The organism is Aquicoccus porphyridii, assembly GCF_008369105.1.
GTDB lineage: Bacteria > Pseudomonadota > Alphaproteobacteria > Rhodobacterales > Rhodobacteraceae > Aquicoccus > Aquicoccus porphyridii.
On the sequence record NZ_VINQ01000006.1, the window covers coordinates 114169 to 171354 of the forward strand.

Here is a 57186-nt window from a genome sequence, read left to right on the forward strand (position 1 = left end):
GATCATGGCCGGGATCTACCTGCACACGCAGATCATCCGCGCCTTGGGCACGCCTGAAACCATGCCTGATGTTTCAACACGGGTACAGGCCACGCGCTGAGCCCCTGTCTCAAACTGCGGTTTTCACCCAGTTCACGATCTGCGCCGAGGGCATCGCACCCGACTGACGCGCCTTTTCCCGCCCTCCGACGAAACCGGCCATGGTCGGAATCCCGCGTATGCCGTATTTCGCTCCCGCCTTGGGATGCGCCTCGGTGTTCAGCTTGACCAGGCGCGCCTGACTGCCAAGCTCTTGCGCTGCCTTGGAAAATTCCGGCGCCATCATGCGGCAGGGCCCGCACCACGGCGCCCAGAAATCCACCACCAGGGGCAATTCGTCATGCCGCGCCGCCTTTTCAAGCGTCGCCAAGTCGATCTCGGCCACCTTGCCCGACATCAACCGCGCCCCGCATGTGCCGCATTTCGCCCCCGCGCCCAGCTTGTCCACCGGCACCCGGTTCACCTGCCCACAGTCAAGGCAGGTCAGTTTCTTGGATTGGGCCATGTCAGCCTCCTGATCTCACATTCAAAAGGACATATATGACATGCTCCGGCGAAGAAAAGCCCCTCAGCCGGTTAAAAAATCCGGTCGGTCAGGTTTTGCCGCCCCGCGATGATCGGCTTCAGAACCTCGGCCAATTCGGGTTCGCCCGCCATCATCGCTTCCAACTCATCAAGCCGGTTCGTCGCCACCAGTTGCAACGCATCCTCGCGCAGCCGCCCATCGGCCCGTCGTGGCAGGGCAGTCACGGGCTGAACCAGCTCCGCTTGATCTTCGCCCACGCGCGCCCGCAACCCCGCGTGATCCAAGTCGGTCTCGGCAAAGGCATAAAGCCCAACGCCCCGCGCCGGCAATGCATAGGTAAAGAGCGCCACCTCGCGCACCCCGCCGCCATGCATCAGCGCCGCGCGCACCGCCGCGCCGTCACGCTCGATCCGGTCCTCCGTGCCCTCCCCGTCCGACCAGTTCATCAGCCGCCTAGTCACGAAATTATAGGCCCGCTTGCCCGTCGCCATCCAGACCCGCGTGGGCCAGGCCTTGCGCTCCAGCATCCGCCGCTCCGACGCGGTCAGAAGATGCGGCGCATACCGGCGCTTCTGTTTCAACAGGTGGCGCAGATCCTCCCGCGCCATCACCCTGAAAATCTTGCCTTTCCTGCGATGGACCGAGGCCAGTTGAAAGTCGATCACCGCCGCCCGGCCCTCCGGTGTCATCAGCCAGTTCTGCGGCTTGGCGATATCATTATGCGTGACCCCGCGCCGCCGCATCTCGCGCAAGAGCCGCCTGGCGTCGCGATACCATTCCGCGTGATCCGGCTTGGCCAGTTGCAGCGGCGTCCCATGCGACCAGCTACGCAACAACCCCTCGCCATCCACACGCAGCAACGCGGGCACGCCCTCGACGCCGGCAACCGCGCGCAACCCGGCAATCTCGCGCCGGGCCAGAAACCACGCCACTGGGCGCGCCCACCACGGCACCCCGTCAAGCTTGCGCAGAACCACCTTGAACTCCGGTCGCTCGGCGAGGTGCCCCGAGACGGTCTCCGAGAACACATCGCGCTTGTGAACCGTCTCGGGAACGAATGTGATCGTGGTCTCGGTCATGGCCTGCCCAAAAGAAAAATCCGGGGCCGTGATAGCCCCGGATCGCCTTGCCGTCCATCAATTGGATCAGTCGTTCTCGTTCGACCAGCCCGAAACCGCCTTCACCTCAAGGAAATCCTCGATGCCAAAGACGCCGCCTTCGCGGCCATTGCCCGATTGCTTCATCCCGCCAAAGGGCGCCCCTGCACCACGCGGCTGGCCATTCATCTCGACCATGCCCGAACGTAGCGACCGCGCCATGCGGTTCAATCGCGCACCGTCCTGCGTCTGGACATAGTTGGTCAGGCCATACGGCGTGTCATTGGCGATCTCGATCGCCTCTTCCTCGGACTCGAACGGGATGATCGTCAGGACCGGGCCAAAGATCTCTTCCCGCGCGATCCGCATCTGGTTGTTCACGTCGGCAAACACCGTGGGCCGCACGTAATACCCTTTGTTGAGGCCCTCGGGCCGCCCGGTGCCCCCGGCAACGAGGCGCGCGCCCTCGTCGATCCCGACCTGGATCAGATCCTGGATCTTGTTCCACTGGACCTCGTTCACCACCGGGCCGATATGGCGGCCTTCCTCGTGGGGATTACCCACCTTGATCGAATTGGCCACGCTGGCCGCCTCTTCCACCACCTGATCGTATTTTTCACGCTGAACCAGCATCCGGCTGGGCGCGTTACAGCTCTGGCCCGAGTTGTTCATCATGTGAATGACGCCACGCTTGACCGCCTTTTCATCGGCATCGGCAAAGATGACATTCGCGCCTTTGCCGCCGAGCTCCAGATGCACCTTCTTGAGCGTATCAGCCGCCGATTTCGAGATCAGCGTGCCCGCCCGGGTCGAGCCGGTAAACGACACCATGTCGACATCCGCATGCGACGAAAGCTGGCTGCCCACGCCCACGCCATCACCGTTCACGAGGTTGAACACCCCTTTGGGGAAACCCGCCTCGTCGATCATCTCGGCAAAAAGCATCGCATCGAGCGGCGTTTCCTCGCTGGGTTTGAGGATCATCGTGCAGCCTGCCACCGCTGCCGCCCCGAACTTGAGCGTGATCTGGTTCATCGGCCAGTTCCACGGCGTAATCAGCGCGGCCACGCCCACCGGCTCATAGATGATCCGGTCATTGGGGGCATGATCGCCCAGCGGGCGGACCATCTCGAAATCCTTGGCCGCGCGCACGAAATTCTTCATGTGCCCGTAACCCGCACCCCATTGCTGGGTCTTCGACATGTCGATGGGCGCACCCATCTCCATGCTGATCGTTTGCGCCATGTCCTCGGCGCGGGCCTTGTAAATCTCGATCAGCTTTTCCAGAAGCGCGATGCGCTCTTCCTTCGGCGTCGCCATCCAGCCGGGAAAGGCCGCCTTGGCCGCCGCGACCGCTGCATCCGTATCGGCCTGACCGCCCAGCGAAATCACCGCGGCCGGTTCTTCCGTCGACGGATCGATGACATGGTGATCGCGGCCCTCTTTCGGGTCCACCCATTCACCGTTGATATAGAACTGACGTTTCTCGATCATCTGGTCTCTCCCATTCATCCCCAGGGCAATATCGCCCGAAAATCCGAATTGGCGACACTCTGTCACCCGGGCCGCCGGGCTGCAAGACAAGGGGGTGTAAAACGCTGCGGAAGATAATATCTCAAACTAGGCACGACAATCGCAACCGGAAAAAGGAGCCTCTCGAAATGGGCCTTCGCATCAACGACACCGTCCCCAACTTCACCGCCGAAACCGATCAGGGCACGATCACCTTTCATGACTGGATCGGCAACAGCTGGGCCATCCTGTTTTCGCACCCCAAGGATTTCACCCCCGTCTGCACCACCGAATTCGGCGCGGTCGCGCAATTGGCCAAGGAATGGGAGAAACGCGGCACCAAGGTCATCGGCCTGTCGGTCGATGGCGCCGAAGAGCATGTGAAATGGAAATCCGACATCTCCGGCTATGCCGGGGCCGAGGCGGGTTTTCCGATCATCGCCGACACCTCGCTCGAAGTGTCCAAGGCCTTCGACATGCTGCCCGCCGATGCCTATCTGCCCGATGGGCGCACTGCCGCCGACAGCGCCTCGGTGCGATCGGTCTTCATCATCGCGCCCAACAAGAAGGTGCAGTTGATCATGACCTATCCCATGTCGGTCGGCCGCAACTTCGCCGAGGTGCTGCGCGCTCTCGACGCGCTTCAGACCACCTATGAAACACCCATCGCCACCGGCGCGAACTGGGTCAAGGGTCAGGACGTTATCGTCGCCCTTACCCTCTCGGACGAGGACGCCAAGCAGAAATTCGGCAATGTCGATTTCAAGCTGCCCTACCTGCGCACCATCGCCGACCCGAGCTGATCGGAACTCGCGCCTGACAACACAAGGCCCTGCCCGGACCATCCCGGCAGGGCCTTTTTCTATTGTTCCAACGGTTTGCCCGTCCTAGACGACGAGAACCGGCACCGGCGACAGCCCCGTCACCTTGTGCGACACCGAGCCGAGCAGATACCCCTCGACCGACCCCATGCCGCGCGCGCCCAGCACGATCAGATCGCATTCATGCTCATCCGCGAACCGCACGATCGTTCGGGCAGGCTGACCGGACTTGACGAAAGCCCGCACCTGCGTGGCGCCGCCTTCCTTGGCCGTTGTCTTGGCATATTCGGCCACTTCGCTGGCGTGGTCGCGCATCGCGTCGTCCATCCGCCCCGGGTCCGAAGCCCGAACCATCGAGAACGACGCCTCAAGCATCCCGTGATGGCGATAGACCGTCAGAACGTTGATCTCCGCATCGCACAATTCGGCCAGTTCAACCGCCTTGTGCAGGGCCCGCTCACCGCCCTTGGACCCGTCGAAAGGCACCAGTATCCGTTTGAACATCCCCGTCCTCCTTTCAGTTACTTCGCGAAGGCCATGTCGCGCAGGAACAACGCGATCTGCGGGAAAAAGATCAACAGGGCCGAGACGCAGAACAGGATGAGGATGAAGGGCGGCGTGCCGCGAATGACCTCCCAATAGGGGCGCTTGAAGACGGCGATGGCGGTGAAAATATCACATCCAAAGGGTGGCGTGGCCGATCCGATGGCGACCTGCAACGTGATGATCGTACCCACCAGAACCGGGTCAAGCCCGACGGCATTGACCACCGGCGCGAAGATCGGCACCAGAACAAGGATCACCACGATCGGGTCCACGAACATGCAGCCGATGAAAAACGCGATCGAGATCACCACCAGAACGCCGATCTGGCCCATCTCGTCGATGCCGATGCCCGCCAGGATCGCCTGCGGGATCTGCGCGAACGAGATCACCCATGAAAACGCCGCCCCGGCCCCCACGAGGATGAACACCACCGCCGTGATCAACCCGGTGGATTTGGCGGTGTCGTAAAGCCCCTTGAAATCCAGCTCCTTGAACACCAGCATTTCCAGTATGATCGCATAAAACACACAGGCCGCCGCGGCTTCGGTGGGCGAAAAGATGCCGCCGTAGATGCCGCCGATGATGATCGCCGGGAAACCCATCGGCCACAACGCCCGTTTCAGCGACTGCGCGCGCTCGCTCCACGTGGCACGCTCCTCGGTCGGTACGTTGTTTCTCACCGCATAGATCCAGGAGTAGATCGAGAACAGCACGAGGATGAGCAGCCCCGGCCCGATCCCGGCGATGAACAGCTCGGCAATCGAGGTGTTCGAGACCACGCCATAGATGATCATCCCGATCGAGGGCGGGATCAGGAAGGCGATATCCGACGAATTCACGATCAGGGCCAGAATGAAACTGTCGTTGTAACCGGCCTTCTGCATGCGCGGGCGCAGCGGGCCGCCAATCGCCACGACGGTGGCCTGGGTCGAACCCGAGACCGCGCCGAACATCGTGCAGGCCGCGGCCGTGGACACAGCCAGCCCACCGCGCAGATGCCCGACAAAGGCCATCACCAGGTCGATAAGCCGCCCGGCGGATTGCCCGCGCGTCATGATATCGGCGGCAAAGATGAACATCGGCACCGCGATCAGCGATGCGGGCCGGATGCCCGCCATCATTTGTTGCACCATGGTTTCCATTTGCCCCATGCCGCCGAACAGCGAGTAGAACCCCACAAAGGCCCCGACGATCAGCGGGATCATCATGGGAAAGCCAAGTAGAAGGAGAACGATCATGATGGAAAAGATTGTCACTGCCATGGGTCAGATCTCCAACTCTTCGTCGTCATAGCCTTCGAGAACATTGGTCGAGAGGTAGATGTCCTTCTCGATCATGTTCTTGATCGCGGTCAGGGCATATTGCAGCCCGGTCATGAAAAAGCCGAACGGCACCCAGACCAGGATCATCCAGACCGGGATCTGCAACGACGGAAGCACCCGTCCACGGCCCGCCTGGGTCAGGATATATTGCGTCGAATACCATGCCAGCCCGAACATGAAGACCGCCGTCACCAAGGCAATGATGATCATCAGGACCTTGCGCGGCTTGACCGGCAAGGCATCAAAAATCGCCGACATGCGGATATGCCGACCCTGCCGCGCGGCATAGGAAATACCTGCGAAGGTGATCAGGATGATCAGGATGCGGTTCAACTCTTCGGAAAAGAAGATAGAGTTTTGAAAGATGTAGCGCCCGATCACGTTGGACACCGTGTTGGCCGCCATCAAGAGAACGCCAACGGCCAGGAACAGGCTTTCGATCCGGCCGATCGCTGTGTCGATGGTGCCAAGGAAACCGGGTAACGTGGACTGATACACCTCAAGCGGGGCATCGTCGGTTCCGGTCGTATCGGTCTGGGATTGCAGCTGGCTGCGTTTCTCGTCTTCTGACACCGAACTGTCCCTGTCTGAATTTTTTGCTGGAAATGGGGATGCGCCCTTTATCGGGCGCATCCCGTTTTCTGCTGACCTTTACTCGGTCACGGCGGCCAGGTCGGCCTTGAACTGGTCAAGAAGTGCCTTGCCGCTGTCGCCGGTCATCTCGATGAACTTCGCTTCGACTTCTTTGCCCGCTTCAACGAACGGCGCACGCTCGTCTTCGTCAAGAACATTCACGGTCATCGACGGCTTGGCTTCGAGGATTTTCTCGAGGCTCTCTTCGTGCAGGCCCTTCTGATAGTTGATGATATGGTCAAAGGCCGCGTCCATCGCGTTCTGGATCACTTGCTGATCCTCTTCCGGCAGACCGTCATAGAAGTCCTTGTTGGCCATCACCGCGGTGGTGAAATTGTTGTGGCCAACGCAGGTGATGACGTCGGTCACCTCGTACATCTTGGCGGATTCGATCCAGAACATCGGGTTTTCCTGGCCCTGAATGATGCCGGTCTGCAGGCCGCCATAAACTTCGCCCCACGGCAGCGGCGTCGGCGTCGCACCGAAGGCGCGATAGTTTTCCACCAGGAGCGGGTTAGTCATGACCCGGAACTTGACCTCGTTGAGATCCGCCGGTTCGCTCACCGGTTCCTGCGTGGTCATGCAAACCTCGCCCTCGGGGAACATCTTGAGAAGCTCAAGCCCCTGCTCGGCGTAGATCTCGGGGAACATCTCATTGATCGCCTTCGAGGTGCGGAAGAACTCGCCCAGCTCCTCGGTGCCCTGCGGCAGAAGGTAAGGCACGAAGAACACCTGCGCCTCGGGGATCAGCGAGCCGGTGAAACCGGGCGACTGGTCGACGAATTGCAGGATGCCGGCCTGCGTCTGTTCCATGGTGTCGGCGGATTCACCCAGTGTCCCGTAAGGGAACAGCTGGATCTCGTGGTCCGAATTCGCTTCGACCTCTTCCTTGAACTTTGTGGCGAACACACCCTGCACGTCAGTGATCGCTTCTTCGAAGGCATAGCGCCAAGTATCGGCCTGCGCCGCGGTCATGCTCGCGGCGAATGCCACGGCGGCGACCGTTCCTGTCAGGATGCGTTTTGAAATAGTCATGTCGTCTCCCTTTCTGTTTCAATCGCGCAAATACGCCAGCGCTGGTCGCACCGGAATACGAGGACAATCTTCGATTTTTTACCCCGTCTCGGGCTTTTGCCCCGGGGGTGCACCAGGCCGAACTCGCCCTCGTCATGCACATTTCGCGACAGGTTGGGTGCCTTCAAATTGTGCACCGGCGGACCCGCCATCTTTACCCCTCTACGATGACATGCTGATCGCAGATGTCAAACCTATGGAACAGAATTGGCTTATATCACTGATTTTAATCATAAAAACACCAACAGGCGACCACCCCAAGGCGCGCGCGCGTGGATTGTCTCACGGGATTTGCGCAAAAACCTTCCACCGGGGCCGGCCATGACCGGACACCGCGGCACTTGACCGACCCGCGCCTCAACCCGCCTGGCAGGCGCAGTGGATCACGCGCGCAATCCGGTCCAGTTGTCCGGCAAGAGGGTTCGACCGGCGCCAGATCATGCCGATGGTGCGGCAAGGTTGCGCATCGTCGAACCGCGTGACCGATACGCTGGCCGAGCGGGTCTCGACCTCGACCGCCATCTCCGGGATGAAGGTCACGCCGATCCCGGCCCCGACCATCTGCACCAGCGTGGACAATGAACTCCCGTCCAGCCCCTCGCGCGGCCTGCCCGTCGGTATGCTGCAGAACGAAAGCGCCTGATCGCGAAAGCAATGGCCCTCCTCCAGAAGCAAAAGCCGCATCCCGCGCAGCTTTTCGCGGCTGGGCGCGGGCTGTCCCGCTTGCCTCGCATGTCGCACCAGCACGAAATTCTCCGTCAGGATCGGCACCTCGGCAAACGCGGGATCGGAAACCGGCAGCGCCACGATCGCCGTATCCAGAAGCCCGTCGGAAAGCTCCTGAGCAAGCTTCGGGGTCAGGGTCTCGCGTACCTGTATGTCAAGCTCGGGAAAGGCCCGGGTCAGATCGCCGATGATTCGCGGCAGGAGATAGGGCGCAATCGTCGGGATGATCCCGATCCTGAGCCGCCCCACCAACCGATCGCGCGAGGCCCGCGCCAGATCGCCAAGCTCGTCGACATCCCGTAATATCTCGCGCACCCGCTCCGCAAACACCTCGCCGAACCCGGTCAGGCGCACCTGGCGCGCACCCCGCTCGAACAACATCGTGCCCAGCGTCTCTTCCAATTCCTTGATCTGCATGGAAAGCGCCGGTTGCGAGATGGCACAGGCTTCGGCGGCATGACCGAAATGCCCATGCCGGGCAAGCGCCGCGAAATAGCGCAGCTGCTTCAAGGTCAGATTGGACATAAGGAAAACTTATCGCGAAAATCAGGAAATGCAACTTAAACCAATGGGCGGAGTTTGTTAGATTCATTCTAGAAAGAGAATCACCCGCGCCACGGCACCATGCCCCGATCCGGGCAAAGCGATGTGGCGGGGCCGATCTCGCCCGGGGCAAATCACGCTCCGGGGTCACGACCTTGAAAACCACGATGGGAGAGCATGATGGACGGAAACGACATGGACAAATCGGGCAAATGCCCTGTGATGCACGGCGCGATCACCGACACCGGTCAATCGGTCGTGGACTGGTGGCCCAAGACGCTCAATCTCGACATCCTGCATCAGCATGACACCAAGACCAACCCGCTCACGGATTTCGATTACCGCGAGGCGCTCGAAGGGCTCGACGTCGAGGCGCTCAAGGCCGATCTCAAGGCCCTGATGACCGAGAGCCAGGACTGGTGGCCCGCCGATTACGGGCATTACGGCGGCCTGATGATCCGCCTGGCATGGCATTCCGCCGGGACCTACCGTCTGGCCGATGGCCGCGGCGGCGGCGGCACCGGCAACATCCGTTTCGCGCCGCTGAACTCCTGGCCCGACAACGGCAACCTCGACAAGGCCCGCCGCCTGCTCTGGCCGATCAAGAAGAAATACGGCAACAGGATAAGCTGGGCCGATCTCATCATCCTCGCCGGAAACATGGCTTACGAGTCGATGGGCCTCAAGACCTTCGGCTTCTCCTTCGGCCGCGAAGACATCTGGCATCCCGAGAAAGACACCTATTGGGGGTCGGAAAAGGAATGGCTCGCCCCTTCGGATGAACGCTATGGCGACGTGGCCAAGCCCGACACGATGGAAAACCCGCTCGCCGCGGTGCAGATGGGCCTGATCTACGTCAACCCCGAAGGCGTGAACAGTCAGCCCGACCCGATCAAGACCGCTGCACAGGTGCGTGAAACCTTTGCCCGCATGGCCATGGATGACGAGGAAACCGCGGCGCTGACCTGCGGCGGCCACACCGTCGGCAAGGCCCACGGCAACGGCGACGCCGAGGCGCTCGACGCCGAGCCCGAAGCCGCAGGGATCGAGACCCAAGGCCTCGGCTGGATCAACCCGAACATGGGCGGCAAGGCGACGAACGCCATCACCTCCGGCATCGAAGGCGCATGGACCACCCACCCGACCAAGTGGGACATGGGCTATTTCGATCTGCTCTTCGGTTATGAATGGGAGCTGACCAAGTCGCCCGCCGGGGCCAACCAATGGCGCCCCGTGGACATCCGCGAAGAGGACATGCCGGTCGATCCGACCGATTCCTCCAAGCGGGTCATGCCGATGATGACCGATGCCGACATGGCGATGAAGATGGACCCGTCCTATCGCGCGATCTGCGAGAAGTTCATGGCCGACCCGGCCTATTTCGAGGATTGCTTCGCCCGCGCATGGTTCAAGCTCACGCATCGCGACCTCGGCCCGCGCACCCGCTACGTCGGCCCGGACGCGCCCGAGGAAGACCTGATCTGGCAGGACCCGATCCCCGCGGGCAACACCGGTTATGACGTCGCCGCGGTCAAGGCGAAAATCGCCGATGCCGGTCTCTCGGTCGCCGACATGGTTGCCACCGCATGGGACAGCGCCCGCACCTACCGGCAATCCGACCGCCGCGGTGGCGCCAATGGCGGGCGTATCCGGCTCGCCCCGCAAAAGGATTGGGAAGGCAACGAGCCCGAGCGCCTCGCGCGCGTCTTGGCCGCGCTCGAACCGATCGCGGCGGACACCGGTGCAAGCGTGGCCGACGTGATCGTTCTGGCCGGCAATGTCGGCATCGAACAGGCCGCCAAGGCGGCGGGCTTCGACATCGAGGTGCCCTTCACCCCGGGCCGTGGCGATGCCAGCGACGAGATGACCGATGTCGACAGCTTCCAGTGGCTGGAGCCCGTCTCCGACGGTTTCCGCAACTGGCTGAAGAAGGACTATGTCGTCTCGGCCGAGGAAATGATGCTCGACCGTGCGCAGCTCCTGGGTCTCACCGCACCTGAAATGACCGTCCTCGTCGGCGGGATGCGGGCGATGGGCACCAACCATGGCGGCACGAAACACGGCGTCTTCACCGACACGCCCGGCGCGTTGACGACCGATTTCTTCGTCAACCTGACCGACATGGGATACAAGTGGGAGCCCAAGGACTCGAACCTCTACGAGATCGTGGATCGCAGCTCCGGCAAGACCCGCTGGACGGCGACCCGCGCCGATCTGGTGTTCGGCTCGAACTCGATCCTGCGCTCCTATGCCGAGGTCTATGCCCAGGACGACTCGAAAGAGAAATTCGTCAACGACTTCGTCGCCGCATGGACCAAGGTGATGATGGCCGACCGGTTCGACCTGGCCTGATCACGGTCACGGCGAAGCGCCAAACCGATGCGACCGGGCGCGGATGATTTTCGCGCCCGGTCGTTCATTGCGCTCCCGAACCGCTCACCAACGGCCCGCAGCCCCGCCTCTTTCTTGGCAAAATACTCATCTTCACCCCCCCACCGCGCGCCGCGTTTACCATTTCAGCCGGGAATTTCGCTGCGATGCGGCGGTGCACGCATAACAGCCGGGCAACAGCCGGAGATCACCCCCCGTTTTTTCGACGAAAAATCGTGTTAACCTATCGAGGTGGCACCACCGCAACGGGGGTTGCCAAATCCGTCGAGTCGCAACACTCTGGCGCTCGGAAGGGTCATTGCGATCCCACCCCGTGACGCCAGGCCCGACGTGACCAAGCAGAGAGCTGAAGAGAATGAGATTTGAAACCCCGACATCCGTTGACCAAGCCGTGGCCCTCCTCGCCGCCGACCCGGAGGCCCGGGTGCTGGCGGGCGGCACCGATCTTCTGGTGCGCCTGCGCGCTGGTCAGGTCGCGCCCAGCGTCATCATCGACATCAAGCGCATAAGCGAAATGACCGTTATTTCCCAAGAGGATGGCGGTTGGCGCATCGGCGCGGCCGTGCCCTCGGCCGAGATGAACGAACACGCCGCACTCAAGGCCGACTGGCCCGGTGTGGTCGAGGCTGCGGACCTCATCGGCTCGACCCAGATCCAGGGCCGCGCGACACTGGCGGGCAACCTCTGCAACGCCTCTCCCGCCGCCGACAGCGTGCCCGCCATGGTGGTTGCTGGCGCGCTCGCCCGGATCGCCGGCCCGAACGGCACCCGCGACGTGGCGGTTCAGGACATCCCCTCCGGCGTCGGCAAGACCTCTCTCGGCAAGGGCGAGCTGGTGACCTCCATCTACCTGCCCCCCAAACCCGCCCACTCCGGCGACGCCTACCTGCGCTTTATCCCGCGCAGCGAGATGGACATCGCCGTGGTCGGCTGCGGCGTCGCCGTAGCCCTCGACGATCAGGGCAAAATTTCCGCCGCCCGCGTGGCGCTCGGTGCCGTGGCGCCGACCGTGATCCTGTCGCAATCCTGCGCCGATACGCTGATCGGCACCACCGGAGATGACGCGGCGCTTGACGCGCTGGCCGCCGCCGCGACCGCCGAAGCCAAACCCATCGACGACAAGCGCGGCACCATCGCCTTTCGCAAGGACGTGGCCGGCGTTCTCGCGAAACGCGCCGCGAAAATCGCAATCGCCCGCGCCAAGGGAGAAGCCTGATGTCCCGTATCCATGTCACCACCACCATCAACAACGATGAGACCGACTATCTCTGCGAGACCGACGAGACCCTGCTCGACGTGCTGCGCGACCATCTCGACCTGACCGGCAGCAAGGAAGGCTGCGGTTCGGGCGATTGCGGCGCCTGCACGGTCGTCGTCGACGGCCGCCTTGTGTGTTCCTGCCTGATGCTCGCCGCCGAGGCCGAAGGCCGCACGATCGAAACCATCGAAGGCATGGCCGGTGGCGATGCCTTGCATCCGCTGCAACAGAAATTCCTCGAACATGCTGCTTTGCAATGCGGAATCTGCACACCGGGCATTCTGGTCGCCGCCAAGAATCTCCTGGAACGCAACCCGAACCCGTCCGAGGAAGAGGTGCGCTACTGGCTCGCCGGAAACCTCTGCCGCTGCACAGGGTATGACAAGATCATTCGCGCGGTGATGGACACCGCCGCCAATACGAGGGGGGCCGCCTGATGCCGAAGGACGAATATCAATCCCGCGATTTCAAGGTCGTCGGCACGCGGCCCATCCGCCCCGACGGCATCGACAAGGTGACCGGCAAGGCCCGCTATGGTGCCGATATTACGGCCCCCGGCATGCTCTGGGGCGCGATCCTGCGCAGTCCCCATGCCCATGCCCGGATCAGGGGCATCGACACCTCGAAGGCACGCGCGATTAAGGGCGTCAAGGCCGTCATCACCCGTGACGATTTCACCTATCAGCCTGAAGATTCGGACATGGCCGATATCCTCGACAATTGCATGGCCGGCGAAACGGCGCGTTACGACGGCCATGCCGTCGCCGCCGTCGCGGCCACCTCGAAATCAATCGCCCGCGCCGCACTCGCCGCGATCGAGGTGGATTACGAAGTTCTGCCCCATGTGACCGATGTCGACGAGGCCATGAAGCCCGGCGCGCCTGTGATCGAATCCGGCCGTCAGCAAGAGAACGTGCCCAAGGGCTATTCCGAGAATGTGACCGGGCGCTCGCAATACGGTCATGGCGACCCGGAGGAAGGCTTCAAACAGGCCGACCTGGTCATCAAGCGGAGCTTTAAGACCGCGGCAACACATCAGGGCTATATCGAACCGCATGCCTGCCTCGCCACGCTCGGGTCCGATGGTCAGGGCGATCTCTGGGTTTGCACCCAGGGCCATTACATGGTGCGCAATGTCTGCGCCGGCGTTCTCGGCCTTGATGCGGGGCAATTGCGCGTGACCGCATCGGAAATCGGCGGCGGCTTCGGTGGCAAGACACATGTCTGGATGGAACCCACCGCACTGATGCTCGCGCGCAAGTCGGGCAAGCCTGTGAAGCTGATGATGAGCCGCGACGAGGTGTTCCGCGCCACCGGCCCCACCGCGTCCTCTTCGGTCGATGTCAAGATCGGCATGACAAAGGATGGCAAGATCACGGGGGCCGCCGCGACCTACCGTCTCCAGGCCGGGGCCTACCCCGGCGGGATCGCGTTCCTGTCGGCAATGTGCGGTTTCGCGCCCTATGATCTTGAAAACGTCCGCACCGAAGGCTTCGAGGTGATGACCAATCGGCCCAAGGCGGCCGCCTACCGCGCCCCTGGTGCGCCCATGGGCGCCTATCCGGTCGAGTCCGTTATCGACGAGCTGTGCCAGAAACTCGATCTGGACCCGCTCGACGCGCGCCTGAAGAACGCCGCCCGTGAAGGCACGAAATCGTCCTATGGGCCCACATATCCGGCGATCGGGCTTGAGGCCACGCTCAAGGCGGCGCAAAGCCACCCGCACTGGACCGCGCCACTTGGTCCCAATCAGGGCCGCGGCGTGGCCTGCGGCTTCTGGTTCAACTTCGGGGGCGACACCTGCGTCTCGCTGATGGTGAACCCCGATGGCACCGTGTCGCTCTCCGAGGGCAATCCCGATATCGGGGGCTCGCGCGCCTCGATGTCGATGATGGCCGCCGAAGAGCTGGGCGTGCCCCTTGATCAGGTCCGCACCATCATCGCCGACACCGCCAGCCTCGGCCAGAACGAGGTGACGGACGGCTCCCGCGTGACCTTCGCCGTGGGTCTTGCGACGATCAAGGCCGCGCGCCACGCGGTCGAGATCATGAAGGAACGCGCCGCGATGACCTGGGGAATCGACCCCGAGGCAGTTGACTGGCGCGATGGCGCGGCTCACCCTGCCGGACCCAATGCCGGGAAATTCCCGCCGATGACGATCAAGGAAATCGCCGCCATCGCCTCCAATACCGGCGGGCCAATCGCGGGACACCATGAGGTCAATGCCGAGGGCGCGGGCGTCAGCTTTGCCACCCACATGGTCGACACCGAGGTTGACCCCGAAACCGGTGCCGTCAAGGTGCTGCGCTATACCGTGTTCCAGGACGCGGGCAAGGCGGTGCATCCGGATTACGTCGAGGGCCAGTTCCAGGGCGGCGCAGCGCAGGGCATCGGCTGGGCCATCAACGAGGAATACATCTATGGCGATGACGGGCGGCTTCAGAACGCGGGCTTCCTCGATTACCGAATTCCCGTGGCCTCGGACCTGCCGATGATCGAACCGGTCATTCTCGAAATCCCGAACCCCGGCCACCCCTACGGTGTGCGCGGGGTGGGTGAAACCTCGATCGTACCACCGCTCGCGGCAATCGCCAACTCGGTCAGCCGTGCCGCGGGTGTGCGGCTCACCTCGCTGCCGATGTCGCCACCCAAGGTTCTGGCGGCACTTAAGGCAGAATAAGATGGTGGCCGTCCGGCTCTGGGGCTCGCTGGCCGAGCTCGCGGACGGCCAGCAGACCGTCGAGATCGAAGCCGCCAACCTGCGGCAGCTTCTCGACGGTCTGGTTCGTGCCTATCCCGCGCTCAAACCCCAGCTTGAACGCGGTGTTTCCGTCTCGATCGACGGTAAAATCTATAACGACACATGGGCCACCCCGATTTCGGAGGAAAGCGAGGTGGTCCTGCTCAACCGGCTGGTCGGCGGCTGATAACGCCAAACGCCCGGTGGGTGTGGCTCTTTTGGATCAGAGTGATGCCTCGAGTTTGGCGACGATCGCATCGCCCATCTCGCTGGTCGAGACCGGCTGCACACCTTCCTCACCCAACAGATCGGCGGTACGCAGACCATCGGCCAGAACCGCATTGACCGCCTGCTCCAGCCGTTCCGCCTCATTGCCCGCATCGAAGGAATAGCGCAACGCCATGGCAAAGCTAAGGATACAGGCGATCGGGTTGGCTTTGCCCTGGCCCGCAATATCCGGCGCGCTACCATGCACCGGCTCGTAGAGCGCCTTCGGGCGACCGTTCTCCATCGGCGAACCAAGGCTGGCCGAGGGCAACATCCCGAGCGACCCGGTCAGCATCGCCGCCAGATCGGAAAGCAGATCGCCGAACAGGTTGTCGGTTACGATCACGTCGAATTGCTTGGGCCAGCGGGTCAGTTGCATCGCGCCCGCGTCGGCATACATGTGGCTCAACTCGACATCCGGATAATCCTTGCCTACCTCTGTCACCACCTCGCGCCACAAGATACCCGATTCCATGACATTGGCCTTTTCCATGGAACAAAGCTTGCGGTTGCGCTTCATGGCCAATTCGAAGGCCGAACGCGCCACCCGGTCGATCTCGCTCTCTGTATAACGCTGGGTATTGATCCCCACCCGCTCGTTGCCTTCCTCGAAAATGCCACGTGGCTCGCCGAAATAGACCCCGCTCGTCAACTCGCGCACGATCATGATATCAAGCCCCGCCACCACGTCTTTTTTCAACGACGAGAAGTCGGCCAGCGCGTCGAAACATTGTGCGGGGCGGAGGTTGGCGAAGAGGTCCATTTCCTTGCGGAGGCGCAGGAGGCCGCGTTCGGGTTTCACGCTGAAATCGAGATTGTCGTATTTCGGCCCGCCCACGGCGCCCAGCAGAACCGCGTCCACTTCCTGCGCCTTGGCCATCGTGTCGTCGTGCAGGGGAACCCCGTGCTTGTCATAGGCACAGCCCCCCACCAAGTCCTCGCTCACGTCGAATTTCATGCCACGCTTGTCGCCAAGCCATTGAATTACCTTGGAAACCTCGGCCATGACTTCGGGGCCGATACCGTCACCGGGGAGAATGAGAAGCGAGGGGTTGCTCATGGGGTCCGTCCTTTGGAAACATCCGTCCCGCCCGGACTAAAGCCATGCGCGCCGATGGTCAAGAAAGCGGCGCGACCGCCCCACCCCGAGAGCGCGCGGCGCGTTTACGTTCGCACGCAACACCCCGAAATCGGGGGGGTGATCTCCGGCTGATATCCGTACACCGCCCGGCTGCCGCCCGACGAGGCCCATGGCCGTTAACACTTTCGTGCCGGAGCATGCGGGGAGACAAGGATATAAGCGACGGGCGGTGAGGTCATGGTGCGCAACCGTGACAGTGCGCGGGAGCGGTTTGCGGGACTTGCAGGCGCGTTGCGCTTGATTGGATGCACTCTGCCCGGGTCGCTTGCGGCCCGGGCGGGCGCATGCCCTCCTGTCAGGGGTGGATGACGTCAGGCAGGTGTTAAACCACAACCTCCATCGCTTCCTGTTCCCCCACCCCGAACACCCGTTTATACCGGGTGATCTCATCCTCGGGGCCCATCGCCTTGCGGGGGTTGTCGGAGAGCTTGACCGTGGGGCGGCCCTCGGCGGAGACGGCCTTGCAGACCATGGAGAAGGGGGCGAGGGAATCCTCGGGGGTCAAGCCGCGGAAATCGTTGGTGAGCAGCGTGCCCCAGCCGAAGGAGACCTTGACCCGACCGGTGAAGCGCTTGTGCAGCTCGATGATCTTTTCGACGTCGAGCCCGTCGGAGAAGATCACCAGTTTCTCGCGCGGGTCTTCGCCGCGGCTTTTCCACCAGTCGATGGCGATCTCGGCGCCCTTGGCGGGATCGCCCGAGTCGATGCGAATGCCGGTCCATTGGGTGAGCCAGTCGGGCGCGCGGTCGAGAAAGCCCTTGGTGCCGTAGGTGTCGGGCAGGATGATGCGCAAATTGCCGTCGTGGTCGCGATGCCAGTCGGAGAGCACGTCATAGGGCGCGCGCGCGAGTTCCGCGTCGCTGTCGGCGAGGGCGGCATAGACCATGGGCAGTTCGTGGGCGTTGGTGCCAATCGCCTCGATGTCGCGTTTCATGGCGATGTGGCAATTCGAGGTGCCGACGAAGGCGTTGCCAAGCCCCTCGATCATGGCCTGCACGCAGCGATCCTGCCAGAGATAGGAATGGCGGCGGCGGGTGCCGAAATCGGCGATCCTGAGACCCTCGATTCCGCGCAGGCGTTCGATCTTTTCCCACAGCTTGGTGAGGGCGCGGGCATAGAGCACCTGAAGCTCGAACCGGCCCATGCGGTCGAGCACGGCGCGGCCGCGCAGTTCCATCAGCACGGCAAGGGCGGGGATTTCCCAGAGCGTGACCTCGGCCCATGTGCCTTCGAAGGTGAGCTCGAACTGACCGTCGCGTTTCTCGAGGTGGTAGGGGGGCAGGCGCAGGTTCTCGAACCATGTCATGAATTCGGGGCTGAACATCTGGCGCTTGCCATAGAAGGTGTTGCCGCGCAGGAAAGTCGATTCGCCCCGGGTAAGCGAGAGCGAGCGGATATGGTCGAGCTGTTCGCGCAACTCGCCCTCGTCGATCAACTCGGCCAGGCGGACGGATTTCGAGCGGTTGATGAGCGAGAAGGCGACCTGCGTGTCGGGCTTGTTGTGAAAGACCGACTGGCACATCAGCAGCTTGTAGAAGTCGTTGTCGATCAGCGAGCGCACGATCGGGTCGATCTTCCATTTGTGGTTCCAGACGCGGGTGGCGATGTCCAAGGCGTGCATCCCCCTTTGGTTGCAGGTGTCGGACCGTTCTAGGACAGATCGGCAGGGGGCGGAAAGGGGAAAGGCGCGGGCGCGGTGGATTGGGCAAGGACGCGCAAGAGGTCGTCCTTGCGCAGGGGTTTGGTAAGAAAGCCGTTCATGCCCGCGGCCAGACAGGCGGCGCGATCCGAGGCGAAGGCATTGGCGGTGAGTGCGACGATACGGGGCTGGGCCGGGGCATCGTCGCGGATCGCGCGGGTGGCGGTGAGCCCGTCCATCTCGGGCATGGACATGTCCATCAGCACGATGTCGGGGCGGTGGCGGCGGGTCATCTCGACCGCCTCGCGCCCGTTTTCGGCAAAGAGCAGGGTGAGCGGCGTATCTTCGAGGTATTTCCGCACGAGGAGACGGTTGGTGCGGTTGTCCTCGGCCACGAGAACGACACGGTGGGCGAAGTCGGGCGGTTGCTCGGGCGGTGCCGGTGGCCGTTGCGTCGCGTCGGGGGCGGTGGCCATGTGCAGGGTGACGGTAAAGCATGACCCCTGTCCAAGGGTCGAGGTGAGGGTGATGTCGCCGCCCATCTCGCGTGCCAGCAGGCGCGAGATCGACAAGCCGAGCCCGGTGCCGCCGAATTGCCGCGTGGTGGCGGTGTCGGCCTGTTCGAATTCGTCGAACACATGCGCGACCCGGTCGGGGGCGATGCCGATGCCGGTATCCTCGATCTCGAAGCGGAACTCGTGGCCATCGCCCTCGCGGCGGGCGGACGCCCGGATGGTGACACCGCCGCGCGGTGTGAACTTGATCGCGTTGCCGACGATGTTGATCAGGATCTGCCTGAGCCGCCCGTCATCACCCGTCACCCGGTCGGGCAGCGCCCCGCCGATCAGGAGATCGAGAGTCAGCCCCTTGGCCCGTGCCTGCGGCTTGAGAATGGCCAGCGCCTCACCGATACAGTCAGCGGGGGCAAAGACATTGGCATGCAGCACCGGCTTGCCCGCATCGAGCCTGGAAAACTCGAGGATGTCGTTGATGATCCGCAAGAGCGCGTTGGCCGATTGGCGGATGGTCTGGACGTAATGCCGATTCCCTGAATCAAGCGGGGCCTCGGCCAGAAGGTCGGCCATGCCGATGATGCCGTTCATGGGCGTGCGTATCTCGTGGCTCATCGTGGCGAGAAAGCTCGCCTTGGCACGTTCGCCCTTCTCGGCGGCGATCTTGGCCTTGGCGAGTTCGGCCTCGTGGGTCTTGGCCGATGAAATATCCCGCTCGATCGAGATGACCATTTCCACCGCGCCGGCCTCATCGAGGACCGGCACGATGTTGGTTTCGATCCAGATGAGGCCGCCATCCTTGCGCTGGTTGAGAATCTCGGCCCGGTGGGCGCGCCCGGCCGTCACGGCGGCGGCGACGCCATCGCTGACCGCGAGATCGGTGTCTGGCGCGTTCAGAAGCTCGGACGGTCGCAGCCCGCGCGCCTCTTGCAGGGAATAGCCGGTGATCCGGGTAAATGCCTCGTTCACCCAGAAGATGCACCCGTCGGGTTCGGCCATGATCACGCTGTCATTGGCATGGCGGGCGACCAGCGACAGGTTGCGGGCCTCGCGTTGCTGATCCTTGAGGTGGGTGTTGGCGCGGGCAAGATCGAGACTCTGCACGAGCAACTCGCGGCTGTTGCTTGTGTGCCGCCTATGACCCGAAGTGACGAAGCCGAGGAAGATGTGGATCGCATAGCCCATGATGCCGGTTGCGATCAGATCGAAGAGTGCGCGTTGCGACAGGTGCCCCAGGGTCAGTATCTCGGACAGGAACAACCCCGCCATGGTTGCGGCATAGATGACCAACCGCACCAGCGCAGCATGCCGGTGAAATGGCAGGACGAGGCCGGCATTGATCGCGGCGCCCGCCGCAAACGCCATGGCAAAGGCTGTCGCGGCATCATCGGGCACGCCATGCCATGCCAGCACGATACAGGCGCCGATGGTCGCGGCCTGGAACCCGGCGCTCAGGATCGCGAGGCGCGACAGGCGGGCCGGATTGACGCCGCGCTTCAGCAGGCCGGGCACGGCGCGCAACAGGCCGCAATCGACGATTTCCCCCGCCAGAGCCATGACCACGGCCATCAGCCCGAACACAGGCCCGGCCAGAAATAGGAGTGCCAGGCTGCCCAGGAGCGTCATCACCTGACGCCCCCAGAAATGCGCCACTCGCCCATGGGCATAGCGCAGGAACAGGCCCGTCGGCGCGTGGCGCGTATCGAATGCGTCGAGCCGCGCCCTGATGTCCTGGATCGCCGCTGTCATCGGTTTTCCGCCGGTTCCCTGTTGCCGATACCCGGCGGGAGCCTAGCGCGCGATGGGTTAAGAAACCCGCAATGCCCGCTGTCAGGCGAGGGTGACGCCCGCGTGCGTCATCTGGGTTTCGGCCACGGCCAGCGAGCCGTCGAGGTCGATGGCCCGGCACAGGTCGCGCCGGACCGTCACGCCAAAGCCCAGCCGCGCGGCGTCGAGTGCCGACCACGCGACGCAGAAATCGGTGGCGAGGCCGACAAGGGTGAGGCTGTCGATGCCGCGCGTGCGCAGCCAACCTTCGAGGCCGGTGGGGGTGCTTTGATCGTTTTCGAAAAAGGCCGAATAGCTGTCGAGATCCGGGTTCATGCCCTTGCGCTGGATGAGCATGGCGGGATCGGTTTCGAGCCCGGGGTGAAAGGCGGCACCGTGGCTGCCCTGAACACAGTGATCGGGCCAGAGCACCTGTGTGCCATAGGGCATGTCGGTCGTCTCGAACGGGGCCTTGCCGGGATGCGACGAGGCGAAGGAGGAATGGCCCAAAGGGTGCCAATCCTGAGTCAGGACAACAATGTCGAACTCGCGCATCAGGGCGTTGATGCCGGGCACGATCACGTCGCCGCCCGCCACGGCGAGCGCACCGCCGGGGCAGAAATCGTTCTGCATGTCGATCACGATCAGGGCATGGGTCATGGGTCGTCCTTTCGCTGTGCGCCCGAGACTGGCCGCAAGCCGGGGCGCGGTCAACCGCGCCCTTGCGAGACGCGGGTTTCGGGCGTAAATCGGCGGGCATGTTCACATGCCGCGCCCTCTATCATTTCGCCCGTTTCGACGACCCGGCCGCGTTGCGCGGGCCGCTGTTGCAACTTTGCGAGGAAAACGGGATCACCGGGTCGCTGTTGCTGGCCCAAGAGGGGATCAACGGGACGATCGCGGGCACGCTGTCCGGGCTCGACCGGGTTCTCGCCCATATCCGCGCCCTGCCGGGATGCGATGACATTGCATGGAAAGACAGCCCCGCCGCGGAACAGCCGTTTCGGCGGATAAAAGTGCGGCTCAAGCGCGAGATCGTGACGATGGGGCAGCCAGATGTCGACCCTACATGCAAGGTGGGCCGCTATGTCGAACCCGAGGACTGGAACGAGTTGATCCTTGCGCCCGATGTCGCGGTGATCGACACGCGCAACGATTACGAGGTCGCGATCGGCACGTTTCGCGGCGCGGTGGACCCCGGGACCGAGAGTTTCCGAGATTTCCCCGCGTGGTGGGAGGCCAACAAGGACCGGTTCCACAACAAGCGGATCGCGATGTTCTGCACCGGCGGAATCAGGTGCGAGAAATCGACCAACTGGCTTTTGAGCCAGGGGGTTGAGGACGTGTTTCACCTCAAGGGGGGGATCCTCAAATACCTCGAAGAGGTGCCCGAGGAAGACAGCACATGGGAAGGCGACTGTTTCGTTTTTGACGGGCGGGTTTCGGTGGGCCACGGGTTGAAGGAAGGGCCGCACGTGCTGTGCCATGCCTGCCGACGCCCGATCCTGCCCGAAGACAGGGTGCGCCCCGAATACGAGGACGGCGTGAGTTGTCACCATTGCGTGAACGAAACGTTAGAGGCCGACAAGGCGCGGTTCCGCGAAAGGCAGAAACAGATCCGCCTGGCCGAGGCGCGCGGCGAAGAGCATCTGCGCAGCGCCTGAGGTTTTGGGCCTTTTCCCCCGGCGCCGGATGATGTCAACTGCGCGTCGCATCACCGATCAAGCCGGAGCCGGACCATGACACATCGCCTGACCGCCAGCCCTGACACATGCGCCTGGGGCTATTTCGATGCGAGCCTCTCTGCCGCGCTTGAGATCGACAGTGGCGAAGAGGTGGTGATCGAGACGGTTTCGGGCGGGCCGGATCATGTGCCGGACAAGGATGCCGGTTTCCATGTGCCGCCCGAATTGTGGGAGATTCACGCGCGGTCCGAGCGGATGTTGCCGGGTCATATCCTGACCGGGCCGGTGGCGGTGCGGGGCGCGCGGCCGGGGCATGTGTTGCAGGTCGATATCCTGGATGTCGCGCTCAGGCAGGATTGGGGCTGGAACCTGATCCATCCGCTGATGGGCACCCTGCCCGGTGAGTTCGAGCGCAAGCGGATCGAGATCATTCCGCTCGACGACAAGGCGATGGTGGGGCGGATGCCCTGGGGGCTCGATCTGCCGCTCAGGCCATTCTTTGGCGTGATGGGGGTGGCGCCGCCGCCCGGATGGGGGCGCATCTCGACCATCCAGCCGCGCGCCCATGGCGGCAATATCGACAACCGCGAGTTGGTGGCGGGCACGACGCTGTTCCTGCCGGTGCATGTCGCGGGGGCGATGTTCTGGTGCGGCGACGGGCATGGCGCGCAGGGCGATGGCGAGGTGTGCGTCACCGCGATCGAGACCGCGCTAACGGGGCGGTTTCGCCTGAGCCTGCACGCGGACATGCAGCTTGACCTGCCACGCGCCGAGACGCCCACGCATCTGATCACCATGGGGCTGCATGAAGACCTCGACCGCTGTGCCGAGGTGGCGCTGCGCGACATGATCGGCTGGATCGTCGCCCAAACGGGGCTGAGCCGCGAGGACGCCTATATGCTGTGTTCGCTGGCCGGCGATCTGCGGATCACGCAGACGGTGAACGGCCAGAAGGGCGTGCACATGATGATGGCGCGTGCATTGCTTGAGACAGGGCAGGATGAGAGGGAAAGAGGATGACGGTCAGGACCGCGATTGTCGGGCTGGGGATCATGGGGCGCCGGATGCTCGAACACATGATCGCGCATGAGGGTTATGACCCGGCGTTCCTGTGGGACCCTGATGCGGCGGCCTGTGCGACGGCGCGCGCATTGGCGCCGGGAGCGGTGATCGCAGAGAGTGCGGAGGCGGCGATCGCGGGGGCGGATCTGGTCTATCTGGCCTGCCCGCCGGAACCGCGCAAGGCGCTTGCGCTGATGACGGCGGCGGCGGGCAAGGCGGTGTTCCTTGAAAAGCCGCTGGGCGTGGATATCGCGGCGAGCGAGGATCTGGTTGCGCGGCTTGCCGCGTCGGGCGTGCCGGTGGCGGTGAATTTCACCCAAGCCGCAGGCCCGGCGATGCGCGCCGTGGCCGAGGCCGCGCGAACGGGTGCGATGGGCGATCTTGCGGGGGTAGACATTGTCGTGAGTTATGGCGCGTGGCCGCGTGCGTGGCAGCAGGCCGCCGACTGGCTGCGGTTCCGTGACGAGGGCGGGATGACGCGCGAGGTGATCTCGCATTTCCTGTTCTTCTCGGAACGCATCCTTGGGCCTTTGACATTGACATGGGCGCACCCGTCCTATCCCGACGATCCGGCGCTTTGCGAAACCCACATGCTGGCGCGTCTGGAGAACGCCGAAGGGCTACCCGTCACGGTGATGGCCAGCGTCGGCGGGGCGCAGCCCGACCGGCAGGAACTGACCATCAAGGGAACGAAGGCCAGCCACCGGATCACCGATTTCTATGCCGATACGGTCTCGGATGGTGGCGCGTTCGAACCCGTGGATCACGGCGGCGTAGACCCGCGCGGTGGTGCGATCAGGGCGCAACTGGATGATCTGCTGGTGACGATCGACGGCAAGGCCAGCCGCCTTGCCACGCCGCAAGAGGCGCTGCGCGTGCAGAAACTGGTCGAGGCGATGCTGGCCGCGAATGGCGGGTGACGCCCGGTTTGCCCTTCCGCCCACGGTGCATTGGTGATTAACGTGGCGGGGGAGACATGAGAAAAAGGGGAGATACCATGACCACCATGAACCGCCGCCACGCGCTGGGCCTGATGGGAGCCGCGACGGCCGCAGGCACGCTGGCCACGCCCGCGATTTCACAGAACCGCAAGATCACCGTCGGCGCGCTGCGCTTTACCTCGCATTCGGCGAGCTTCATCGGCGTGGATCGCGGCTATTTCGCCGAGGCCGGCCTTGATGTCGAATTGAAGTTCTTCCAGGCCGCACAGCCGATGGCCGTGGCGATTGCCAGCGGGGATGTCGACTACGCGGTCACGGCGATTTCCGGGGGCCTCATCTCGCTGGCCGACAAGGGCGCGATCAAGGTGATCGGTGGCGGGCTTTCGGAAGAGCCGGGCATTGATGGACAAAAGATCCTGGCCTCGGACGCCGCTTACCAAGCCGGGCTGACCAGCCCTGCGCAGCTCGATGGCAAGTCGTTCGGGATGACGACGGCCGGATCGTCGTTTCACTACATGGGGTCCAAGATCGCCGCCGCCGAGGGGGCCACGATGAGCTTCAAGCCGCTGCAAAAGGTGGGCGCCGTCATCGGCGCGCTGAAAACCGGGCAGATCGACGCCTGGTCGATCGTGCCGCATATCGCCAAGCCGCTGGCCGGGTCGGGCGCGGTGCATATCATCGGCGACGTGTCGGATTACATCCCGGATTACCAGGTCACGACGGTCTTTACCTCGACCCAAAACGCGCAGGACGAGGGCGAGATGACCCGCGCCTTCCTTGCCGGGTTCTCAAAAGGGGTGGATGATTACAACAGCGCCATGATCGACAAGGCGGGCGGCGAGGACGGCGTGAACGAGATGGTCGCGCTGATCCACAACTACGTCTATACCGACCGCCCGCTGGACAAGGCGGCGCCGTCGATCATCAACGGCACGATGCGCCTCAACCCCGGTGCGGCGCTCAACATGGCGTCGGTCAGGGATCAGCTCGACTGGTTCAAGTCCGAAGGGCTGGTCGGCGACGTGAGTATCGACCAGCTTGTCGATACGTCCTACGTCAAGACGATGGGCTGAAACATCACGGCGCGGCCCCTGTGCGGGGCCGTGCCAAACCGGCGGAATATCCATGGAATTGCGGTTGAAGAACGTGAGCCACGCCTATGGTGGCACCGAGGTCTTGCGTGACATCACCCTGACCATTCCCGAAGGGAAGATCGTTTGCATCATTGGCCCGTCGGGCTGTGGCAAGTCGACCCTGTTGCGGATGATGGGCGGGCTGGAACAGCCCGATGCGGGCGACATATTGCAGGTGGGTGCGCCGCCCGAGGGGTGTCTCAACCCGCTTACATACGTGTTTCAGGATTTCGCGCTGCTGCCGTGGCGGTCGGTCGAGGGCAATATCGCGCTGGCGCTTGAGGATCACCGGCTGGGTCGGGGCCGGATACGCGAGATCGTGGCCGATGTGCTGGCACGCACCGGGCTTGCGGATTTCGCAGGCGCCCTGCCCCGGCAATTGTCGGGCGGCATGAAGCAACGGGTGGCGATTGCCCGGGCGCTGGCCGTCAACCCGGCGGTGATGCTGCTCGACGAGCCGTTGTCGGCGCTGGATGCGCAGACCCGCGAGTTGTTGATGGATGACCTGATCGGGCTTTGGACGCGCGCGCCCTTTACCGCCGTCTATGTCACACACAACCTGGCCGAGGCGGTGCGGCTCGGTCATGCCATCGTGGTGCTGTCCCGCCGTCCGGGTGCGATCCGCGAGATGATCGAGATCGACGCCCCGCTTGAGGCGCGCGACATGTCCGACCCGGTGCTGGCGGCCAAGCAACAACAGCTTTGGCACCTGATGCGCGACGAGGCACGGGCGGCAGATGCGGAGTTGGCCAATGTCTGAGATTCGCCCGGTTCCTTTCCGGGGCGGAGGGTTCCGCCCGCAGGTGCGCCGCTGGGTCGGGTTGATCGTGTTTGTCCTGCTGATCGCGATTGCCGAATGGGGCACGCGCACGGGGTGGATTTCCAACCTCACCCTACCGCGCCCGTCGGATGTGTTGGCCACGTTCGGTGAGCTTTGGCAGTCGGGGCTGCTTTTCAAGCATCTCTCACCGTCGCTGTCGCGGCTGGCGGTCGGGGCCGTGCTGGGGGTGTCGGTTGGAGTGTCCGTGGGGGTGCTGATCGGGCTTTTTTCCTATGTCCGGGCCGGTCTGGTGCCGGTGGTCGCGGCGCTGTTCCCGATTCCGAAGATCGCGCTTTTGCCGCTGTTCGTGATCTGGTTCGGCATCGACGAGGGGTCGAAATATGCGCTCATCGCCTTTGGTACCTTCACGCCCACGGTGGTGGCAACCTATGGCGCGGTCGACAATGTCGACCGGACTCTGATCCGTATGGGGCAGAGTTTCGGCCTGACATGGTGGTCGATCGTGCGCAAGATCGTGCTGCCCGGTGCCATGCCCGGCATCCTGTCGGGGCTGCGGATCAGTCTTGCCATCGCCATCATCCTGCTGGTCGCGGCCGAGATGCTGGGCGCGGAATACGGCATCGGGGCCTATATCCTCGAAGCCGGATCGCTTTACGATCTTGAACGGCTGTTTGCCGGGGTGGTGATCCTGTCGGCCCTCGGCGTGATCGTTTCGTCCGCCATCACGATGATCGAAAAGCGGCTGTTGCGCTGGCGGGGGTGAACCCGACATCTCGCCCGCATGGCGTGATCAGTTATTGGACCGTGGTGGTCAGACCGACGACCGACCCCAGAAGGCTTGTGACGGTGCGCACCGTCGTCACCGGCGACTCGGTGGCCAGAACGGTATCCTTCGGGTTCACCTGAAACTTGCGCGCGGCGAAAAGCCCGTCGGCACTCGTCAAGTCGAAGGTGAACACAACCTGCTGCATGGTCGGACCCTCGGGATCGACTTGTTCCTCGGTGTAATCGCGCAGCACGAGCACGCCCTTGGGATTGGCACGGCTGTCTGACAGCCCGCCAATGATCGACATCGCCTCGAGCGCGGTGATCTCTTCCTTCTCGAAATAGACCAACTGTTCGGTTCCGGTGGCGCCAAGCGCGGTGAAATAGCGATTGTCCTCTTCGACAAGCACCTTGTCATTGCCGCGCACCAGCACGTTCATGGCTGCATCGGCAAACAGGCTCTCGGCCCGGATTTCATAGGTCTGATCCGCCCGGATCAACCGCACCAGCGGGTTGCGCAGCTCGCTCGAAATGCCGCCTCCCTGTGCAATGAGGCTCAGGATGCTGACATCGCGACCGGCCAGGGGATAGGTTCCGGGATTGGCTACGCCACTGACCAGATCGGCCGAGTTGGCCTGCCCTGACGCATGGGTGATCTGCACCTGCGCATCGGGCGCAATGGGCAGGATTGCATCCTGTATCTGTTGGCGCGCGGTATCAGGCGTCATTCCCGTCACGACGACATCGCCGAGATAAGGCACGAAAACCGTGCCGCTGGGCGATACGACGAGATCAACCATGTTCACCGATTTCTCGGACGGTGACGTCAGAAGCGAATTTTCCTGGCTGTCCCAGATGATAAGGCCGATGCGGTCGCCGTTGCGGATGACCGGGGCGCTGGGAGCGTTCTTGGCAGGCAGCCACCGGTATTCCCCGCTCCATCCCGTTTTCGGCCATGTTGCAATCTCAGGGAGCGCATCGCGCGTGACCTCGACCACCTGGAAGCTGGGGTTTTCCTTGTCTTTCTCGTTGACGACCTCGGACACCATCGCCGCACCGCGCGGCATGGCGCAACCGGTCAGAATGAACAGGGCCATGAAGACAAGAACGAGCTTTGACGAAATCCGCAAAGAACCCCCCGGGTGCCATTGGTAGGTGTTGCACCTGTCTTACATGCTATATGCTGGGTGAGACAACGATTAATACCGTCATGCGGCAATGAGTGGGAAACGTGACAGGGACAACGCAACAACGCGGGCTTCTGGTTCTGGGCGCGAGCGGAAATCTGGGTCGAATGTTGATGCGACACTGGCAGGCGGGTGGGCCAGACGGATGGTCAACTACTTGGCAATACAGGGAAAATCCGCCCGCGAACGGAATAAGATGGCAGCCGGGTGAACCCGCGCCAGCGGCGCTATCGTCGATCGGGGCGGTTCTTGCCCTGTGGGGTGTGACGCCACGAACAAGCGGTGCGACGCCGAGTGACATGGCGGAAAATACCACGCTGGCGATCCGGGCGATGGAGCTTGCCGCGATTCTGGGGGCCGAGCGAGTGCTGCATTGTTCGTCGGCTGCGGTCTACGTGCCCGGCCCCGAACCACTGGGCGAGGACGCAGCGGGGGGCGATATCAACGCCTATGGCCGGGCCAAGCTGGACATGGAACAGGCCATTGCCGACTGGTGCGCGGAACATCCGGGCGGGCCCGGGGCCGTGATCATGCGGATCGCGAACATGTCCGGGGCCGACGCGCTTTTCACCACGATCCAGAACGGCGCGCGCCGCGTCACGCTGGACTGGTTCGCAAGCGGCGAGGGTCCGTCACGCAGCTACATCTCGGTGCGAGGCCTGGCCCAAGCCATTGAAACTCTTCTGGATTGTCCGATTGACCCCGTGCCGATGATCCTCAATGTCGCCACCCAGCCCCCGCTTTCGATGGAGGCCATCGCCCGGGCGGCAGGGTGTGGCGTCGACTGGCGGACGGCGCCCGAGGGGGCGGCGCCGCTGGTGTGGCTCGATACCGGGCGGTTGGAGCGGCTGACCGAGTTGCCGGAGGAAAGCGCCGCTTCGCTGGTCGACGAATGGTGCGATGGGGAGAGTGCGGCGTGACCCCGGCCAAGCGGGGCCTCGATATCGTGCTGGCGCTCGTGCTGGCCGTGCTTCTGGCGCCGTTCATCGCGGGAATCGCGCTCTGGATTCTGCTTCGCGAGGGGCGGCCCGTGTTTTATGTCGCCGAGCGGATGAAGGCCCCGGACCGGCCTTTCATGCTGTGGAAGTTCCGCACCATGACGGTTACCCGGCAGGACAGCGGGGTGTCGGGCGGCGACAAGATCGCCCGGATCACGCCGACCGGGCGGGTTCTGCGGCACACGCGGCTTGACGAATTACCACAGCTTTTCAACATATTACGAGGCGATATCAGCTTCGTCGGACCACGCCCTCCGCTGCGCCACTATGTCGAGCAGTTTCCGGAGCTCTATGGCGAGGTTCTGAAATCGCGCCCGGGGGTGACGGGGTTGGCGACGCTGGCCTATTTCCGCACCGAGGAGCGGCTTCTGGCCGAGTGCAAGACCCCCGAAGAGACCGAGGCGGTCTATACCCGCCGCTGCGTTCCGGCCAAGGCGCGGCTTGACCTGATCTATGCCCGCAACCGCAATATCTGCTATGATCTGCGGCTGATGGTGGCGACGGTATTTCGGCGCCTGCCGTTGCGGACGGCGCGGCGGCGGCGGCAATCTGCCGAGGGTTAACGCGCCCCGAATCGGGGGGGTGACTTCCGGCTGCCGCGCGGCTGCTCCCCGGCTGCCGGGGACGGGCGATGGCGCGGGGTTAACCGGGCGCACGGCGAAACGCCGCCCCCCCGCAACACCGACGCAAGGACATATCGCCCCGGGGCTTGCCCCCGGCGCGCGGCGCGTGACAGTCTGGCGCGACATATCCAAGGAAAAATGAAGGGGACGGGGCATGGCGGAACTCTGGTCGCTGACGGCGAGCGAGATGGCGGCGCGGGTCAAGGGCGGTGACCTCAGCGCGCGCGATCTGACCGAGGCGATTCTCGACCGGATCGGAGCGGCCAACCCGGGCTGCAACGCCATCGTGGCGCGCTGTGACGACGAGGCGCGGACGGCGGCGGATGCGGTCGACAGCGCATTGGCGGCGGGGCAAGACCCCGGGCCGCTGGCCGGGGTGCCGGTGACGATCAAGGTCAATGTCGACCAGAAGGGCCATGCCACCACCAACGGGCTCAGGCTTCAGGAGAACCTGATCGCAGAGAGCGACAGCCCGGTGGTGTCGAACCTGCGCAAGGCGGGCGCGGTGATCGTGGGGCGGACCAACACGCCGGCGTTTTCGCTGCGCTGGTTCACGCGCAATTCACTGCATGGCCACACCACCAATCCGCGCGCGCCGGGGCGCACGCCGGGTGGATCGTCTGGGGGCGCAGCGGCGGCCGTCGTCTCGGGGATGTGCGCCGTCGGCCATGGCACGGATATTGCCGGGTCGGTGCGTTACCCGGCCTATGCCTGCGGCATTCACGGGCTACGCCCGTCACACGGGCGGGTGCCGGCGCATAACGACAGCGGGCCGGACCGCCATATCGGGGCACAGCTCATGGCGGTGTCGGGGCCGTTGGCGCGCTCAATCCCCGATCTGCGGCTGGCGCTGACGGCGATGGCCGCGCCCGATCTGCGCGATCCGTGGTATTCGCAGATGCCCCTGCGCGGGCCGGATGTGCCCCGGCGCATGGCACTTTGCGTGACGCATGACGAGATGCCGGTCGCGCCCGAGATCGAAGAGGCGCTGCGCCGCGCCGCCGAAACGTTCCGCGCGGCGGGATGGCAGGTGGACGAGGTGTCGCCACCGCCGATGCGCGAGGCGATGGAGTTGCAACTCGTCATGTGGCTTTCGGAAATGCGGCGCGGCGCGAGCGAGGCCGTGCGCAAGGAGGGCGACCCGGACGCGATCGCGGTGCATGGCTTCCTCGAAGCGATGACGCCCGCCGCCGATCTCGCCCGGGTGATGGACGTGCTGCAATCGCGGGCGCGGCTGATCCGGGCATGGCGCGCGTTTCTGAGCGACTACCCGGTGATGCTTTGCCCGGTGTCGGGCGAATTGCCGTTCGAGGATCTGCGCGACGTGAAGAGCCAGGCCGATTTCGAGACCATCGCCGAGGCGCAGATGAGCCAGATCGCCCTCCCGTTCCTGGCCCTTCCGGGCCTCACGGTCACGACCGGCGATGCGCGCGGCCTGCCGGTCGGGGTGCAGCTTATCGCCAATGCCTGGCGCGAGGATCTGCTGTTGGATGCGGGCGAGGTGATCGGCGGGGTGGTGCCCGTGGTCTGAGGCCTGCGCGCGCTTCGATGCGGGGATTTTGAGTATTTTTCCCAAGAAAGAGACGGGGCGCGTCCTGTCCCCTTCATCTTGCCGAAAATACTCATCTTGCGACCGTGAGGCAGGCGCCGCCTGACCTGCTTGCAACAGGTCTCACGAAACCGACAGGGATTTGTGAATGGACCGTCATAGCCCCGCGCCCTACTGTGGCGCGCAACCGGGCAAGAGGCCCCGGACCAACGAAACAGGGTGAGACATTTGCGCAAGAGCGACCGGAGCCAGGGGCGGGGATGATCGACGCGGTGATCCTGCCGATGCAGCGCCGTTTGCTGCACCCGCCGGCAAAGGTGTTGGCGCGGCTTGGCGTGTCGCCCGATGCGATCACGCTTGGCGGTTTCGGGATCGGGGTTCTGGCGCTGCCGCTGCTGGCGTTCGGATGTCATGGCGCGGCGCTGGTGGCGATCCTGCTCAACCGGCTTATGGACGGGCTTGACGGGGCGGTGGCGCGGATCACCGGGCCGTCGGAGCGAGGCGCGTTTCTCGATATCGCGCTGGATTTCGTGTTTTATGCGCTGGTGCCGCTGGGGTTCGCGCTGGGTGCGCCGGACGTGAATGCCCTGCCCGCGGCGGTTCTGATCGCGGCCTTCGTGGGCACGGGGTCATCCTTTCTGGCCTTTGCCGCCGTGGCCGCCAGGGAGGGCCGCCCGGCCCCGGCCTATCCGACCAAGGGGATCTATTACCTTGGCGGGTTGACCGAGGGGTTCGAAACCATCGCGTTTTTCATCGTGATCTGCCTTTTCCCGGCGCATTTTCCGGTGTTCGCCTATATCTTTGCCGTCGCCTGTGCGCTCACCACGCTGACGCGGTGGCGGCAGGGCTGGATCGCGCTCGGCACTGCCGACAAGACATCCGTTCGAGACTGAGCCAAGGAGTTACCATGAGATTTGCCCTGATCCTGACCGTGATCGCGTCGCTTTTCGCCCGGCCCGCGCTGGCCGATGATTGGCAAGAGGTGCTGGACGCGGCGCGCGGCCAGACCGTTTACTGGAACGCGTGGGGCGGCGACGAGCGCACCAATGCCTTCATCGACTGGGTCGGTCGCGAGGCCGAGCGGCGCCACGGGGTGCGCATCAATCATGTCCGGCTAAGTGATACGGCCGAGGCGGTGACGCGGGTGATCTCCGAGCGCGCGGCGGGCAGGGATAGCGGCGGGTCGGTCGATCTCATCTGGATCAACGGGCCGAATTTCCTGGCGATGAAGGAACAGGAGCTGCTGTTTGGCCCGTTCGTCGAGCGGCTGCCCAATGCGCGGTTTGTCGACCTGTCGCCGGGGGCGCCTGCGGCGCTTGATTTCACCGTGCCGGTGGAGGGGATGGAGAGCCCGTGGCGGCTGGCGAAATTCGTGTTCAACTATGACAGCGCGAGGGTCGAGGCACCCCCCGCGACGATGCGCGATTTCGTGGCGTGGGCCGAGGCCAATCCGGGGCGGTTCACCCATCCCGATCCGTCGAATTTCATGGGAGCGACATTCCTCAAACAGGCGCTGATCGAGTTGGCGCCGGATCGCGATGTGTTGCTGGAACCGGTGAGCGACGAGAGTTTTGCCGCGCAGGTCGCGCCGCTTTGGGAGTGGTATGACGCGCTGCGCCCCAACATGTGGCGCGGCGGCACGGCGTTTCCGGAGAACCAGTCGGTGCAGCAGCAGTTGATGAACGATGGCGAGGTGGACATCGCGATGTCGTTCGATCCGGCCTCGACCGCCGCCGCGATCGCGCAGGGGCTGTTGCCCGAGAGCGCGCGGGTCTTCGTGCCCGAGGGGGGAACCATCGGCAATGTGAGTTTCGTCGCGATCCCCTATAACGCCGCCCATGCCGAAGGCGCGATGGTGGTGGCGAACCTGCTTCTCGACCCCGAGGTGCAGGCGCGGATGCAGAATATCGAGGTTCTGGGCTCGTTCTCGGTGCTCGATCCGGCGCGGCTCGATGCGGCCGCACAGGCGCGGTTCGACGCCCTGCCCAGTGCCCCGGCGCTGCCCGGGCTTGACGAGCTTGGCCCGACATTGCCCGAGCCGCATGCGAGCTGGATGACGCGGCTGACCGAGGAATGGGCGCGGCGTTACACGCGGTGAGCGGGGTCGCGCCCTCCAGTCCGGGCCGGGCGCTGCGGCTTGTCGTGCTGCTGGCGGTGGCGGGCGGGGTGATCCTGCCGATCCTTGCCGGCCTATGGGAGACGGCGCGCGCGGGGTTCGGGATATTACCCGCGATTGGTGCCGAAACGCTTTCGCTTGACCCGTGGCGGATGCTGGCCGACCTGCCGGGGCTCGGCACGAGCCTCAAGCTCACGCTGCTGACCGGGCTGGGGGCGACGGCGCTGGCACTCGTCCTTGCGGCGGGGACATGTGCGGCGGTGCATGGCCGGATGAGCGTGCGCGCGGGGGGGCGGTTGCTGACCCCGTTCCTCGCCGCGCCGCATGCCGCCGTGGCCATCGGCCTTGCCTTCGTGCTGTCGCCCTCGGGCTGGATCGCGCGGGCGCTGGCGCCGCTTGCCGGGTGGGACCGGCCGCCAATGCTGATCACGGTGAACGATCCCTGGGGTGGGGCGCTGATCCTCGGACTTCTGGTCAAGGAGGTGCCGTTCTTGTTGCTGGTGATGCTGTCGGCGCTGAGCCAGATCGCGGTGGCGCGGCATATCGCGATCGGGCGAGCGCTGGGCTATGGCCGGGGGATCGTGTGGGTCAAGGTGATCCTGCCGCAGGTCTGGCCGCTCATACGGCTTCCGGTGATGGTGGTGCTGGCCTATTCGCTTTCGGTGGTCGACATGGCGCTGATCCTCGGGCCGTCGAACCCGCCGACGCTGGCGGTGATGCTGCTCAGGCTCTTTTCGGCGCCCGATACGGCGATGCTTCTGCCCGCCTCGGCGGGGGCGGTGCTTCAGGGCGTTCTGGTGGCGCTGTCCTTTGGATTGTTACTGCTCGTCGAGCGGGGGGGGAAGCGCGTCGGGCTGTGGTGGCTCAGGCGCGGCGGGCGCGGGCTTTCGGCGGAGCCGGGGCTGATGCTCACCAGCGGGGTGACGGCGACGGTGATGATCGCCGGGGCGCTGGGTATGCTGGCGCTTGTGGTGTGGTCGCTGGCGTGGCGTTGGTCGTGGCCCGGGATGCTGCCCGAAAGCTGGTCGCTCAGGGCATGGATGGCCCCCGGCACGGGCTGGGGTCGGGCACTGTGGCATACCGTGTTGCTGGCCTTTGCGACCACGGGGCTTGCACTGGCGCTGGCGGTGGCGTGGCTCGAAGGCGAGGACCGGGCGCGGATGCGGCGGGCGCGCTGGGCCGAGGCGCTGATCTATCTGCCGCTTCTGGTGCCGCAGATCGCGTTTCTTTACGGGCTGAACGTGCTGTTCCTGCGATTCGACCTGTCGGGGGGCATGGCGGCGGTGGTCTGGGCGCAGGCGCTGTTCGTGTTTCCCTACGTGATGATCGCGCTGTCGGACCCGTGGCGGGCGCTCGATCCCGGATTGCCGCGGGCGGCGGCAGCGCTGGGTGCGGGGCCGTGGCGCAGGCTCTGGGCGGTGAAGCTCCCTGTGCTGCTCACGCCGCTTTTGACCGCGGCGGCGATCGGCGTGGCGGTGTCGGTGGCGCAATACCTGCCGACGCTCTTCATGGGGGCGGGGCGGATCGCGACCCTGACCACCGAGGCGGTGACATTATCATCATCCTCGGATCGGCGGGTGACGGGGGTTTACGCGACGCTTCAGGCGGGGCTGCCTTTTGCAGTCTATGCCGCGGCGTTCCTCATCCCGGTGCTGGCGCATCGCAACCGTCGCGGATTGCAGGGCGGAGGGCCGGGCGCATGACGCTGGAGATCACGGGGCTTTCGGTGCGTTTCCGGAACGAGCCGCCATTGTTCGCGCCGCTCGACCTGCATGTTGCGGCGGGCGAGGTGACCACGGTGATGGGGCCATCGGGGATCGGCAAATCGACGCTTCTCGACGCGATCGGCGGGCATCTGGTGGCGGGATTCACGATGACGGGGTCTGTGCGGCTTGATGGACAGGAGGTCACGCATCTGCCGCCCGAGGCGCGGCGCATCGGGTTGATGTTCCAGGATGCGGCGCTGTTTCCGCATCTGTCGGTGGGTGACAACCTTGCCTTTGGCCTTGCGCGCGAGATACGCGGGCGGGCGGCGCGGCGCGCAGCGGTCGAGGCGGCATTGGAGCAGGCCGGGCTGGCCGGTCTTTACGAGCGCGACCCGGCAACGCTTTCGGGTGGGCAGCGGGCGCGGGCGGCACTGATGCGCACGTTGCTGGCCGATCCGCAGGCGCTTTTGCTCGATGAACCGTTTTCCAGGCTCGACGCGGCGCGGCGGGCCGCGATGCGGGATTTCGCGTTCGCCCATATCCGCGACCGGGCGATTCCGGCGCTCATGGTTACGCATGATCCGGCGGATGCCGAGGCCACGGGCGGGCCGGTTCTGAGCCTGACCACGGAGATGCCCGGTGGATGACGGCCAGCCGTCATGCCGCCGGTCAGAGCCCCCTATTCGAGCGGCGCCCCGGCCAACAGGGCCTCGACCCGGCGCCGGGTATCGGCGCTTGCATCGACGCTTTTGCGCGAGAATTCGAGCGGTGCGGTTTTGTCTGGAATTTCGGCCACGTCGCCATCGGGCGCGGGAAAATTGCCATCGGGTGCCAGCGCGAAATCCCGTTTCGCCTCGCTTATCGTTGCGCGCAGCCTGTCGGCGCGCGCGCCTTCAAGCCCCGATAGATCGGCCTCGGCCCTGTCGGCATGTCCAAGGTGGAGATATGCCTCGGCGCGCAGGAGCCTGCCCTCTTGCGTGTCCTGCCCGCGAAACCGGGGGCCCAGAAGATCGACAGCCGCATCGGGAAACCCGAGCGCGACAAGCCGCTTTGCAGCCTTGAAAACGGTCCCCGGAGCGAGTTCGTTCACGGCATCCGGTGACAGGGTGAGAACGGCGGACAGGAATACCGGGTCGGGTGCCTTCCTCGAGATGCGATCATGCAGGAAGTCCTGCGCCTGTCGAAAGGCATCGCCGCCGATATTCGCCCTCAGCCCCGCCAACTCGTCCAGGGCTTCCGCATATGCGCCCGACAGGGCCAGCGCGACAACCGTGGCAAAATGAAGATCCGGCAACAGGTCGCTCTTGGCATGCTCCTTGCGGAGAATCCGCGCCATTTGCGCGGTGTCATAGTCGATCGACCCATCCTCGCCCATCTTGAGGGACACCAGTTCGATCATGGCCCTTGGCGAGGTTTCGTAACTCTGTTCCGTCAATCCTGTCAGCGTCGCATATGCATCATCCTTGCGGTTCTCGTCCTTCTGGACCAGGGCGGAGGCCAGTTGCGCGTTTGAATCCGCGGCCACGCCGCTCCGAGCGGCGATCCTGAGAACCTCTCCCGCGTCCTCCAGCATGTCGAGGGACCGAAACCTTTCGCTCAGGTTCCCGGCAAGGTGCGAGCGCAACGCGGCGGGCAGCCGGTCAAAGGCCATCAACACGGGCGACGGATCGAACCCGCGGCCGACCTCGCCTGCATCATGGCTCAGCATCGACCAGAGCGCGGCCGCATTGTCGCAAGAAAGCGCACCCGCGAACATGTTCTCTCCCGAGATCGTCCCGGTTTCGATGAGCGCCGCGATGTTCTTCAAATAATCGGCATTCTCGACGAATTCGTCGAGAATCACCCGCGCCTCGGACCCGAAGCCGAAGAAGATGTAGGCCTTTGCCAGTTCCAGGGCGATGTCGTGCCTCGAACGATCGAATTCTCCGTAAAGTTCCGATCTGAGCCGTCCGACAGACGCCGAGAAATGCCCGTCGCGCGCCCAATCCGTTATATTCAGATCCTTTTCTTTCAGGCACGCCTCTTCCTTGGCTGCGGTCATCGCGGCGAGCCTGTCTTGTGGTTCAAACGGCGCCGCGCCGTTGCGAATGGCGAGGTTCACGCCCTCGGGGCGTTGTTCTTCTGCGGCATGACGCGTGGCGTTCATGAGGGAACGCATATCATTCTCCGGGGGCGGCACGTTCGCGTCGGTATCGGGCCGGTCCACCGTTTCGCGGGATGTTGAACGAGGCGCTTCGAGGGTCCGGTTTTGCGCATCGTTCTCCTTTTCATTGCCCTCGTCGGCCTGTTTCGGCCCGTCACCATACGCCGCCGGTGTCGTCTCGGGCTTTGCGCCGATGACTGCGGTGTCGATCCAGAATGTCGTGAGAAAATCGATCTGCCTTTCTCTACCAGGGGTGTTTTGGTTTCCAGACCGGCGTTCCCTGATATCGACAACGAGCATCGTGTCGTCGAAGAGGAAGGCCTCGGCCCCGCATTCGCAATTCAAGCCGACCTCTAGAACACCGCCCTGTCGCCCCTGTTCAATGGTGCCGATCCGGGTTGCATTCAACCTCGACAGGGCGGCGGACAGATCGAATGTCAGATCGTCACCCTCGACCATCAACTCGAATCTTTTTTCATGCTCGACCACCCGCCACGCGAGGCGGCGCGGAAGATCGAGGGCCAGCCGGGTAAAACCTTCATGCTCTCCGCCGCGAACCCGGATCGTTTCGCCCATCGCGGCTTTGGCGGTCATGCAGCAGGTCGCCAGCAGGATCAGGGATAGCCACTTTCGCGGGAAAAGCGCCATTTTCAGGCTTCCTTCCTGAGTTCCTTGAGCGATTTCTCAAGCTCGGAAAAGCTGGGACGGCGGTTGACGGGAATGTTCTGACGGCCCACCTCGATACAGATGTTGGCCGAATGGTTGTGGAGGTTCGCGATAAGAATTTCGCGGATCAGGTGATAGAAATGCTCATCCTCCTCGACCACGTTCTTGACCTTGGATGAAAACGGACCGACGAAGCCGTAAGACAGGAAAACGCCCAGGAATGTGCCGACAAGGGCGCCACCGATCATCTTGCCGAGGATTTCCGGCGGTTGGTCGATCGCGCCCATGGTCTTGATGACACCGAGCACCGCGGCGACGATGCCAAGCGCGGGCAACCCATCCGCCATGTTCTGGAGCGCGTGGCTGGAGTGCAGGGAATGATGGAGGTTCGCCTCCATTCTCTTGTCGAGCACCTCTTCGACCTGATGGGGGTCGTCATAGTTCATCGACGCGGAACGCAAGGTGTCGGCGATCAGTTCTATCGCCTCCTTGTCGGTGACGATCTTGGGGTATTTCTGGAAAATCGCACTGTTTTCAGGGTCTTCTATGTGCTCCTCGATCGCGACGGGACTGGTTCGGGCCAGCCTGATCAATTCGTAGAGCAGGCAGATGAGATCGCGGTAATCCCCGGGTTTCCAGTCCGGCCCCCTGAACACCTTCTTGATGTCCTTGAGTGTCTTCTTGACCGCGTGGAAATCGTTGGAAATCAGAAAGGCGCCGGTTGCCGCGCCGCCGACCATCATCAGCTCGAAGGGCAATGCCTTCATGATGATGCCAAGGTTTCCGCCCGCAAGCAGATAGCCCCCGAAGACCATGCAGACAACCACGCCTATGCCGACAATTCCGTTCATCCCTCATATCTCCGCTGCTGCGCCAACCCAAGGGCATCAAGAAATTGCATGGCCCTGCCCCCGTCGTTCATTTCGTCGGGCCAAGTGCACTTCGCCCTGCCAGTATCGCGCTGATGGAATAGGCGCGCTCGGCACTCAGGCCCGCCAGTATCCCGGCCGCCGCCCCGGGCTTCATTCGGGCCAGAAACCCGGCGGAAAACTCCGGGTCCATCTGTTCGAAAAGCGCGGCCGCGTCTTTTGACTTCATGTTTTCATAAACCGCCGTGAGCGTTTCCAGATCGCGTTCCGAGGCGCCATCGACGACGTCGATCGTGCGTTTCAGTTCCGCTTCCGCGGTTTTCAACTCGGCCAGGCGCTGTTCGATCGTGCGTTCCGCCAAGGCGAGATCCTGCAACCGTTTTTCCAGTTGCTCTTCGCGCTGCTTCAATCGGTTCTCTTTTTTTGCCAGTGCTTCGAGAACGGCGTTCACCTCGTCATCCGGCAATCTCATGGTCGCGGGGGTATCGGGTTTGCCCGCCTCGATCTCTGGCTGTTGCTCGGTTTGCTCGGCCAGAACGCTGCCCACGTTCGTGCCGAGGCGCAGCACGCCGGAGGCCACAAGAAAGCATGCAACAAGGAACAGGGCCCTGCCGACCGGCCGGATGCGTCGGCCGGATTTCCGGGGCCGCCTGGCAATGGCAACCATGGCCTAGTCCTTTCCGTTTGCGTGCCTGAGAAATACCGGCTCGGACGTGTCCGATTGCGATTCCCTTGGCTCTTCCGCGTCTTCGGTGAGGTCATGCATGGATGCCAGCAACAGCTCCAACCGCTTGGCGGCCAGCTCGGCCCGGTCGGTCAGGCCGGAAATCGATTCGGCGGTGGAGGAGGCCGCATCCCTCACCTCGCTCAGCGTCGAGGTGAGATCGTCGACCTGCATCGAGAGCAGGGCCACGGCCTGGCCGACCCCGGATTCGAGGTCATTGAACTGTGCAAGGCGCCTTGCGATGAGGAAACAGTATATCCCGGCCCCCAACGCACCTGCGACCAATAGAATATCCGCGACGAATTGCATTGAAGCCCCCTAGATTACCGCAAATTCCACAATGAGAAGATCATTGACCCTGCCCTGTCCGATGACCGCCTTGATCCGTCGCAGGATATGCCCCCGGATCCGGACAAGCGCGGCCGCATCCGAGATGTCGGTGTAATCCAGCGCCCGCAAATATCCGTTAATGACATCCGTAATTCGCGGAAGGAACCGGGTCACATCGGCCTCGAATTCGGTTGGCACTTCGAGTTGTGCGCGAAACCGAAGGTGCCGGTCCTGCCCGTCGACCCGAAGCTGAACGACAATCGGTTCGACGGGCACGAAACGGACATCCGGCATATCGCCGGCTTGATGTTCCTTCGCCTCGAATCGCCCGTCATCGGGATTCGACCCCGAAGGGATGTAACCGGAATAGGCGGCATAAAACCCGCCGCCCGCACCGATAAGACCGATGGCCAGGCCCAGCAAAAGAACGGCTTTCGAGCCTTTCTTCTTGCCGCCTTCATCGGCGTCTTTGTCTTCGTCTTGCGCGTCCGCCATGGAAATCCCCGACCGTTGTGATGACGACAGAATAGCAAGCGGCCCCTAACCGATTCTTAATCAAGATCTGGAACAAATTGCGTCCAAAGGGACCCCCTTCCAAAGGCCCGGAGACGTATATGCAGCACCTGAAGAACCTGTGGCTATCGCTGGACACGCGCAAACAGATCATTGCCATCCTGGGCGGGCTTGCCGTCATGGCAACGCTGTTCGCGATTTACCAGGTTGCCACCAAACCCGGCATGAGTTTGCTCTATTCCGGCCTCGAGGATCGGGCATCCGGTGACGTGATACAGGCGCTTGAGGCCAAGGCCGTCGCCTATGAAATTCGCGGCGACAGTATTTTTGTCGATACGTCGCGGCGCGATGCGCTTCGCATGAGTCTGGCCAGCGAGGGGCTGCCGGGCATTACCAGCACGGGCTATGAGGTGTTGGACGGGCTGAACGGTTTTGGCACCACGTCCCAGATGTTCGATGCCGCCTATTGGCGCGCCAAGGAAGGCGAGTTGGCGCGAACGATCATCTCGAGCCCGATGATCGCGAGCGCCCGGGTTCATATCGCGACATCGCTGCGAAGGAACGTGTTCAGGGATTCCGAACCAAGCGCGTCCGTCTCCGTGATCACGTCGGGTGGCACGTTGCCGGCGGGTCATGCCAAGGCGCTGAAATACCTGGTGGCATCGGCTGTTGCCGGTCTTGCGCCCGAGAATGTCGCCATCGTTGATGGCCAAGGGGGGCTGATTGATGCCTCTGACTCCCAGAACACGGCCAATCTTGCGGATCAAAGAGCGGAGATCCTGCGTGGCCGTATTCAGAACCTGCTCGAGGCCCGGGTCGGCCACGGAAATGCCGTGGTGGAAATCAGCGTCGAAACGGTCACCGAAAGCGAAACCATACAGCAAAAGCAGATTGATCCGGACAGCCGCGTGGTGATCAGCACGGATTCCGAAGAGACCGTCAACACATCCACCAACGCAGACGATACCTCGGTCGGCGTTGCCTCGAACCTGCCTGACGGCGATGCATCTGCACAGCAGAAAAGCGCGAGCAACGAGAACAGGACGCGCGAGCGGATCAATTACGAGATATCCGAAACCGAGCGCAGGATCGTCAGGGAACCGGGCGCGATCAAGCGCCTGAGCGTCGCCGTCCTGGTCAACAGCGCGCTTGGCCCCGATGCGCCGGACGGTCAGGAAAATCCGCAAAGGTCGGATGCGGAACTGTCGCACCTGAGGGAGTTGGTCGCATCTGCGGTGGGATACGATGAACAACGCGGGGACATGATCACGATCAAGGCGATGGAGTTCCAGTCGCCGGGCCCGCTTGGCACCGGATCGAACACATCACTGATCGAAAAGTGGGGCATTGACGTCATGTCGCTGGCCAGGCTCGGGATCCTGGCTTTGACCGCGCTTGCCCTGGCGCTCTTTGTGCTGCGGCCGATCCTGACGGGCGCGCGGCAGAACGCCGGGGTATTGGCGCCGCCGACAGCGCCGCCGGATCGCGGAAGTGCATCACGACAGGAGGCGATGGCCGCCTTGACCGGTGAGATCGACGACTCGCCGAGAAACACCAACGCCATGGAACTGCTGCCATCGGACCGCGCACGCATGGGCGGCGCGATTTCGGATCAGCCCGGCGAAGACCCGGTTGAACGCCTGCGGGCCATGATCGACGAGCGAAAGGAGGAAACCGTTGAAATACTGCGCAACTGGCTCGAACCGAGAGAGGAGGATGCATGATGGGTATTTCGCATCTCCTGGAGTCATTCGACACGGCAAACAGCGAGCGAAGCCAGGTCATATCGCTCACCGAGGTCGGCCTGGAAGAGAACAGGCTCGAAGCCTTCGAGGAGGGATACAAGGCGGGTTGGGATGACGCGATCAAATCGCAATCGGACGACAAAACCCAGATATCCCAGGATTTCGCGCAGAACCTCCAACAGATTTCATTCACCTATCACGAAGCGCAGGCCGAGATCCTGAAATCCCTCAAGCCGGTCCTCGAGGAAGTTGCGGGGGTTCTTCTGCCGGATATCGCACGCTCGAATTTCGGGGCACATCTCTTGTCGGAAGTGACGAAACTGACCGACGCCGCCACCCGGCATGACATCGAAATCGTCGTCTGTCCGGCAAACATAGCCGCGCTGGAGTCGATCCTGAGCCAGCGCGATATGTCCCCGATCAAGCTCTCGAGCGAGGACAACCTGGGCGAGGGGCAGGCCTATATCCGGCTGAACGGGATAGAGCGGCACATCGATCTCGACGCCGCGATGAACGGCATTCGTGCGGCGATCGACGGATATTATCAACAACTGGAAACCGAGGCGATGAAGGAGACGGGGAATGCCGGATAACAACGAGGCCCGGGATCAGGCCAATCCGCAAAACGATATGTTCTCGGTGATCCCGATCGAGGTCACGGTCTCGGTCGGCCGGGCGCGCCCGATGATCCGTGATCTTCTTGCCCTGGGCGAGAATTCCATTCTTTCGCTGGATACCCGCGTCGACGATCCGGTCGAGCTTTTCGTGGGCGGTCGATTGATCGCGCGGGGCGAGCTGGAAGAACTCGAAGGTGAGGATGCGGGCCAACTGGGTGTGCGCCTGACAGAGATCATCAAGCAAAGCGGCAGCTTCAGATGACCGGACGCCGGTTTTTCCGAATCCTCGCCATTTCCCTTGTTGCATTGCACGCGCCATCAATCCCGATGGCACAAGAGTTGTCCATTGCCCTTGGCGAAAACGGTTCGATCACCGGCACGTCCGTTCAACTCATCGCGCTGATCACCATATTGAGCGTGGCACCCGGCCTCGCAATCATGCTCACCTGCTTTCCGATGATCGTCACCGTCTTGTCGATCCTGCGGCAGGGCATCGGGTTACAGCAATCGCCGCCGAACATCTTCATCGTGAGCCTTGCGCTTTTCCTGACCTATTTCGTCATGGAGCCGGTCTTTCAGGACGCATGGCGCTTGGGGATCTCGCCGATGATCTCGGAGGAGATCGACGCCGAGGCAGGACTGACACGGGCGCTTGGCCCGTTTCGCGACTTCATGGCCGGGCGTCTGGATTTCTCCACGTTCGAGGCCTTGGCGGCGCTGCGCCCCGACTATTCAGAGGCACAGGATCTTCGGGATTCGCCCTTGTCGATCCTGATTCCCAGTTTCCTGCTGTCCGAAATTTCACGCGCCTTCCAGATCGGCTTTCTTGTCTTTCTGCCATTCCTGATCATCGACATCGTGGTGGCCGCCGTTCTGATGTCGATGGGCATGATGATGGTCCCGCCCGCGCTGGTTTCGCTGCCGTTCAAGCTTTCGTTCTTCGTGCTCGCAGATGGTTGGAGCCTGATATCGGCCAGCCTCGTCAGCGGGTATCTCTAGCAGGATGTCAGGGTTCATGCCTTCGCGCGCAAAACCCGGGCGAAACAGGTGACTGACCCTAACGGCGGCCTTCTCTCAGCCAAGCGATCAGGAGCAGGCCGGATGCGAGCAGGAGCGACAACCACGCGGGCAACAGGACGAGGGTTTTCATGTCTTTTACATCATATGCCTCGCGCGGGGTGACGCCGAGCCAGCCGCGCCCATTCGCCGGGCGACCCGCCTTGACCGTTCTGATGGTTGGCATCCCCTCGCTCAGGCGCTTTGCGCCGCCACGAGTCGCGTCCAGAACGGGTTGAACCCAATCCGCACCGGACACCGTATCGACGAATTCGCGCGGCGAGACCGGCCCAAGACCGACCAGCGCGGACAACTCTCCGTCGGACATCCGGTAAAGCCCGATCTCGTCGCCTTCGACGGTGCCCTCGAACACGCCCGGCGCGGTTTCGACAAGCCGATGTTCAGAGGATTCGCCATCCGGCGACGTGACCGTGACCGGCGCGGCCTCGTCGGCCAGCGTGCGCCGGGTCATCCTGATATCCTTGCCGACGGGCTCGGCACCGAGCATCTCTTCCTCAAGCTCGGGCTCTTTCATCATCCAGTGCGCCAGACGCCGCAACAATTCCAGTTGCGGCCCCCCGCCTTCGAAACCACGGCTCCAGAGCCAGGCATGATCCGAAGCCATGAGCGCGATCCGGCCCTCGCCGACCCGGTCGAGGATCAAGAGCGGTGCATTCTCGTACCCATCCATGACGACATGACCGCCGCGCTCGTCCACCGGTGTCACCTCGATCTGGCGCATCCAGCGGCCCCAGTCGGCGCCCTGCTCCGATGCGCCCAGTTCCGACGTGACGGGGTGGCGCTTGCCGATATCACTCACCTTGGGGCGATAACCCTGCTCGATCACCCGTGCCGTGGGGCTGGCCGGGAGAACCTCGGAGAGGGGGGAGCGGAAGATGCTGTCGGCACTGGCGAAATCCGGCCCCGCCGCGACGAGAACGGCGCCGCCCTCTTCGATATATCGGCGCACATTGTCGAGATAGACGGATGGCAGGATGCCGCGCCGCTTGTAGCGATCGAAGACGATCAGGTCGAAATCGTCGATCTTTTCGATGAACAATTCCCGCGTGGGAAAGGCGATGAGGGAAAGCTCTCCGACCGGGACACCGTCCTGTTTCTCCGGTGGTCTGAGGATCGTGAAATGCACGAGGTCGACGGAACTGTCGGATTTCAGCAGGTTGCGCCATGTCCGGCTGCCGGGATGCGGCTCGCCCGAGACGAGAAGGACGCGCAAGCGGTCCCTGACGCCGTTGATCTGCACCAGGGCGATGTTGTTTCGCTCCGTCAGTTCGCCCTCGGTCTCGGGGGTCGAGATCTGAAACACATTGCGACCAGTGTGATTGATCCGGATCGGGATGTCGATGGAACGGCCGACCGGGACATCGAGAGTGATCGGCGGCGCACCGTCCACCGACACTTCGAGCGGGGCCAGGGACGAGCCGTCAGGAACCGCACCGGTATCGTCGATCCGGACGGTGAGCGTGACTTCCTCGTCGAGAATGGCAAAGGCCGGCGCGGTTTCGACAACGACACGCCGATCCCAGTCGGAGGGTTCACCGGTCAGCAGCAGATGCATTGGCGCGGACAGGTCGGGGACGTTCTCGATATCGTGAATCCGGCCGTCGCTGATCAGGAAGATGCCGGAGATCCTTGAGCGTGGCTCCTTGTTCAGGGCCCGGGTGAGCGCGGTCATGACCCGGGTTCCGCTATCCCCGGCCCCGTCGCCCACGTCGACGCGGCGGATCTCGGTATTGCCGAGGTTCGAGAGGCGGGTTTCGATCTCCTCGAAGGCGGTTTCGGTCTGCTCTGCGCGGTCTCCGAGGGTCTGGCTGGCGCTGTTGTCGACCACGACGATGGCGATATCGCTCAGGGTCTGTCGCTCCTCTTGCTGGATGCGTGGAGACAGCAAGGCCAGGATCACGACACAGGCCCCGAGCGCCCGGAACAGCCAGCCCGACAGGCCACGCCAGACGGCCAGACCAAGGAGAAGGGCCGTGATCAGCGCCAGCGCGGCGATGATCGGCCATGGCAGAAGCGGTATGAAAATGACCGATGTGTTCATTGGCCCAACCTGTCCAGAAGCGCGGGCACATGGACCTGGTCGGATTTGTAGTTGCCGGTCAGCACATACATGATCAGGTTGACCCCGAAGCGATAGGCCATTTCACGCTGGCGATCCCCGGCAAGGCCACGCCCCACCGGGTAGACCGGGTTTCCACGGTCATCCATCGCCCAGGCCGCCGCCCAGTCGTTGCCGCCGATGACGACCGGCGTGACGCCGTCGTTGAGATTGCGGAACGGCATGCCCTCGACCTGTTCGGCGTCAGGTGGCGACGCCTCGACCCAGATGTCGCGATTGCGGTATCGCCCCGGGAATTCCTGCAACAGGTAAAAGGTGCGCGTGAGCACGTGATCGGAAGGCACCGGCTCGATCGGCGGGATGTCGAGCGGCCGCGCCAATTGCTGAAGCTTGCGGCCATTCGGGCTTGCCGTGCCATAGCCCGAGATGTCGCCGTCGCGCGTGTCGAACAGGATCATCCCGCCCGAGCGCAGATACTGGTTGAGTTTTTCATAGGCGCTGTCGGATGGGCGGGACTGTTCGGGGGTGATCGGCCAGTAAAGAAACGGATAAAAGGCCAGTTGATCCTGTTCGAGGTCCACGCCGACCGGTGCCCCCGGCTCGACCGAGGTGCGCCGAAAGAGAGTTGTCGAAAGGCCCACGAGGCCCGCGCGCGCCGTGTCATCGAGGGTGCTGTTCCCGGTCAGGACATGCGCGAAAACAACGCGGGAGGCGGCCTCGATCGCGCGCTCATCATCGGCCATGGCCTGGGGCGGCACGATCAGGATCGCCACCGCCACGATGCCCGCGGCCCCGGCGCCGCGCGCCAGGGAAAGCCGCCCCGAGAGGGCCAGCGAGGCGAGGATATCGAGACCAAGCAGGACTAGCGACAGGGCAAGGAACCACCCCGCGAGCGGTTGCTCGGGACTGCGCGTCATGCCCAGAACGCGGGCGCCCTCGGGCCAGCTCATCGCGGCCAGTTGATCCTTGGCACCAAGGACATTGCGCGACACGGCCCGGTCGCCCCGTTGATAGAGACCCGCCCGCATCTCGGGGCCGAGGGTCTGGGCGACAAGCGCCTCACCATCGACTCCGGGCAAGGTGCTGCCGTCTTCGAGCCTGCCATATCCGTCAAGCACGACGACCGGCTGCCAGAAGGTGCCCGAAAGATCCTGCGGCTCGCTGGGGGTGTTGAAGGTGGCGACCGAAAGACGGTCAAGCATGTCGACGAACAGCCCCGACAGTGGCAAGGTCGACCATTCGGCATTGGCCGTGACATGAAAGAACGTCACCCGCCCGGCCCCCATCGCCTTGCTCGTGACAAGGGGGGTGTCATCGCTCAGCCGCGCGAACACACGATCCGACAGTGACGGGTCGGGCTGGGCCAGAACCTGCGCATTCACGGTAACATCGGAAGGGATGTCCAGCCCGGCGAAGGGCGACTCGTCGTCGAATGGCGCAAGTGTCTTGGGCTCGCCCCAGCTCATCGCGCCGCCGACGGTGCGCCCGCCCGCGCGCAGCCTGACCGGCATCAGCGGATGTTCGTTCTGGCGGCTGATGTCACTGGCCGCGATGCGCGGGCCGGCAAAGCGCAAAAGCAGCCCGCCATCCTCGACCCATGCGGTCAGGGCGGCCTCGTCATCGGGGGCAAGCTCGGCGATATCGGCAAGGATCACCACGTCGGGGTTGGCGGGCAGAACCTCGCCCAGCGCCCCTTCGAGGAGGTCCGCATTCGGTTCCAGGGCGTTGCGCAGGAAATGCAGCGGTGACAAGAGTTCAAGCCCTTCGCGATTCTCGCGCGTGGAGATGAGCGCCACCTCGCGACGTCCGAGGCTGTCATCGCTGAGCGCCACGGCACCGGCGCTTTCGACCCCCTTGAGGGTCAGTCGCGACACCCGGCCACGCATCTCGGCAGGGAGCGACAGGCTTTCGGTCACGAGTGATTGATCGGGCTCGAACGCCAGTTCCTGCTCGGCGAGGACCGCCTCGGTTCCGTTCGGATCGGTTCCGATGAACTGTACCGTGACCGGCTGGCGCGTTCCGGTGGCCGATCGTGACAGGGTGAATTCGACCGCGCCGTCCTTGTAACGTGGCGCGGCGATGGCCTGCACCGGCCGGTTCGACTCAAGGATCGTGGTGCGCCCGTAGCCCTCGAACCTGTCGAAAAGCGCCGCGCGCCCGTCACGCTCCAACCCGTCGGAGAGCCAGACGGTTTCGATGTCGCCACCCTCGGGCAGCAGTTCGGCAAAGCGCTCCATCCGCTCGGGCGTGGGCAGCCAAGGGACCGGGTGCAGCCCCGCCAGGGTATTGCGCAAGTCGGATGCCGAAACGAACACCGGCGCTTCGGGCCGGGTCAGGAGGGTCACCGCCGCCGCGCGCCCCGCCCGGCTGGCCTCGGTCAAGAGTTCATCGACCTTTTGCACCCGCGCATCCCAGTCATCGGCACTGGCCCAGCCGCCATCCATCACCACCAGTAGCGGCCCCTGCCCCGCCGGGCCGCGCTCTTCGGGGTTGAGCACCGGACCGGCCAGCCCGATGATGATCGCCGCCACCGCGAGCGTCCGCAACAGGAGCAGCCACCAGGGTGTGCGGTCCGAGATGTTGTCATCATCCTTGAGACCCAGAAGAAGGGTGACGGCCGGGAAGCGCCTGCGGATCGGGGCCGGGGGCACGGCGCGGAGCAGAATCCAGAGCACCGGCAGCGCGAGAAGTGCAAGAAGCAGCCACGGGGCGGTAAAGGCGAGCGCACCTATCATCGGTGCGCCCCGTCTATCGCCTGATACAGCCAGAGCAGCGCGGATTGCGCGCTTTCGCTGGTGTGGTGGCAATGATAGCGCCACCCGACCACGGCGCACATCGCCTCAAGCTCGGCCTTTCGGCGGGTCAGTCTTTCGAGATAGTTTTCGCGCAGTTCGGATGCCTTGAGCGTTTCATGCGAGAGCGATCCCGCGACGCTTTCGAAAACGGTGCGGCCCCGGAACGGGAAGCTCTCTTCGGCCGGGTCGAGCACCTGAAACAGGATGCCGCGCACGCCGCGATCCGCCGCATCGGTGAGCGCCGACAAAACGGGTGCGGTATCGGCAAGGAAATCGGACACGAACACCGCGGAGGCATGGGGAATCAGGCCGCGAATATCGGGAGCGGCATAATCGACATCCTGATCCTCGGACAAGGACAGGGCCAGTCGGGTGATCTGGACCTCGCCGCGACGCGGGGGCAACAACCCGCCCAGGAGGCCGACCCGCTCACCCGAGCGCAACAGCATGATGGAGAGCGCGAGGCCGATCAACCGGGCGCGGTCGGCCTTGTCCGGCAGGGCATCCGAGCTTGCAAAGCGCATCGAGGCCGCCGGGTCGATCCAGAGCTGGACGCTTTGCGCGATCTGCCATTCCTTTTCGCGCACGAACTGTGCGTCGGAGCGGGCCGAGCGCCGCCAGTCGATCATCCGCCGCGAATCCCCGGCCTGCATCGGGCGGTATTGCCAGAAATCATCGCCCTGCCCCGCCCGGCGGCGCCCATGCTCGCCCATGAGGACGGACCCGGCCAGGTGATTGGCACGGGCAAGCAGATGCGGGAAGCGGGACGCTTCCTGCTCGGCCGTCTGCTTGAGAGAGGGCAGGCTCTGGCTCACGCCGCGACCTCGTGGCGCAGGACATCGCGCGCGGTGGTCTCGATGAGGTCGGTCAGGCTGTCGCCGCGGGCACGGGCGGCGAAATTGAGCGCCATGCGATGGGTCAGAACCGGGCGCGCCATGGCGAGGATATCATCGGGCCCCGGTGCCAGTCGCCCTTCGAGCAGGGCACGCGCCCTGACCGTGAGCATCAGCGCCTGCGCGGCGCGCGGACCGGGGCCCCATGCCACGCTGGTGCGGATGGTTTCGCTGGCACTCGGGTCGTCGGGCCGGAAGGCACGGACCAGATCGAGGATCTGTTCGACGATGGCATCCCCCACCGGCATCCGCCGCAAGAGGTTTTGCGCCGCGATCAGGTCGGCCGCGGAAAACACGTTCTGCGCCTCCTCTTCGGTCTCGCCGGTCGTTGCCATAAGGATGGATTTCTCAGTGTCCCGATCCGGGTATTCGACATCGATCTGAACCAGGAACCGGTCGAGTTGAGCCTCGGGGAGCGGATAGGTGCCTTCCTGTTCGATCGGGTTTTGCGTGGCGAGGACGTGAAACGGCACATCAAGCGAGCGATCTTTGCCCGCGACGGTGACACGCCGCTCCTGCATGGCCTGAAGAAGGGCGGATTGCGTGCGCGGGCTGGCGCGGTTGATCTCGTCGGCCATGAGAAGCTGGCAGAACACGGGCCCTTCGATGAACTTGAAGCCGCGGCTGCCGTCGACCCCGGTCTCCAGAACCTCGCTACCCAGGATGTCCGAAGGCATGAGGTCGGGGGTGAACTGAACCCTGTTTCCCTCAAGTCCCATCACCGTCGAAAGCGTCTCGACAAGGCGGGTCTTGCCAAGGCCCGGCAGCCCGATCAACAGCCCGTGACCACCGCAGAGAAGCGCCGAAAGCGTCAGGTCGACAACCGTTTCCTGGCCGATGAAGCGCCGCGTGATCGACGCTTTGGCACGGGCAAGCCGCTCTTCGAGCGCCTCGATCTCGGGGACGAGGGTTTCGGAAAGGGACATGGAAAAACTCCTGCAATTCGGATAGGCTCGGGCCGAGTGTAACGCGCGAAACAGGAATGGCAAAAGCTATGAGCGGACAAATGACCGTGAAGCCGTCATTGGAAGGCGTTCTCGCCTCGGCGAAAGCCACCAAGGGCGCAAAGGGCCTGCCGCCCGTGCACAAATGGAATCCGCCGTTTTGCGGCGATCTCGACATGCGGATCGCGCAGGATGGCACCTGGTATTATCTCGGAACGCCGATCGGGCGGCCGGAACTGGTCCGGCTGTTTTCCACCATATTGCGCAAGGACGGGGACGATTATTTCCTCGTGACCCCGGTCGAGAAAGTGGGAATCACCGTGGACGACGCGCCGTTCGTGGCCGTCGATTTCACGCGCGAGTACGAGGGCCGGGATCAAGCCCTGACGTTTTTCACGAATATCGGGGATCGTGCGACCGCCTCGGAGGCCAACCCGATCCGGGTCGAGATCGACGCGGACACCGGGGAGCCGAGACCCTATGTCCTGATCCGTGCCAACCTCGAAGCCCTGATCGACCGGAAGAGCTTTTACCGGTTGGTCGATCTTGGCGCGCATCACGAAATCGACGGTGTCGCGTGGTTCGGCCTCTGGTCCGAGGGGAGGTTCTTTCCGATTGTCCGGTCATCAGACATCAAGGATGCATAGGGCGTCAGTGCACGACGAATTCGGCGTGAAGTGCGCCTGCGGCCTTGATGCTCTTGAGGATGTCGATCATGTCGCGCGGGGCCACGCCCAAGGCGTTCAAACCCGCGATCACCTCTGACAGCGACGTGCCCGGCGAAACCTCGGCAAGGGCCACGCCCGGTTCCTCTTCGATCCCGACATCGGTTCGCGGCACCACGATCGTGGTGCCTTCGGCGAAGGGGTTGGGTTGCACCACGATCGGCCTTTCCTGAACGCGCAGGTTGAGATTGCCCTGAGACACGGCAACGCGGGAAATGCGGACATCCTGCCCCATGACGATGGTGCCCGATCTTTGATCGACAACCACCCGCGCCTTGCGCTCGGGTTGCACGAGGATGTTCTCGATCCGGCCGATGGCATGGGCCGGCGAGCGCGCGTTCATGGCAGTGATATCAAGCCGCACCGTCCCCGAATCGAGCATCATGGCGACCTGGCGGCCCAGCGTGGCATTGATCGCGGTTTCGATCCGCCCCGCGGTGGTGAAATCCGGCTCGCGCAGCGCGATCCGCACAGTGCTGAGCGAGGCAAGCTCGAAATCGACCTCCCGCTCCACCCGGGCGCCCGACGGGATCACGCCGGAGGTCGGCACCCCCTGGATGACGGCCGCCGCCTGCCCCTCGGCGACCGCCCCGCCCGCGATGATCGTTCCCTGTGCCACGGCATAGATCTGTCCATCCGCGGCGTTCAGGGGCGTCATGATCAATGTGCCGCCCAGCAGGCTCTTGGCGTCGCCAATCGCCGAAACCGTCACGTCGATCTGGCTGCCGGATCTGGAGAAGGGCGGAAGCGTGGCGGTCACGAAAACCGCGGCCACGTTCTTGGGGCGGAACTGTTCACCGGTTACGTTCACACCCAGACGTTCAAGGATGTTCGACATGATCTCTTCGGTGAAGGGGGCATTTCGTATTCCGTCGCCGGTTCCGTTCAGGCCGACCACGAGACCATGACCCACGAGATCGTTCCCGCGAACACCGTCAAACTCGACCAGGTTCTTGATCCTAATCTCGCTGCCCTGCGCCATTCCGGCCAGCGCCAGCAGCAAGGGGAAAATGAAAGAAAACCTCATCGCATATACCCCACAAGTGACAACCGGCCGAGTCGCACCGTGGCAGTGTAGAGGCTCTCAAGCTGAAGCTGCACCTCTTCCAGCCGGGTCACCGTTTCAAAAGGGTCCACCCCCAGAAGTGCGCCAATGGCATATTCCGATGCCGTCTTTTCGCTGGCGATCCGCGTCGCGATCTCGTCAACGCGGGCCTCGGCATATCCCAGATCGGCGCGAATGCCCGTCAGGGGATTCTGCGCGGCGACAAGCCCGTTTCCGGCGTGAACCAGGAGGCTTTTCTGCAATTCGGCCGGAAAGCCAAGAGCGGGGTCCGCCGCCAGGGCGGCGATTGCCGTGTGCTTGAGAATGTTGCGCAGTTGCGGGGCATCGGCGCCAAGATCGAGGGAAACGGTCTCGTTCTCGCCGAGCAGAAACGGCTTCAACCCGTTCTGTTCGCCGAGATAGCCATCTGTTTCGAAACCACCGCCCGGCACGGCGAACCAATCGTCGATCGCAGCCAATATGTCGGATAGGCCGGTTTCACCGGAGACCACGCCACGTATCGCGGCGAGCATATCGTCCGCACCGGCAAGGGCCGCGGAATCCGTGCGTGCCCCGGCAAAGAGTGTCTGCCCGGCGACCGATGTGTTCAGCATCGTCACCAGTGCACCGAACGCATCCCCGGCCTTGCCCGACACGGCGCGCACCACCTCGGGCAATCCCTCGTTTCCTGTGGCAAGCAGGTCCGCCGCAAGGTCGCCGGACGTCTCTTGCACCTTGTTCAGAACCGATTGCATGGCGCCGGTGAATGTCTGGGCCTCGGCTGCGGCCATGCCATAGCTTTCGAGCATCGTTCGATCGCGTTCAAGCGCGCTCAGGTAACTGAAATTGCCTTTGAGGTGCCGCGACGGATCGGCGGTCTGACCGGTCGCAAGCTCCTCGGCCAGTTGGTTGAGTTCGGACGACAATTGCGTGTTCTGCCTGCGCAGCATGACGGATTGCGCCATGTCACCGAGGGAAAGGTTGGGCATGGATCAAATCCTCATCAAGGCGTCGAACATGTCGCCGACGGTTTGCAGCAGGCGCGCATTCGCGGCATAGGCCTGTTCGATCAGCATCAGGCGCTGCATTTCCTGATCCGAATCGACCCCCTCGGCGAGAAGTTGGGAATTGGCTGCTTCGAACCGCGCCGCCGCGAAAGACTGTCCAAGCTCGCTTGCGTTGCGGTCGGTGGCAATCTGGCCAAGCAACCCGGATTGCAGGCCTGCGGCACTCATTGCAGCGGGGCCGAACGCCCCGGAGGCCGGGATCCGGCCCGCTGAAAGGGTGGATGCCATGTTTTGAAGCAGCGCGCCGTTGCCCACCGGGCCCGGCACGACCGCGCCCAACCCGTCGCGCAGGCGCCAGAGCGCGCCACCGCTATCGGGGATCACCGCATCATTAAGCGACAGGCGACCGGACAGGCCGGTTTCATTGCCGGGCGCAACGACTGCCCCGTTATCAGTGAACAGACCGGGATCGCCGGCGGCGCGGGTCGCATCGAGACCCGTGCCTTCGAACCGCTCGACAAGGTCGCGCGCCAGGGCGTCGACCTGGGCCTGGACGTTCGGGGCAATCTCGTCGCGCACATCGAACAAGGCCCCCAATCGTCCGCCCCGCATCGGGCCGGTCACGGTGTCGGTCGCGACCGGCCTGCCGTTGATCGTCAACCCTGACAGCTCTCCACCGGCCCGTGTCATGTGTGGCGCAATGACGTTGGTCGCCATGAACCCGACCTGCGCGGCGGCGCCATCGAGAAGGATTGCGCCCCCGGGCGTAAAGAGCGCGACCGCACCAAGATCACGCTGCATTTCCTTGACCGGGACGATCTCGGCGATGCTGTCGATGAGTACCTGCCGCTGGTCTTCGAGTGCCGATGTGTCGCGCCCGCCCACCGTCGAGGCGGTGATTTGCAGGTTGATGTCGCGCACCTGTGACAGGAGAGCGTTCAGATCCTCGACATCACTCGCAATATAGCGGTCCGCTTCGCCACGCATTGATTGGACACCGTCCGAGACCCGTTTGAATCCGTCGGCAACATCCCCGGCGCTCTGCACGACGGCACCGAGACGTTCGGCCAGGTCCGGGCGGCTGGCCGCCGCGATCAGCGTGCTTTCGAACCGCGTGATCGTTGCGCCAAGCGATGCAGGGTCGGTGGGCAGCCCGATCAATGATTCAAGTCGCGCGTGGACTCCGGCCTTCTCATCCGTCTCGGCCCGGGCGGCGGTCGCGATGCGAACCTCGGACAGCAGGCCAGGATTCACATGGCGGGTGGTGCCCAGAACGGCAACACCGCCATGCGCGCCCAGGCCGTTCGCGCCCAGTTCGATCGTGCGGGGGCCATAGCCGGGGGTCATGGCGTTCGACAGGTTCGACGCCGTCACCTGGGCAGAGCGTGAGGCCGCATTCAAACCCGAAAGCGCGTTGGACAGGGCTCCGGACAGGGTCATGACAAACTCCTTGGGGGGGAAATGTGTCTCAAGTCATACCTCAGCGTTTGATATTGGTGGTTTCCTGAAGCATCTCGTCCACCGTCTGAATGACCTTGGCATTCGAGGAATAGGCCCGTTGGGTCTTGATCATCGAGGTCAGTTCGCCCGCGACATCCGTCGTCGATTCTTCCCTCGCGAAGGACGCGATATCACCTGTTGGTCCGTCGCCCGCATCCCAAAGGAAATACGAACCGCTTTCCGGCGATGGCAGATAGGTTTGTTCGTCCAATGCCACCATCCCGTTCGGGTTGGCCAGATCGACAAGGGGAACCTGATAGATCGTTTGCGTGACCCCGGTGTCGAACAGCGCCCGCACAATGCCGTTGGCATCGACTTCAACCGAAGTCATGTTTCCCGCCGGGAACCCGTCCTTCGAGATCGTGCCCGGCGCAAAGGTATCCGAAAGCTGGGTCAGCCCGTCAGACGCGCCGAAAAGCCCGATATTGAGTTCCATCGGCCCGCCCGCAACGTCGACGATCAAAGCACCCGTCGCAGGATCATAGGCGCCCCCCGTGACCGCCGTGACCGATTGCAGCGTTCCGCCCGAGGCGCGGCTGTCGTCGAAGACCAGATCGTATTCACCGATGGTCACCCCCGGTGTCACCGAATCCGAGAGGGTCATTGTCCACGCGTTCGACGACCCCGCCGCCGGAACGGTTGGCATGAATTCGATGATCAGATTCTCGGAGATCCCGAGATTGTCAAAATACTCCACCGACAGTTCCGAAGCCGTTCCGGGCGCACCTGCCTCGGTCTGGACCGCCGGAAGATTGAGGGCCAGGTCGATCTTGGTGGTCGGCTCGCCCGAGAACTGGTTTACGTTGATGCGAACCGGCTCAAGCCCGTCAGGCGTGTCCCGCGGATAGGTCGGAATGGTGCCATCCGCCAAGGCCGGCCAGCCAAGCAGAACCTGCCCGCCTTCGGACTTGAGATAACCGTTTGCATCGGTGCGGAACGAACCGGTTGTCGAGAGATACATCTGGGCCTGGCCATTGCCGCTCTGCACATCGGAAATCTGGGCCACCGGGAGCATACCGCGACCGCGCACCGCAAGGTCGGTGGGATTTGCTGTCGGGACCAGCGCACCCCGCTCGTCGATCAGGCGTTGCGTCGTGCTACGGACACCACCGGCGGAATAGGTCCCCCCTTGGGACGAAATCACCATGGAATGAAAATCGGCCTCGATCCGTTTATAGCCGAACGTGGCCGAATTCGCGATATTGTCGGAAATCGCCGCCAGCCTTGTCGCATTTGCGGCAAGACCGGCAACCCCGGCATTGAGCGAAGATGAAATCGTCATGGATACGCCTTTCTGCTGCACCAACCTCAGTCAGCGACAAGGCTTAACGCGTGGCCATTAACACCGGCCTAACGGCTAAAATCCTCAGCGATTTCACCTGCTGTCCCGCAAGATGACGATCTCGATCCGGTTGTTGCGAAGCGACATCGGGTTGCCGGTGGCCAGGCTTCGGTCGGCATGTCCCGTCACCCGCTTGAACCGATCCGCTGTCAGCCCGGCCTCATGGAGCGCGACCCGCATTCTGTCGGCGCGCGATGACGACAGGCTCCAAACCGGGTTCTCGACCATGACCACAGGGCGCGCGCGTGTATGCCCGTTGATCGCGACACCATTCCCGATCTGGCCCAACACCGGCATGAGAAACGTCACGATCCGGTCCAGCAATTCCGTCGGGGAATCGCCGCCGGAATTGAATATCTGCTGACCCTCTGCATCGAAAAACTCGAGAACCAACCCTTCGTCGGTCACGCGCGAAACGACATGCTTGCGGATGTCATCCGGTATCGCGCTTTCCCCGCCACGACCCATGAGCGCCTCCTGGATCTGCAAGAGGCTATCGATCTGATCATCCTTGTCGGTTGGTGTCACCCCGGCATCAATGCCGTCTGCGGACAGGCCGCTTTCGCCCCGCGCCTGCCGGGCTTCCGTCGGGCGCAGCTTCGTCGCACCCGTGCCGTTCTGTGGCAGTTCGAGCTCGGAAAAGGCGCTGTTTCCACCAAATGCCCCATCCCCGCCACCCGACACCCGATGGATGGGAATCGTCGGGCTGAAATAGTCGGAAACGCCCTTTCTTTGCTGCTCTGTCGTCGCGTTCAGCAGCCACATCAAAAGGAAGAACGCCATCATGGCCGTCACGAAATCGGCATAGGCTACTTTCCACGCCCCACCGTGGTGACCGCCACCGGCAACGATTTTCTTCCGTTTGATGATGACTGGCGCGGCATTGCTTTGCGCGCTCATCTCACCACCTTTTCAACTCACCCAGGAAAAGGTGTAACAGGCCAAATCTTACCCTTGTCTTAAATCTCGATTTTTCAGGATCAGGAGTCCGCCACGCGCAAGGTATCACCCGGCGAGATCATCGGAGTCAGTTCGATCCTGGTCGGTGACGGGTCGGCATCGCCGCTCTGGCTGCGCCTTAGAATGATCTCG

General features: G+C 63.6%; 53 protein-coding genes (2 of these 53 cut by a window edge). 25 read left to right on the plus strand and 28 right to left on the minus strand.

The window, feature by feature from the left end:
- Positions 1-100 carry the 3' portion of a hypothetical protein gene (locus FLO80_RS10270; protein ID WP_111368037.1) on the plus strand. 134 nt of this gene lie to the left of the window's left edge, so the window shows 100 of its 234 coding nt (coding positions 135-234); the start codon falls outside the window, past its left edge; it ends in the stop codon at positions 98-100.
- 9 nt (positions 101-109) lie between these two features.
- On the opposite strand, the gene trxC is transcribed toward FLO80_RS10270, so the two are convergent.
- The 3 genes from trxC to FLO80_RS10285 form a co-directional block, all read right to left on the minus strand.
- Positions 110-544: a thioredoxin TrxC gene (gene trxC / locus FLO80_RS10275; protein ID WP_111368039.1), complete on the minus strand. Its 435-nt coding sequence runs from the start codon at positions 542-544 to the stop codon at positions 110-112.
- 71 nt (positions 545-615) lie between these two features.
- The gene (locus FLO80_RS10280) at positions 616-1644 is read right to left on the minus strand and encodes a serine/threonine protein kinase (RefSeq protein ID WP_111368041.1); all 1029 of its coding nucleotides are present in this window, start codon (positions 1642-1644) and stop codon (positions 616-618) included.
- Between the two features lie 66 nt (positions 1645-1710).
- On the minus strand, positions 1711-3156 hold the full coding sequence (locus FLO80_RS10285; protein WP_111368043.1) for an aldehyde dehydrogenase family protein: 1446 nt from the start codon (positions 3154-3156) through the stop codon (positions 1711-1713).
- Positions 3157-3323: 167 nt separating this feature from the next.
- On the opposite strand from FLO80_RS10285, the gene FLO80_RS10290 reads away from it, so the two are divergent.
- Positions 3324-3977, plus strand: a complete 654-nt coding sequence (locus FLO80_RS10290) for a peroxiredoxin (protein ID WP_111368045.1) — start codon at positions 3324-3326, stop codon at positions 3975-3977.
- A gap of 84 nt (positions 3978-4061) precedes the next feature.
- Here the strand turns inward: FLO80_RS10290 and FLO80_RS10295 are convergent, their stop codons facing one another.
- The 5 genes from FLO80_RS10295 to FLO80_RS10315 form a co-directional block, all read right to left on the minus strand.
- Entirely contained in the window at positions 4062-4499 is a 438-nt protein-coding gene (locus FLO80_RS10295) for a universal stress protein (protein ID WP_111368047.1), read from the minus strand.
- 17 nt (positions 4500-4516) lie between these two features.
- Positions 4517-5803: a TRAP transporter large permease gene (locus FLO80_RS10300; RefSeq protein ID WP_111368049.1), complete on the minus strand. Its 1287-nt coding sequence runs from the start codon at positions 5801-5803 to the stop codon at positions 4517-4519.
- Positions 5804-5806: 3 nt separating this feature from the next.
- Positions 5807-6409 (minus strand): TRAP transporter small permease, encoded by a 603-nt coding sequence (locus tag FLO80_RS10305; protein ID WP_439328717.1) that lies wholly within the window; start codon positions 6407-6409, stop codon positions 5807-5809.
- Between the two features lie 105 nt (positions 6410-6514).
- Complete coding sequence (locus tag FLO80_RS10310) at positions 6515-7531, minus strand: TRAP transporter substrate-binding protein (RefSeq protein WP_111368054.1); 1017 nt, start codon at positions 7529-7531, stop codon at positions 6515-6517.
- A gap of 396 nt (positions 7532-7927) precedes the next feature.
- Positions 7928-8821 carry a LysR substrate-binding domain-containing protein gene (locus FLO80_RS10315; RefSeq protein WP_111368057.1) on the minus strand — a complete coding sequence of 298 codons (894 nt, stop codon included), beginning with the start codon at positions 8819-8821 and terminating at the stop codon, positions 7928-7930.
- Between the two features lie 198 nt (positions 8822-9019).
- On the opposite strand from FLO80_RS10315, the gene katG reads away from it, so the two are divergent.
- From katG to FLO80_RS10340, 5 genes are all read left to right on the plus strand, one after another.
- Positions 9020-11191, plus strand: coding sequence for a catalase/peroxidase HPI (gene katG / locus FLO80_RS10320; protein WP_111368205.1), 2172 nt, complete (start codon positions 9020-9022; stop codon positions 11189-11191).
- A 394-nt stretch (positions 11192-11585) separates the two neighbouring features.
- Positions 11586-12446 (plus strand): FAD binding domain-containing protein, encoded by an 861-nt coding sequence (locus FLO80_RS10325; RefSeq protein ID WP_111368059.1) that lies wholly within the window; start codon positions 11586-11588, stop codon positions 12444-12446.
- Positions 12446-12925 (plus strand): (2Fe-2S)-binding protein, encoded by a 480-nt coding sequence (locus FLO80_RS10330; RefSeq protein ID WP_111368062.1) that lies wholly within the window; start codon positions 12446-12448, stop codon positions 12923-12925. The genes FLO80_RS10325 and FLO80_RS10330 overlap by 1 nt, the downstream gene beginning before the upstream one ends.
- Positions 12925-15168: a xanthine dehydrogenase family protein molybdopterin-binding subunit gene (locus tag FLO80_RS10335; protein ID WP_111368065.1), complete on the plus strand. Its 2244-nt coding sequence runs from the start codon at positions 12925-12927 to the stop codon at positions 15166-15168. Before FLO80_RS10330 ends, FLO80_RS10335 begins: the two co-directional genes overlap by 1 nt.
- Position 15169: 1 nt before the next feature.
- Positions 15170-15415, plus strand: coding sequence for a MoaD/ThiS family protein (locus FLO80_RS10340; protein WP_111368068.1), 246 nt, complete (start codon positions 15170-15172; stop codon positions 15413-15415).
- A 36-nt stretch (positions 15416-15451) separates the two neighbouring features.
- On the opposite strand, the gene leuB is transcribed toward FLO80_RS10340, so the two are convergent.
- The 4 genes from leuB to pncA form a co-directional block, all read right to left on the minus strand.
- Positions 15452-16555 (minus strand): 3-isopropylmalate dehydrogenase, encoded by a 1104-nt coding sequence (gene leuB, locus FLO80_RS10345; RefSeq protein WP_111368071.1) that lies wholly within the window; start codon positions 16553-16555, stop codon positions 15452-15454.
- 403 nt (positions 16556-16958) lie between these two features.
- Positions 16959-18257 carry a nicotinate phosphoribosyltransferase gene (gene pncB, locus FLO80_RS10350; RefSeq protein ID WP_111368073.1) on the minus strand — a complete coding sequence of 433 codons (1299 nt, stop codon included), beginning with the start codon at positions 18255-18257 and terminating at the stop codon, positions 16959-16961.
- 29 nt (positions 18258-18286) lie between these two features.
- On the minus strand, positions 18287-20536 hold the full coding sequence (locus FLO80_RS10355) for a PAS domain-containing hybrid sensor histidine kinase/response regulator (protein WP_246156647.1): 2250 nt from the start codon (positions 20534-20536) through the stop codon (positions 18287-18289).
- An 81-nt stretch (positions 20537-20617) separates the two neighbouring features.
- Entirely contained in the window at positions 20618-21214 is a 597-nt protein-coding gene (pncA, locus tag FLO80_RS10360; RefSeq protein WP_111368075.1) for a bifunctional nicotinamidase/pyrazinamidase, read from the minus strand.
- 98 nt (positions 21215-21312) lie between these two features.
- On the opposite strand from pncA, the gene trhO reads away from it, so the two are divergent.
- The 6 genes from trhO (at position 21313) to FLO80_RS10390 (ending at position 26919) form a co-directional block, all read left to right on the plus strand.
- A complete protein-coding gene (trhO, locus tag FLO80_RS10365) occupies positions 21313-22218 on the plus strand; it encodes an oxygen-dependent tRNA uridine(34) hydroxylase TrhO (RefSeq protein ID WP_111368077.1) in 906 nt (301 codons plus the stop codon).
- A 75-nt stretch (positions 22219-22293) separates the two neighbouring features.
- On the plus strand, positions 22294-23259 hold the full coding sequence (locus FLO80_RS10370; RefSeq protein ID WP_111368080.1) for an acetamidase/formamidase family protein: 966 nt from the start codon (positions 22294-22296) through the stop codon (positions 23257-23259).
- Positions 23256-24221: a Gfo/Idh/MocA family protein gene (locus FLO80_RS10375; protein ID WP_111368082.1), complete on the plus strand. Its 966-nt coding sequence runs from the start codon at positions 23256-23258 to the stop codon at positions 24219-24221. Before FLO80_RS10370 ends, FLO80_RS10375 begins: the two co-directional genes overlap by 4 nt.
- A gap of 77 nt (positions 24222-24298) precedes the next feature.
- Positions 24299-25315, plus strand: coding sequence for an ABC transporter substrate-binding protein (locus tag FLO80_RS10380; RefSeq protein WP_111368085.1), 1017 nt, complete (start codon positions 24299-24301; stop codon positions 25313-25315).
- A gap of 52 nt (positions 25316-25367) precedes the next feature.
- Positions 25368-26135: an ABC transporter ATP-binding protein gene (locus FLO80_RS10385; protein WP_111368088.1), complete on the plus strand. Its 768-nt coding sequence runs from the start codon at positions 25368-25370 to the stop codon at positions 26133-26135.
- Complete coding sequence (locus FLO80_RS10390; RefSeq protein WP_111368091.1) at positions 26128-26919, plus strand: ABC transporter permease; 792 nt, start codon at positions 26128-26130, stop codon at positions 26917-26919. The genes FLO80_RS10385 and FLO80_RS10390 overlap by 8 nt, the downstream gene beginning before the upstream one ends.
- A gap of 31 nt (positions 26920-26950) precedes the next feature.
- Here the strand turns inward: FLO80_RS10390 and FLO80_RS10395 are convergent, their stop codons facing one another.
- On the minus strand, positions 26951-28018 hold the full coding sequence (locus FLO80_RS10395) for a polysaccharide biosynthesis/export family protein (RefSeq protein WP_111368094.1): 1068 nt from the start codon (positions 28016-28018) through the stop codon (positions 26951-26953).
- 134 nt (positions 28019-28152) lie between these two features.
- Between FLO80_RS10395 and FLO80_RS10400 the strand changes: the two genes are divergently transcribed.
- The 7 genes from FLO80_RS10400 (at position 28153) to FLO80_RS10430 (ending at position 35747) form a co-directional block, all read left to right on the plus strand.
- Positions 28153-29028 (plus strand): NAD-dependent epimerase/dehydratase family protein, encoded by an 876-nt coding sequence (locus tag FLO80_RS10400; RefSeq protein ID WP_146611059.1) that lies wholly within the window; start codon positions 28153-28155, stop codon positions 29026-29028.
- Positions 29025-29669 (plus strand): sugar transferase, encoded by a 645-nt coding sequence (locus FLO80_RS10405; RefSeq protein WP_111368207.1) that lies wholly within the window; start codon positions 29025-29027, stop codon positions 29667-29669. Before FLO80_RS10400 ends, FLO80_RS10405 begins: the two co-directional genes overlap by 4 nt.
- 214 nt (positions 29670-29883) lie before the next feature.
- Positions 29884-31260 (plus strand): amidase family protein, encoded by a 1377-nt coding sequence (locus FLO80_RS10410; protein ID WP_111368100.1) that lies wholly within the window; start codon positions 29884-29886, stop codon positions 31258-31260.
- 278 nt (positions 31261-31538) lie between these two features.
- The gene (locus tag FLO80_RS10415) at positions 31539-32171 is read left to right on the plus strand and encodes a CDP-alcohol phosphatidyltransferase family protein (RefSeq protein ID WP_111368103.1); all 633 of its coding nucleotides are present in this window, start codon (positions 31539-31541) and stop codon (positions 32169-32171) included.
- A 14-nt stretch (positions 32172-32185) separates the two neighbouring features.
- On the plus strand, positions 32186-33376 hold the full coding sequence (locus FLO80_RS10420; RefSeq protein WP_111368106.1) for an ABC transporter substrate-binding protein: 1191 nt from the start codon (positions 32186-32188) through the stop codon (positions 33374-33376).
- A complete protein-coding gene (locus tag FLO80_RS10425; protein ID WP_111368109.1) occupies positions 33352-35097 on the plus strand; it encodes an ABC transporter permease in 1746 nt (581 codons plus the stop codon). Before FLO80_RS10420 ends, FLO80_RS10425 begins: the two co-directional genes overlap by 25 nt.
- Entirely contained in the window at positions 35094-35747 is a 654-nt protein-coding gene (locus tag FLO80_RS10430) for an ATP-binding cassette domain-containing protein (RefSeq protein WP_111368112.1), read from the plus strand. The genes FLO80_RS10425 and FLO80_RS10430 overlap by 4 nt, the downstream gene beginning before the upstream one ends.
- 32 nt (positions 35748-35779) lie before the next feature.
- On the opposite strand, the gene FLO80_RS10435 is transcribed toward FLO80_RS10430, so the two are convergent.
- From FLO80_RS10435 to FLO80_RS10455, 5 genes are all read right to left on the minus strand, one after another.
- A complete protein-coding gene (locus FLO80_RS10435) occupies positions 35780-37891 on the minus strand; it encodes a hypothetical protein (RefSeq protein ID WP_111368115.1) in 2112 nt (703 codons plus the stop codon).
- Positions 37892-37893: 2 nt separating this feature from the next.
- Positions 37894-38760, minus strand: a complete 867-nt coding sequence (gene motA / locus FLO80_RS10440; RefSeq protein WP_111368117.1) for a flagellar motor stator protein MotA — start codon at positions 38758-38760, stop codon at positions 37894-37896.
- 67 nt (positions 38761-38827) lie between these two features.
- Positions 38828-39358, minus strand: a complete 531-nt coding sequence (locus FLO80_RS10445; RefSeq protein WP_246156648.1) for a MotE family protein — start codon at positions 39356-39358, stop codon at positions 38828-38830.
- Between the two features lie 90 nt (positions 39359-39448).
- Positions 39449-39811 (minus strand): hypothetical protein, encoded by a 363-nt coding sequence (locus FLO80_RS10450; protein WP_111368122.1) that lies wholly within the window; start codon positions 39809-39811, stop codon positions 39449-39451.
- Positions 39812-39820: 9 nt separating this feature from the next.
- Entirely contained in the window at positions 39821-40327 is a 507-nt protein-coding gene (locus FLO80_RS10455; protein WP_111368124.1) for a flagellar basal body-associated FliL family protein, read from the minus strand.
- A gap of 119 nt (positions 40328-40446) precedes the next feature.
- On the opposite strand from FLO80_RS10455, the gene fliF reads away from it, so the two are divergent.
- The 4 genes from fliF (at position 40447) to fliP (ending at position 43706) form a co-directional block, all read left to right on the plus strand.
- Positions 40447-42069, plus strand: a complete 1623-nt coding sequence (gene fliF, locus FLO80_RS10460; RefSeq protein WP_111368126.1) for a flagellar basal-body MS-ring/collar protein FliF — start codon at positions 40447-40449, stop codon at positions 42067-42069.
- Complete coding sequence (locus FLO80_RS10465; protein WP_146611060.1) at positions 42069-42683, plus strand: FliH/SctL family protein; 615 nt, start codon at positions 42069-42071, stop codon at positions 42681-42683. Before fliF ends, FLO80_RS10465 begins: the two co-directional genes overlap by 1 nt.
- The gene (locus FLO80_RS10470) at positions 42673-42969 is read left to right on the plus strand and encodes a FliM/FliN family flagellar motor switch protein (protein WP_111368132.1); all 297 of its coding nucleotides are present in this window, start codon (positions 42673-42675) and stop codon (positions 42967-42969) included. Before FLO80_RS10465 ends, FLO80_RS10470 begins: the two co-directional genes overlap by 11 nt.
- 65 nt (positions 42970-43034) lie before the next feature.
- Complete coding sequence (gene fliP, locus FLO80_RS10475; protein WP_439328716.1) at positions 43035-43706, plus strand: flagellar type III secretion system pore protein FliP; 672 nt, start codon at positions 43035-43037, stop codon at positions 43704-43706.
- 58 nt (positions 43707-43764) lie between these two features.
- Here the strand turns inward: fliP and FLO80_RS10480 are convergent, their stop codons facing one another.
- From FLO80_RS10480 to FLO80_RS10495, 4 genes are read right to left on the minus strand one after another with little or no spacing between them, the layout of a single operon-like run.
- The gene (locus FLO80_RS10480) at positions 43765-45825 is read right to left on the minus strand and encodes a hypothetical protein (protein WP_111368137.1); all 2061 of its coding nucleotides are present in this window, start codon (positions 45823-45825) and stop codon (positions 43765-43767) included.
- On the minus strand, positions 45822-48578 hold the full coding sequence (locus tag FLO80_RS10485) for a DUF4159 domain-containing protein (protein ID WP_111368140.1): 2757 nt from the start codon (positions 48576-48578) through the stop codon (positions 45822-45824). The genes FLO80_RS10480 and FLO80_RS10485 overlap by 4 nt, the downstream gene beginning before the upstream one ends.
- Positions 48575-49453, minus strand: a complete 879-nt coding sequence (locus FLO80_RS10490) for a DUF58 domain-containing protein (protein WP_246156649.1) — start codon at positions 49451-49453, stop codon at positions 48575-48577. The genes FLO80_RS10485 and FLO80_RS10490 overlap by 4 nt, the downstream gene beginning before the upstream one ends.
- The gene (locus tag FLO80_RS10495) at positions 49450-50457 is read right to left on the minus strand and encodes an AAA family ATPase (protein ID WP_111368142.1); all 1008 of its coding nucleotides are present in this window, start codon (positions 50455-50457) and stop codon (positions 49450-49452) included. Before FLO80_RS10495 ends, FLO80_RS10490 begins: the two co-directional genes overlap by 4 nt.
- 68 nt (positions 50458-50525) lie before the next feature.
- On the opposite strand from FLO80_RS10495, the gene FLO80_RS10500 reads away from it, so the two are divergent.
- Entirely contained in the window at positions 50526-51122 is a 597-nt protein-coding gene (locus tag FLO80_RS10500; protein WP_111368144.1) for a DUF1285 domain-containing protein, read from the plus strand.
- Positions 51123-51126: 4 nt separating this feature from the next.
- Here the strand turns inward: FLO80_RS10500 and FLO80_RS10505 are convergent, their stop codons facing one another.
- From FLO80_RS10505 to FLO80_RS10530, 6 genes are all read right to left on the minus strand, one after another.
- A complete protein-coding gene (locus FLO80_RS10505; RefSeq protein WP_111368146.1) occupies positions 51127-52227 on the minus strand; it encodes a flagellar basal body P-ring protein FlgI in 1101 nt (366 codons plus the stop codon).
- Positions 52224-53234: a flagellin gene (locus tag FLO80_RS10510; protein WP_111368149.1), complete on the minus strand. Its 1011-nt coding sequence runs from the start codon at positions 53232-53234 to the stop codon at positions 52224-52226. Before FLO80_RS10510 ends, FLO80_RS10505 begins: the two co-directional genes overlap by 4 nt.
- 3 nt (positions 53235-53237) lie before the next feature.
- The gene (flgK, locus tag FLO80_RS10515) at positions 53238-54692 is read right to left on the minus strand and encodes a flagellar hook-associated protein FlgK (protein WP_111368151.1); all 1455 of its coding nucleotides are present in this window, start codon (positions 54690-54692) and stop codon (positions 53238-53240) included.
- A 40-nt stretch (positions 54693-54732) separates the two neighbouring features.
- Positions 54733-56034 carry a flagellar hook protein FlgE gene (locus tag FLO80_RS10520; protein WP_188078263.1) on the minus strand — a complete coding sequence of 434 codons (1302 nt, stop codon included), beginning with the start codon at positions 56032-56034 and terminating at the stop codon, positions 54733-54735.
- Positions 56035-56127: 93 nt separating this feature from the next.
- A complete protein-coding gene (locus FLO80_RS10525) occupies positions 56128-56994 on the minus strand; it encodes a flagellar motor protein MotB (RefSeq protein WP_111368156.1) in 867 nt (288 codons plus the stop codon).
- Positions 56995-57074: 80 nt separating this feature from the next.
- Positions 57075-57186 carry the final stretch of a LacI family DNA-binding transcriptional regulator gene (locus tag FLO80_RS10530; protein WP_111368159.1) on the minus strand. 923 nt of this gene lie beyond the right edge of the window, so 112 of the gene's 1035 nt are visible here — the last part of the coding sequence; its start codon lies off the right edge, out of view; the stop codon is at positions 57075-57077.

Excerpts from the sequence above, each read along its gene's own strand:
- FLO80_RS10325 (WP_111368059.1), top strand. The coding sequence starts at position 11,586 with ATGAGATTTGAAACCCCGACATCCGTTGACCAAGCCGTGGCCCTCCTC.
- FLO80_RS10355 (WP_246156647.1), bottom strand. The coding sequence starts at position 20,536 with ATGACAGCGGCGATCCAGGACATCAGGGCGCGGCTCGACGCATTCGAT.
- fliF (WP_111368126.1), top strand. The coding sequence starts at position 40,447 with ATGCAGCACCTGAAGAACCTGTGGCTATCGCTGGACACGCGCAAACAG.
- FLO80_RS10450 (WP_111368122.1), bottom strand. The coding sequence starts at position 39,811 with ATGCAATTCGTCGCGGATATTCTATTGGTCGCAGGTGCGTTGGGGGCC.
- flgK (WP_111368151.1), bottom strand. The coding sequence starts at position 54,692 with ATGACCCTGTCCGGAGCCCTGTCCAACGCGCTTTCGGGTTTGAATGCG.
- FLO80_RS10430 (WP_111368112.1), top strand. The coding sequence starts at position 35,094 with ATGACGCTGGAGATCACGGGGCTTTCGGTGCGTTTCCGGAACGAGCCG.
- FLO80_RS10500 (WP_111368144.1), top strand. The coding sequence starts at position 50,526 with ATGAGCGGACAAATGACCGTGAAGCCGTCATTGGAAGGCGTTCTCGCC.
- FLO80_RS10295 (WP_111368047.1), bottom strand. The coding sequence starts at position 4,499 with ATGTTCAAACGGATACTGGTGCCTTTCGACGGGTCCAAGGGCGGTGAG.
- FLO80_RS10285 (WP_111368043.1), bottom strand. The coding sequence starts at position 3,156 with ATGATCGAGAAACGTCAGTTCTATATCAACGGTGAATGGGTGGACCCG.
- FLO80_RS10495 (WP_111368142.1), bottom strand. The coding sequence starts at position 50,457 with ATGTCCCTTTCCGAAACCCTCGTCCCCGAGATCGAGGCGCTCGAAGAG.
- FLO80_RS10395 (WP_111368094.1), bottom strand. The coding sequence starts at position 28,018 with ATGGCCCTGTTCATTCTGACCGGTTGCGCCATGCCGCGCGGTGCGGCG.
- FLO80_RS10415 (WP_111368103.1), top strand. The coding sequence starts at position 31,539 with ATGATCGACGCGGTGATCCTGCCGATGCAGCGCCGTTTGCTGCACCCG.
- FLO80_RS10525 (WP_111368156.1), bottom strand. The coding sequence starts at position 56,994 with ATGAGCGCGCAAAGCAATGCCGCGCCAGTCATCATCAAACGGAAGAAA.
- fliP (WP_439328716.1), top strand. The coding sequence starts at position 43,035 with ATGGCACAAGAGTTGTCCATTGCCCTTGGCGAAAACGGTTCGATCACC.
- FLO80_RS10380 (WP_111368085.1), top strand. The coding sequence starts at position 24,299 with ATGACCACCATGAACCGCCGCCACGCGCTGGGCCTGATGGGAGCCGCG.
- FLO80_RS10375 (WP_111368082.1), top strand. The coding sequence starts at position 23,256 with ATGACGGTCAGGACCGCGATTGTCGGGCTGGGGATCATGGGGCGCCGG.
- FLO80_RS10510 (WP_111368149.1), bottom strand. The coding sequence starts at position 53,234 with ATGCCCAACCTTTCCCTCGGTGACATGGCGCAATCCGTCATGCTGCGC.
- leuB (WP_111368071.1), bottom strand. The coding sequence starts at position 16,555 with ATGAGCAACCCCTCGCTTCTCATTCTCCCCGGTGACGGTATCGGCCCC.
- FLO80_RS10390 (WP_111368091.1), top strand. The coding sequence starts at position 26,128 with ATGTCTGAGATTCGCCCGGTTCCTTTCCGGGGCGGAGGGTTCCGCCCG.
- FLO80_RS10335 (WP_111368065.1), top strand. The coding sequence starts at position 12,925 with ATGCCGAAGGACGAATATCAATCCCGCGATTTCAAGGTCGTCGGCACG.
- FLO80_RS10280 (WP_111368041.1), bottom strand. The coding sequence starts at position 1,644 with ATGACCGAGACCACGATCACATTCGTTCCCGAGACGGTTCACAAGCGC.
- katG (WP_111368205.1), top strand. The coding sequence starts at position 9,020 with ATGGACGGAAACGACATGGACAAATCGGGCAAATGCCCTGTGATGCAC.
- FLO80_RS10470 (WP_111368132.1), top strand. The coding sequence starts at position 42,673 with ATGCCGGATAACAACGAGGCCCGGGATCAGGCCAATCCGCAAAACGAT.
- FLO80_RS10385 (WP_111368088.1), top strand. The coding sequence starts at position 25,368 with ATGGAATTGCGGTTGAAGAACGTGAGCCACGCCTATGGTGGCACCGAG.
- FLO80_RS10330 (WP_111368062.1), top strand. The coding sequence starts at position 12,446 with ATGTCCCGTATCCATGTCACCACCACCATCAACAACGATGAGACCGAC.
- FLO80_RS10455 (WP_111368124.1), bottom strand. The coding sequence starts at position 40,327 with ATGGCGGACGCGCAAGACGAAGACAAAGACGCCGATGAAGGCGGCAAG.
- FLO80_RS10425 (WP_111368109.1), top strand. The coding sequence starts at position 33,352 with ATGGGCGCGGCGTTACACGCGGTGAGCGGGGTCGCGCCCTCCAGTCCG.
- pncB (WP_111368073.1), bottom strand. The coding sequence starts at position 18,257 with ATGCACGCCTTGGACATCGCCACCCGCGTCTGGAACCACAAATGGAAG.
- FLO80_RS10435 (WP_111368115.1), bottom strand. The coding sequence starts at position 37,891 with ATGGCGCTTTTCCCGCGAAAGTGGCTATCCCTGATCCTGCTGGCGACC.
- FLO80_RS10520 (WP_188078263.1), bottom strand. The coding sequence starts at position 56,034 with ATGACGATTTCATCTTCGCTCAATGCCGGGGTTGCCGGTCTTGCCGCA.
- FLO80_RS10505 (WP_111368146.1), bottom strand. The coding sequence starts at position 52,227 with ATGAGGTTTTCTTTCATTTTCCCCTTGCTGCTGGCGCTGGCCGGAATG.
- FLO80_RS10300 (WP_111368049.1), bottom strand. The coding sequence starts at position 5,803 with ATGGCAGTGACAATCTTTTCCATCATGATCGTTCTCCTTCTACTTGGC.
- FLO80_RS10480 (WP_111368137.1), bottom strand. The coding sequence starts at position 45,825 with ATGAACACATCGGTCATTTTCATACCGCTTCTGCCATGGCCGATCATC.
- FLO80_RS10370 (WP_111368080.1), top strand. The coding sequence starts at position 22,294 with ATGACACATCGCCTGACCGCCAGCCCTGACACATGCGCCTGGGGCTAT.
- FLO80_RS10290 (WP_111368045.1), top strand. The coding sequence starts at position 3,324 with ATGGGCCTTCGCATCAACGACACCGTCCCCAACTTCACCGCCGAAACC.
- FLO80_RS10315 (WP_111368057.1), bottom strand. The coding sequence starts at position 8,821 with ATGTCCAATCTGACCTTGAAGCAGCTGCGCTATTTCGCGGCGCTTGCC.
- FLO80_RS10340 (WP_111368068.1), top strand. The coding sequence starts at position 15,170 with ATGGTGGCCGTCCGGCTCTGGGGCTCGCTGGCCGAGCTCGCGGACGGC.
- FLO80_RS10420 (WP_111368106.1), top strand. The coding sequence starts at position 32,186 with ATGAGATTTGCCCTGATCCTGACCGTGATCGCGTCGCTTTTCGCCCGG.
- trxC (WP_111368039.1), bottom strand. The coding sequence starts at position 544 with ATGGCCCAATCCAAGAAACTGACCTGCCTTGACTGTGGGCAGGTGAAC.
- FLO80_RS10485 (WP_111368140.1), bottom strand. The coding sequence starts at position 48,578 with ATGATAGGTGCGCTCGCCTTTACCGCCCCGTGGCTGCTTCTTGCACTT.
- FLO80_RS10310 (WP_111368054.1), bottom strand. The coding sequence starts at position 7,531 with ATGACTATTTCAAAACGCATCCTGACAGGAACGGTCGCCGCCGTGGCA.
- FLO80_RS10465 (WP_146611060.1), top strand. The coding sequence starts at position 42,069 with ATGGGTATTTCGCATCTCCTGGAGTCATTCGACACGGCAAACAGCGAG.
- pncA (WP_111368075.1), bottom strand. The coding sequence starts at position 21,214 with ATGACCCATGCCCTGATCGTGATCGACATGCAGAACGATTTCTGCCCC.
- motA (WP_111368117.1), bottom strand. The coding sequence starts at position 38,760 with ATGAACGGAATTGTCGGCATAGGCGTGGTTGTCTGCATGGTCTTCGGG.
- FLO80_RS10410 (WP_111368100.1), top strand. The coding sequence starts at position 29,884 with ATGGCGGAACTCTGGTCGCTGACGGCGAGCGAGATGGCGGCGCGGGTC.
- trhO (WP_111368077.1), top strand. The coding sequence starts at position 21,313 with ATGTTCACATGCCGCGCCCTCTATCATTTCGCCCGTTTCGACGACCCG.